Raw genomic sequence first — 57671 nt, forward strand, 5'->3', positions numbered from 1 at the left:
CCGTCGTAATGGCCAAGTATACGAAATGATTGGTAATCCGCTGCCCGATGGCGGATTTGTTACCAGCTTTTCGGATATTACAAACCACATAAGTACGCAAAATGCGCTTGAAGAAGTAAACATGGATCTTGAAAACCGCATAGAAGCGCGAACTCAAGAAGTGCAAACCATTAATAGAGACTTACAAGCTCAAATAGATAGCCGTGTACAAACCGAGCAAGCACTTACTTTAGCCAAACGAGAAGCAGAGCAAGCCAACGACAGTAAAACGCGCTTTTTAGCACTGGCGAGCCACGATATTTTACAGCCGTTAAACGCAGCACGTTTATACCTTGCTGCCATTGACGAAAAGCAACTCGACAGCACTAACCAAAACAGCTTTGAAAAACTAGGCGACAGTCTCGATTCAACCGTGCATTTAATGTCTGCATTACTTGAAATAGCCAAGCTAGAACAAGGCGCTATGACCCCAACCCCTCGCCACTTTTATATCGAAGATATTTTAGCGCCACTGCAAAGTGAATACGCTATTTTATCAAGTGATAAAGGGCTTAAACTTAGTGTGCGTTCACACCAGCAAATTGTGCACAGCGATATAACCTATTTGCGCCGAATTATTCAAAACTTGGTCTCTAATGCAGTAAAATACACCGATAACGGCCGTGTATTAATTGCCTGTAGAAACCGTAAACACAATTTACGAATAGAAGTATGGGATACAGGCCCAGGTATTAGCGAAGTTGAGCAAGCTAAAATATTTAACGACTTTTACCGTGTTGAGTCGGGCGATAACAAAGGCGTAGGCTTAGGCTTGGGTGTTGTAAAACGTATGGCTGACTTATTAAGTTTGCCGCTTGATGTTCATTCTGAGCCTAATAAAGGTAGCCGTTTTAGCATTGAAGTACCTTATGGCGATGAGCAGTTTGTGCAACAAAAAAGTACGACAAACAGCCTAATAGAAAACCGTGCAGCAATTAATATTGTTGCCGTGGATGACGACCCTGAAAACCTAGCAGCAATGGCAAGCTTACTTAAAAAGTGGCAAGCTAATTACACCTTGTTTGATAACGTAGATAATGTACTGGCGCATGCTAAACAAAACCGTGCACCCGATGTTATTTTAATGGACTATCAATTAGGTAGTGATTGCGATGGCATAACGCTAATTAAAACCCTGCGCGAAATTTGGCAAAGCCAAGTACCCGCTATTTTAATTACCGCAGTGCGCGACACCGAGCTTAAGCAAGAAACTAAAGCTGCTAATATTCATTATTTAAGTAAGCCAATTAAACCGGGCAAACTAAAAGCATTGCTTAATCACAGTACATAATAAGCTAGTAAAAAGTGATCTAGTTAAAAGTATTCTAGTTAAAAGCTATCAAGTAATAGCGTAAAACAAAAAGCCCAGTATCTTCACTGGGCTTTGCTTTATAAAGTGCTCATAAAGTTAAACTGGATTTACTCGGCTTCTAAGCTTTTGGAACAACCAACTTAGCCCCACCAACGAAAGCCCTAAACCAATAAACGAAAGCGCTTTAAGCAACCCCTCCAAATTAGCCATATCAATTAAGAACACTTTAACAATAACTGCAGCTAGTAAGCCTAAGCCTACTTTTTGTATTAATAACTGGTTTTTTAAATGACCAAAAATAACAGTACTCGCACCCATTACTAACCAAATGACAGAGTAGCTATAAAGTTCGGCGTTACTTGCGCCTTTTGATAAGTAAATGTAAGGACCTTGCCAGTATTGGCGAATAAAGCTGTTTATTGCCAATAATATAAAGCCACCCGCAACGGCCAATATAAATGGCGTAGCTTTAGCATTTATTGGTTTTACAAGCTTGACCAGCCAAAGCGTTAATCCTGCAGGTACTAGCCACAATAGTAATAACCAGTTAAATATTGGCAACTCACCTATGTAAAGTGATTCAAATAATGGGTTGTCGTCAAGCAGTGTTTTAATAGCTAAAAGCCCTGCTAACCCCGCAAGTGCAAAGCCCGCCACTTGGTATAACTTAGCTAAAGTACCGGCAAGTTTTGCTCTGTGTAAGTACACACACCCTAATGCCAGCCAGTTACAGGTAAGGAGTATTTGTTCGTAAAAGTTAAGTGAATCAAATTGCGGATAATGCCCTACTAGCTGATAACTTGTTTCGGTGGTAATAAAAAGCGCTAAACAATGAAGCGCCGCACCTTCGAGCCATATTTTAAGTTTTGATGAGTCAAAGCACTTAGCTGCGGCAAAAAATAACACGATACATAACGGATAAACCACAATACTCCAATGCAAACCAAATACTGTTAGCGCATCGTAGCTTGGCGTCCAAGGTGAAAGCGTAAGGCGCAGTAATAACGCAGCAACCAAGGCTTTTATAGGCCAATGCGGCATAGGCACGCTATAGCGTTTAATAAGTACGCTTATAAGTAATACTTGTACAGCAAGTGCAATAGTTAAACCGCTGTCACTTAGTAGCATGGTAATTGCTAACGTAATATTGGCATTAGCGCCTACCCAATAAGTAAAACGCTGAAATAGCGTTGTATTATGCTGCGCGAGCTTTATTAAAATAGCCGCCACTACAAACAATACAACGGCCCAGAGTGGATATGCAGTACTTAACGCAGAATTAGGAATAAGTGCATATAAGGTCCCTATCATTACAAATACGCTAAATGCTCCCGTAACATGAAATGCTAAACGCTTAATCTGTTGTTTACCGTAATAAAGTCCAAAAGCGGTAAGTAACAATCCGAGTAATAAGCCCAAACCATACTCATTTTTGAATATAAAGAGTGCGTCATCAAATAGGTTTGGCGAAAGATGCGTGCGTTCAGCGCCTATCACTAATAGCGTTGAAATAACTAACGCTACGCCCTGCCAAATATCCCAGCGGCTATTTTTAAGTACTAAAAATAGCATCAGTACAATACATAACACGCCGATTGTTTGCCACTGCATATTGAAGTGACTTATTAGCATGGTAAATATTAAGGGCGCTATAAAGGAGAGTAATAATGCATGATCAGGAAGCACTTTAATTAAGCGTTTTAAACTGTGCGGACGGTGCTCAATAACACTCAATTTTAAGCCCAATCGCGGTATAGCAATTAACCCTACAATGCTAAGTAAAGCAAACGTCCCCATCAACCAAACGGTATTAATTTTAAGTAGCGTAAAACCAACTAAATACCAGCCAATGTGCCCTGCCCATAATAAATACCACAACCAAGCTCGCTGTACTTTATGTGCAACTAACGCAGCCGACAAACTTACAAAGCCAACATACATAAATAATGTAAACAAGTTACCACTGCCAGTGCTAACCCATATTGGTACACTATAAGCACCAATAATACCTAATACAGCCAATAATGGGCCTAACCTAAGCGCCATTGCACTTGCACTAATCGCAATAACTGCCAGTGCAAAAAATGCCACGGTAGGGCTAAGCATATAGTAGCTACTGTAAGCTAAAAGCGTTAAAGCAAAACAGGTAATAAACCCGCCGCTTGCAAGCGCTGCGGGTATGTAGTTATTAAAGCCTTCAAATACAATGCGTTTATGATGTAAATAAGCCGCGGCTGCAATTAAGCTAAGCCCAAATAAACCGCCTAAACTCAACCTCATTACTGGCGAGAGTAATCCCGCTTCTAGGCTGTATTTAGCTAAAAATATGCCCCCAAACGCAAGCGCTATTGCGCCTATCCAGGTCATCCAGTTCTCTTCAAACCCTGCGCGTAGTTTATTAAAGAGTAACTCTATGGCTGATGCTTTAGCTGGTTTGGCTTTTTTAGGAGGTGCTGATGGCTGATTTATTACAGGTGGTGACACGCTTTGGGGCGTTAAGTTTGACCGTGCTTTATAAGCGATTGGCTCAGACCTTGAAAGCGCTACCTGAGCAGTAGATGCTTCGCTTTGAGGTTCACTTTGCGATATCGGTTTATGTGTTTGTAAGTGTGTGACTTTGGCCCTTAAAACAGCAACTTCTTGTTTTAATCCATTTAACTGCACTAGCGCTATTAAGCCGCAAATAGCACCGGCAACTACAACCAGTATTGCTATAACGGCTAACCCAACTAAATCATCCATGGCACACTCTTATTAATAATTATGCCCTGAGTGTACCTAATTATTAATAAGTAGGTAAATTTTGTTCGATAAAAAAGCCTAAGCACTTAAAGTACTTAGGCTTTACGCTACTTAATATATTTAGGGTTATTCAACACTATCGGTGATAGTGCGCTCTAGGGTCATTTTATAACCTGAGCTTGTTGTTTCATCATGCTCTAAAATCAATATGTAATTACCCTCTTGTGTAAAGTCCATATCGCTTTGTTGAATAAGCACAATTTGCTGACCGTTGTCTTCATATACAGCATAAACAGTGTAAACTTCGTTATCTACAACCTGCTCTTCTTGATCGTATCTATCTAAACCATCAACTACGTTACTGGTGTCATCTACCGTTTCGCCGTTAAGTGTAAAGTATACATCAACATCTGAAACCGATTGTCCTGCATAGCTTTCAATTAGGTTTACAACCGATACTGTATGGCTGTAACTACTTGGCGTTAGGTTTTCTTCAACGCTCATCATACGTAGACCGTTATCAACGTCGTTATAAAAAATACCCACCGCACTTTGCTCACGCTCTAGCGTCATTAAAAAGTTATCGGCAAGCTTTGTGCCTTCTTCGTCGTACATCGCTACGCTGTAACTATTAGGCGAAAGTTCAACATAGTCTGTATACGAATCACTAGCGACTGTATTTGTTGTATTTACAGTTGTGCCACGTGTAGCCGAAAAGCTAACTGGCGAGTAGTCATCAATCGTATTTATAAAACGTAATTGCCCCAACGCAGATTGGTGCTTAAGCTCAGTAACGTAATTATTATCGGTTACTACATCAAGCGTAATACCGCCTTCTTCTGTTGCATAACTTGGGCGGATCATTGCTACATAGCTTGCTTCGTCGTATAAATAAACAGATGACGACTCGTACACAACATCACTGCTGCCCGCTTGAGTTATATAAATAGTGTAATAACCTTCATCAATGCTTTGCAGGTCTAACTCACTTAAATATTGAGCCGATGAAAAAAGTGTCGCGCTTTCAAATACGCCATCATCAGTTGCTAAGTAAATATCGTAGTTAGTGTCTTCCCCTGCAATATTATAAAACCCTAAGTTAAACTCACCCGTATCGCTTGTGATAGGTACGCTAAGCTCTGTAAATGTAGGTTCATCGAAGTTGCCGCTCATTACTACTAACTGTGTTTTGTCACCTTTAATAGAAATTTCTTGGTCGCTAATTGTTATATAGCTGTCGTTAGCATCTAGGTATTCAAAACTTACATCATAAGTACCTGTACTGTAGTTATGGCGAGTAGTTACATCGGCAAAATCAGCGCCTGAACGCTCTGTTTCTTCAACAAACAAACGCGTGTATGGGCTATTGTAAGAGCCGTTATACAATTGGATGTAACCTGTAGAGCTTGAGCTATCATCAGAGCCACAGCCCGACAAAATAGTAATTAGACTTAAGGGTAATGCAGCTTTTAAAAGGGAGTTGGTCATTAAGGTTATTCCTTATTATTAATATCTCCATTATGACCCAAACATTCTATTTTAATTTCATGATTTACAAAGCATTACCCTCACTGACATTTCCTTACGAAAACGTTAAAAAGTGTAGTAAATGTGCAAACAATAAGGACGTGTTTTTATATAATTAAAAACGCTTACGGGGCAACTTCAAAACGATCTCGACCATTCTTTTTAGCTAAATATAAAGCTTGGTCAGCGCGTTTCATTACTTTATCTAAAGGCTCATTAGGCGTTTGCATTGCAACACCAATGCTTACTGTTAAGTGGCGAGAATTTTGAACATTTATGGTGTGCGCAATGGTAATTAATTGTTTTGAAAAATCACACGCTTGCATCATATTATTTGTAGGCAAGTAGCCGCCAAACTCTTCACCGCCGAGGCGAGCAAATTTGTTTTTATACGTAAAAGCATTGTCGTATTTAGTTGCTAGTTCTTTAAGCACTACATCACCTACGTCATGACCAAATTCATCATTAATTGCTTTAAAGTGGTCTATATCGATAATTAAAATAACGAAAGGTGAGAGCTGAGCATCTTTAGCGTGCTGATAAAAATAACGTCTGTTATGCACCTTAGTTAAATCGTCAATGATTAGCTCACGCGCTAATCGGTTATTGATACTTTGTACAAAGCGCATCGTTTTAAATAAACCATAGGAAGTTAAAAGCATGCCGCTGGTTCTGCATAAGTCTTCAAAATAAATACTTACCCAGTAAGGCTGCACAACTAACTCATCTAGTACATCAGCAGTAGCTCCAATACTCCAAAGTAATAAACCTAAACTAGAAAAAATATATGCCTGCTTAGATAGTTCAGAGCATTGGACCATCCAAAATAAAAATACAAGTACAATTAAATTAATAAAATCGGTGGTAAAACCGTAAACATTGTTTTGAACTTGCAAGGGAGGGAAGTTGGTTAGGGAGTAGGCTGAAAAAATAGCAATATAGATCAATAAAGCTAAACTTAAAACTTTATTGATCAAAGGCATTTTATAAAAATTAGAAAGTTTAACGGTAAGTTTTACAGTTTCAATCATATTAATTGCTAGGTTTTTCAGTACTTCATTTAAAAACTATAGCACAATAATAAAAACCCTCGCGAAGATAAAACCCACAATACCCCCCAAATTTATACTTAAACTACGGTACTAAGTCCCCACAATCCCAATACTAAAATAGTAATGCCAATCATAGCCTTAGTTTTATGTTTGCTAATGATTCGCTCTGCTTCATTACCTGCATAATAAACAATAATGGCCAAGCCAAAGTAACGAATAGAACGCGCGATACCCGAAGCCAATAAAAATAGCCAAATAGAGTACTTAGTCGCGCCTGCTGCAAGCATCGCTATTTGAAACGGAATAGGCACTATGCCCAGTGTTATTACAAACCAAAAACCTTGATCTTGCATTTGTTGTTTAACGTTTTCAAATTGCTCAGGGCTCGAAAACGTATTAATAATCCAATCGCCAACCGCATCAAATAAATAATAACCTAACGCATAGCCAAACAATGCACCCACTATGCAACCTAAAGTCGCCATTAACGCGATAAGCCATAGTTTTTCACGACGAGCCTGCATTAACGGCACTAATACAGCCTCAAGTGGAATAGGCACTATGGTTGACTCTAAAAACGACGCCACTGTAATACCGCTAAGCATATGCTTAGAATCAATAAAATTACGTGTTTTTTCTTTTAGCTTTTTTTGAATGGCCATAGTAAATCCTTTTCACTTATAAATAAGAACAAGAGTATTCAATGAGCTAATAATTACATATTTAGGTTAATACACGCTGAAAACAGTGTACTAAATTTATCAGGTTCTAATGCATTAACAAATTAGTAATATCTATAATAATATTTTATTATGTGCGCATGTAGTTAGATTCCCTATCACAGTAGTTATTAATTTATGCAAAGTGCGCGTTTTATTCCCTTTAGAAAGCAAGATATTGTTGATATGTGTAGCCAAGAGCTCAATAACAACACACAACAAACATCGTTTAAACAATTCTGCGATTTACTAGCAAGCCTTATTCATTACGATTACCACGCAACACTTGAATCACTTAAAAACAACTACGCCCCTTTTGATCCCAACAGTGACACGCGATCGTTAGCGCCAGTATCGGCTGATCAAAAAGCGCAGTGCCAACGTGAGTTTGCTAAAGATTTTGCCAAGGTGCTTAATGCCGCTAATTTTGAAGTGATCACCAATGAAGACTTACAAGATGCATTAAATGAAGAGTCGCTATTTAAGGTGCGCCTTGAAGTTGAATTTGACGACTTTGAAGAAGTCGTATTTTATCGCCGTGGCGAGTCGCAACTCACTGAAACGATTACCAGCTTTTGGGGCCTTCGTAAAAAGCCGCTGCACTTTACTAATTACGACCGTGTTGCTGTGTTTATTCGCTTTAAAGATAGCGCTTATTTTAAAGCTAAAAATAAAACACCAATGGGATTTGAGCCAAGTTCAACCATAGTAAAGCTGTTTCAAAATGTACCAAAGGCCGATCTCGAAATGCTATTTCCTAATAGTGAAGTACGCATGCGCCCTATCGATAAAGCAATTATTGGCTCATCGGCTTTAGTTGGCGGTGCAGTGGTACTTATAACTAAACTTGGCGCATCAATCGTATTATTGCTTACTCTGTTTGCTTTTTGGGGTGGTTTTAGAAGTGAAGCTGTAGAAATGACCCAACAACATTTTATTACCTTTGCTATTGGCATGGGAGTATTTGGCAGCTTTATTTTTAAAGAATGGAGTAAGTTTAAAAACCGTAAAATTAAATTTATGAAAGCGCTTAGCGATAATCTCTACTTTAAAAACCTCGATAACAACGCGGGTGTTTTTCACACGCTTATTGATGCTGCCGAAGAAGAAGACATAAAAGAAGCCCTGCTTGCTTATACTTTTTTATTAAAATCAGAAAGTGGCTTAAGCGCACAAATGCTTGATGAACAAATAGAAGCGTGGTTTAAAAGCAAATACCAGTGCGATCTTGATTTTGAAATTACTGACGCGCTTGAAAAGCTGGTACGTATGCGTTTAGTAACGTGCACTAATGACGTGTATAGCGCAATAAGTTTAGACCATGCAAAAGCTATTTTAGATGAACGTTGGGATAATCTGTTTCAGTATAATTAATGTAGTATTTTTGCTAAATAATTACCCAAATAAAAAGCAGCTATAATTATAGCTGCTTTTTTGATTACACTATTAATAGCTAATACTTAAGCTAATTCAGCCTCTTTTTGCTTATTAAACTTCGCATGCACTAATTTATAAAGTGCAGGCAATATTAATAGCGTAAGTAGAGTTGATGAAATAATACCGCCAACTACCACGGTTGCCAGTGGCCTTTGTAGCTCAGCACCGGTGCCTGTATTTAGCGCCATAGGGACAAACCCTAAGCTTGCCACTAAAGCGGTCATTAATACTGGGCGCAAGCGCGAAAGTGCACCGGTTTGTATCGCATCAATTAAACTAAGCCCATCGGCTCTTAATTTTTTAATAAACGACAGCATAACCACACCGTTTAATACGGCTACGCCGCTTAGGGCAATAAAGCCAACGCCTGCCGATATTGATAACGGCATATCGCGTAGCAATAACGCAAGCACACCACCGGTAAGCGCAAGTGGTACGCCGCTAAATATAATTAACGAATCACGCAGCGATCCAAAGGCGCTGTACAATAAGCCAAATATAAGTAATAAAGTAACCGGCACCACCAGCGATAAACGCTTACTTGCTGATTCTAATTGCTCAAACGTGCCGCCATATTCAATCCAATAACCACTTGGTAAATTAAGATCTGAATTTAAAGCCGCCTGCGCATCACTTACAAAGCTTGCTAAATCGCGCCCCTCTACATTTGCAGTTACCACTACGTTACGTTTGCCGCTTTCACGGTTTATTTGATTAGGCCCTTTTTCAATGCTGATTGTCGCCACTTCGCCAAGCGGTACAAATGCAAGGTCTGGGTTAGCACTTTTTGGCACTGCCACCGGCAAACGCGCAAGCTGTGTTATATCCCTAGACCAGCGTTCATCCAAACGCACTAATAACGAAAAGCGTTTATCGCCCTCAAAAATAAGCCCTGTTTGCACACCGCCTACCGCAGCGCTCACACTTTGCTGTATATCGGTTACGGTTAAACCTAGTAGCGCCATATGATCGCGAAGCGGCGTAACCGAAAGCGTTGGCAAACCTTCCATTTGCTCAAGGCGTACATCGGTTGCACCTGTTATGTTTTGCACCAAGGCTGTGGCTTTTTCGCCGTACTGTTTTAATGTTGATAAGTCATCGCCATAAATACGCACTGCAACATCGGCGCGCACACCGGCTATTAACTCGTTAAAGCGCATTTCTATCGGCTGCGTAAATTCATAGTTATTACCTGGCACTTCATTTACTAAATGGCGAATTTGCTTAACGAGTTCTTCTTTAGATAAAGTAGGATTTGGCCATTGATCGCGCGGTTTTAACATTAAAAAAGTGTCGGCAACGTTAGGTGGCATCGGATCGTTTGCTACATCGGGCGTACCAATTTTTGAAAATACTTTTTCAACTTCAGGTATGGCTAAAATGGCTTGCTCTAGCTCTTTTTGCATTTTTACCGATTGCTCAATACCGGTACCGGTAATACGCAGTGCATGCATGGCTATATCGCCCTCATCTAGCTGCGGTAAAAACTCAGCGCCCATATTTTTAACTTTAAAGCCAAGTGCAATCACTAAAACACCCGCAATACATACCATCACCCACGGTAACTTAAGCGATAGACCAAGTAGCGGTTTATAGCCTTTTTTAATACCGCGCATAACTGCATTTTCGCTTTCACTCACCTTGCCACGTACAAATACCGCAATAGCGGCAGGTACAAAGGTAACGGCAAAAATAAGTGCGCCAACTAGTGCGGCAACAACGGTAAATGCCATTGGCTGAAACATTTTGCCCTCAACCCCGCTCAGTGCAAATAACGGTAAATACACCAGCATAATAATTAAAATGCCAAACACGGCAGGGCTGAACACTTCTTTAGTGGCGGCGGTTACCACATTTAAACGCTCGTTTAATGTAAGCAACCTGCCATGTTTATGCTGAGCCATACCGAGTTGACGCAGGCAGTTTTCAACCACAATAACAGCGCCATCAACAATTAAACCAAAGTCGATTGCGCCTAGACTCATTAAATTACCCGATACCCGATTACCCACCATACCTGTAATGGCAAATAACATACTCAGTGGAATAACCATTGCCGTAATCAATGCGCCAGTTACGTTACCCAGTAGTAGCAGTAAAATAACAACCACTAATACAGCACCTTCGAACAGATTAGTTTTTACAGTTTCTATGGTTTTATCAACAAGGGTTGTACGGTCATAAACTGCCTCAACCACAACACCTTCAGGCAAGCTTAGCTGTACGTCTTTAAGTTTATTTGCCATGGCTTTTGCAACTACGCGGCTGTTTTCGCCAATTAACATCATGGCAGTACCGAGTACGGTTTCCTCGCCATTATAAGTGGCTGCGCCTGTTCTGAGCTCTTTTCCTAAACGCACGTTAGCCACATCTTTTATGCGAACGGGTGCATCATCTCGCTTAGCAACAACCGTGTTGGCTATATCATCAATGCTTTTTAATTGCCCTGGTGAGCGCACTAAATATTGCCCATCAAAGCGCTCTATAAATCCGGCACCTTGATTGCTGTTATTTAATTTAAGAGCAGTAATAACATCGCTTAGCGTGAGCTTGTAAGCAAGTAGTTTTTCGGGCATTGGCGCTACTTGGTACTGGCGCTCAAAGCCACCTTGGCTGTTTATTTCGGTAACGCCTTTCACTTTTAAAAGCTGCGGGCGAATAACCCAATCTTGCAAAGTACGTAAGTCTTCTGCACTAAATGGGGTTCCATCGCCTTTTAATGCGTCTTTATTTGCATGCACCGAGTAAGTAAAAATCTCCCCTAGGCCACTGGCAATTGGCCCTAAGTTTGGCTCAATATTGGCAGGTAAATCTGAGCGAATACTTTGAATGCGCTCACTAATTTGCTGGCGCGCCCAGTAAATATCGGTGCCTTCGTTAAAAATAACGGTTACTTGCGAGAGCCCATAACGCGAAATCGAACGAGTATAATCAAGCTTTGGTATGCCCGCCATCGCAGTTTCGATTAAATAGGTAATGCGCTGCTCGCTCTCAAGCGGGGTAAAACCAGGCGCTTTGGTATTTATTTGCACTTGCACGTTAGTAATATCGGGTACGGCGTCAACCGCTAAGTTTTGTGTGTTGTATACGCCAAATCCTGCAAATAAAAGCGTTAGTGCAAGCACCATCATGCGGCGTTTAACCGCAAAAGAAACTATCCAGTTAATCATGCTGTCTCCTAGTGTGAGTGGCTAGCGCCGCTTTTTAAAATATCTGCTTTTATTACATAACTGTTCTCAGTTACGTACTCACTATTAACAGAAAGTCCTTCTAACACTTCAACCCATTCACTATTTTTAGCACCGAGCTTTACAGCGCGTACTTCAAAAACATTACCGCTTTTAATAAACACGCTAGATTTACCGTTAAATTCCTGAATAGCAGTCGCTTTAACGCGTACAGCCGCATTTATATTTGCAGTGCTAATATCGCTATTAACGTGCATGCCTGGTCGCCAATGCCCGTCTGGATTTTTAAGCTCAACCCGAGCGCGCGCAATATGCCCGCCGCTCATCATTGGCGCGATAAAAAACACCTCGCCTTGCGCGTTTAAATGATGATGTAAGTCGTACACTTTAGCGTTTTGACCTATGGCTAACTTTTCAATATTTTCAGGAAATGCCGATAACTCAACCCATACCGTTTTTAGATTTACTATTTGCATTAGCGCACTACTGGCAAGTTCGCCGCGTTTTAAATACTGCTCGGTAATAACGCCGGTTATCGGGCTTTTTATGATGTAATTTTGCAGTGTTTCGCGGTTAGTTACGCTTGCAAGCTTGTCGCCTTTTTTAACGTTTTGACCAATGCTGGCAAATATATCGTTAACTAAACCGGTGTAAGGCGCCATTACTTCAACAGTGCCGTGCGCTGTTGGCGCTATTACACCAAATAAAGTATCAGTTAGCTCAACTGCGCCGCTCTTTGCGGTCTCAGTTTTAATACCAGCGCGCTCAATTGCTTGCTCGCTTAATGTGGTGCGCCCTTCTTCTTGCTCATAATGATAATTTATTTCGGCCCCTTTATACTTAGCGATAACATCAAGCTTAAATGAGTGCGGCTCGTTTACACTTACGGTACTTACTAAATAGTCATCTTCAGCTTTAAAGCGAACAAGCTGTGGTTTTTCACTTAAACGCTGCACATTAATAGTTACGCTTAACTGGTTTATATCAACGGCTTTATTATTATCAAAGCCATAAATTCGCAGTTCCGTATTGCCTGCAAACTGCGTTAATTTAAGCTCTAAATCAAGTTTGTTATTGGTTAGTAAAAATCCGCCGTGAGGACCTTTTTCTGCGTGTTCATCTTTATGACCTTCTTCGTGACTTTCTTCATGATTGTCGTCAGATGCCATAGCCGTGCTACTAAATAGCGGGAATGCAAACAGCTGGGTAATTAATAATGCGATAAGAGTTTTATTCATGATTGATGAGTCTCGATTAAAGGTTGGCCAGTTAAACGCTCTAGAGTAAGTAGCACTTGATATAGCTCGCTATGAGTGGTGATAAGTGCGCGTTTAGAATCAAATAAAGCTTGTTGAGCGTCGAGTAATTGCAATACCGAAATTTGCCCTTGCTGATAACTTTTTAAGCTTTGCTTTATAAGCGTTTGCGCCTGTGGAATAACCTGCTGCGTTAACAGCATTGCTTGCGCAGCTTTACCTTGGTAATACGCGTACAAGGTGCGTATTTGCTGGCGAAGTTGAATACGTAACTGCCCTTGCTGCTCATTCAGCAGTGCAAGCTGGCTTTGAGCCGCTTCAATATTACCGCTGTTAGAATTACTCAGTTGTAGCGGCATAGAAAACGAAAATACAAACGAGCTGGCATCTGTTTGTTGGTTATAACGCACGCCGCCGCTAAGTGTTAAATCACTTTCCCCGTTTGATTTTTGTAGCGATAAGTTAGCCGTTTGCTGCATATATTGCTGCTGTAACAAAGCAAAGTCTGGTGCTGTATTTACTGCATCAAGTAATGCTTGCTCATTTTTAAGCTCAGTAATTATAGATAAATCCCCAGCATAATAATCACTGAGTAATTGCTTTTGCCAAAGCTCATTTAGTGCTAAGCGCGAGCGCTCAAATTCACTTTGTAGCATTACGGTATTTAGATCTACTTGGCTTAATGCGTAGCGCATACGTGTTACATCAGCTTGTGAAACTGCGCCCGCTTCAGCGCGTTTTTCTATTGCCTTAAGCGCCTGCTTAACAGTACTTTTACGCTCACTATTTAAAGCTATTAACGCCTGAAACTTAAGTACTTGGTAATAACGCTCAGTAGTAGTAGCAAAAAGCGCTAAGCGCGTATTTTTATACTCAATTGTTTGCGCTTTTATATTTGCAGTCGCGTAATTAACGCGGTTCTGCCGTTTATCGCCAAGCTCTATTAATTGACTCAGTGCAAGTGTGTACTGCGCCCCCGAAAATGCATGGGAGCCGTGGGTCCCTAAAAAATTTTCAGCTTCAAAACTCATCTCTGGATTAGGTGCAAGCGCAGCCTGGGTTTTAAGCGCACTCAATATTTTTTGATGATAAGGGTAGCGTTTAAGCTGTAAGTTTTGCTGCTCAGTATTTGTAAGCGCTTGCTTAAGGGTTAATACTTTTTGATTTTCGCTGTTAGCAAATGCGCTAAATACAGGCAATACGCACAGTAGTGCCACCAGCATTATTGGTTTTTTATTCATATAGCGTGTCCGTTTTTAACAAACAGTGGGTGTTTTACAAATCGTAAGCACCCTAAATAGGCAAAATAGTACCTTTAACGCATATAAGCGCAGGCAATAAAATGCACTGAAATTATCTAAAAAAATAATTAAACTAGCTAAGTGAATTAGGCGGCGGAACATCTGGCGGATAATTTAAGCCTTTGTAACAAGCAGGCTGCGTTGCTTGGCTTTGCTCAGGACTTATTGGATGATTTAGCGTACTGTAGTAACCACAGTGGCAATGTTGATGGGCATGAATTTCAGTAGGTGATTGAGCGTCTTCATCTTCTAAACTTGTTTGAGAATGAATATGGGTAACGTGATCGACTTCTTCTTGTAAATGATACACGGCCGCGTCACAGCTAATAAAGCTGTGTACAAGCACTAGGAGTATCACGACTAAAAAGTAGTTTGAGCGCATTGCGACCTATAAAATCCAAAAATACAATTAACAACGCACGCACAATACATTAAACACTTCAAAAAGTAACGAGCTACTTTCTATACATTGATGGCGACATACCCACCGACTTCTTAAAACGTTTGGAAAAAATAAAAATATTAGAATACCCCACATAACTTGCCACATGAGAAATTGGCCAAGCCGTGTTTAACAATAAGTTTTTAGCCCGTTCAATGCGTAAATAAATAAGTTGTTGTATTGGGCTTTTACCAAATTGCGCTTGGCATAAACGATGCAAATGCGGCGATGAGTAATGCACATGTTCGCACATTACCTCTATTGTCCAATTGAACTGCAAGCGCTTGTCTACCTCTTCAAACAAACTAATTAAACGGTTATGCGCCGCACCCTGTGAGTTATTTTGCAGCGTAGCATTTAAGTAATGACTTAAAATAGGCATGACGCTTTCGCGTAAATTAGCATTAGGCTCGCTATATAAAAGCTCCATAGCCAGGTGTAACGGCTCAAGCTTTTGATCGGTTAACACCAATGCTTGCGCTAAGTTTAAATGTTGCCAACGTTTAGTGTTTGCAAGGTTTAACCAAATAATATCCCAATGTTCAGCATCAATTTTAACTTCAAAGCTTTGCTTAGCGGGTAGCACAATAAGTGTATTGGCATTGAGCGTGTACTGCTCATTTTGTGTGGTTAATTTACCCTGCCCCGCGAGCGTATAAAAAAGTGTATGTTCTAATGGCGCTGTACGTGCTACGCAATAACGACCCGATAGGTTTGAGCAACCCGCAAGTGCTATTTCAAGGTTTGGCATTTGCGCGAGCGTTTGTGAATCAATAAAGCGTTCTATACAACGCGGACCAATATCGAGTATGTCTTTAATGTTATAGCGCATAATTACAATGATAGTTTTGGATAAATAAAAGAGAGCTTTAAGCATAACCCCTGCGATTATTTTTAGCTATATTTAGCGCATTATAATTGCCCGCTTATGCAATAGGATAAACATGACCTCTTTACAGCACATAATTAATCGCCGCGATTGGGAAAACCCAATTTCAGTACAAGTTAATCAAGTAAAAGCGCACAGCCCACTCAATGGTTTTAAAAGCGTTGAACATGCCCGTACTAACACACAATCGCAAAAGCAAAGTTTAAACGGTCACTGGGATTTTAAATTATTTGATAAACCCGAAGCGGTCGATGAGTCGTTGCTAAGTAAAACACTAAACAGCGACTGGCAAAGCATTACTGTGCCTTCTAACTGGCAATTACACGGTTTTGATAAACCTATTTACTGTAATGTTAAATACCCGTTTGCAGTTAACCCGCCTTTTGTACCAAGCGATAACCCTACAGGCTGTTACCGCACTGAATTTACGATTACGGCGGATCAATTAGCTCAGCGTAATCATATTATTTTTGAAGGCGTTAACTCGGCGTTTCACCTTTGGTGTAACGGGCAATGGGTGGGTTATTCACAAGATAGCCGCTTGCCAAGCGAGTTTGATTTAAGCGAACTGTTAGTTGCAGGCACCAACCGTATTGCCATTATGGTTATTCGCTGGAGCGATGGCAGTTACTTAGAAGATCAGGACATGTGGTGGCTAAGCGGTATTTTTCGCGATGTTAACTTACTTACAAAACCGCAAAACCAAATACGTGATGTGTTTATAACCCCCGATTTAGACGCTTGCTACCGTGATGCAACGCTACATATAAAAACCGCGATTAATGCGCCAAATAACTATCAAGTAGCAGTGCAAGTTTTTGATGGGGAACAGGCGCTATGTGAGCCACAGATTCAAAGCACTAACAATAAACGTGTTGATGAAAAAGGTGGCTGGAGCGATGTTGTATTTCAAACAATTGATATACAAAGCCCTAACAAATGGACCGCCGAAACCCCTTACTTATACAGCTGTGTTGTAAGCCTGTTAGATGAGCAAGGCAACACTGTAGATGTAGAAGCCTACAACATTGGCTTTAGAAAAGTAGAAATGCTTAACGGGCAGCTTTGTCTAAACGGCAAGCCGCTACTTATTCGCGGCGTTAACCGCCACGAGCACCACCCAGAAAACGGTCATGCAGTTACTACCGCCGATATGATTGAAGATATTAAGCTGATGAAGCAAAATAACTTTAACGCCGTGCGTACTGCTCACTACCCTAACCATCCACGCTTTTACGAGTTATGTGACGAACTAGGTTTATACGTAGTGGACGAAGCCAATATAGAAACCCACGGCATGTTTCCTATGGGGCGTTTAGCAAGCGATCCGCAGTGGGCCGGTGCATTTATGTCGCGCTATACGCAAATGGTTGAGCGCGACAAAAACCACGCCTCAATTATTATTTGGTCACTAGGAAACGAATGCGGACACGGCGCAAATCATGATGCTATGTATGGCTGGTCAAAAAGCTTTGACCCTTCTCGCCCAGTGCAATACGAAGGCGGCGGTGCAAATACAACGGCTACCGATATTATTTGCCCTATGTACGCCCGTGTAGATACCGATATTAAAGACGATGCGGTACCTAAGTTTTCAATTAAAAAATGGTTAAGCCTACCAGGTGAAACTCGCCCGCTTATTTTATGCGAATACGCTCACGCAATGGGTAACAGCCTAGGTAGCTTTGACGATTACTGGCAAGCATTTAGAGAATACCCGCGTTTGCAAGGCGGCTTTATTTGGGATTGGGTAGACCAAGGTTTATCTAAAACTGACGAAAACGGTGAGCATTACTGGGCTTACGGTGGCGACTTTGGTGATGAACTAAATGACCGACAGTTTTGTATAAACGGGTTATTGTTCCCAGACCGAACACCACACCCTAGCCTGTTTGAAGCTAAATACAGCCAACAGCATTTACAATTTACATTGCGTGAGCAAAATCAAAACCAATACACCATTGAGGTATTTAGCGATTACGTATTTAGGCACACCGATAACGAAAAGCTCGTTTGGCAATTAATGCAAAATGGCGTGTGTGTTGAGCAAGGCGAGCAAGTACTTAATATAGCGCCGCAAAGTACGCACACGTTAACGATTAAAACTAAAACAGCGTTTGAGCAAGGTGCGCAATATTACCTTAATTTAGATGTAGCGCTAATTAACGACTCACACTTTGCAAACGCTCAACATATTATGGATACCGAGCAGTTTAAGCTAATGAACAGTAATAATTTAAACGATAAATCATTTACACCAACCTCTAAGCAAAGCGCTATAAGTGTTAATGAAACTGACTCCCACCTAAATATTGAAAACGATAAGTTTAAACTTATTTTTAACAAGCAATCAGGGCTTATAGACCAGTGGTTACAAAACGATACTCAGGTTATTAGTAGCCCACTGGTTGATAACTTTTATCGTGCGCCACTTGATAACGACATTGGTGTAAGCGAAGTAGATAACCTAGATCCTAATGCGTGGGAGGCTCGTTGGTTGCGTGCAGGTATAGGGCAATGGCAGCGCACATGTAGCTCAATTCACGCAGTGCAATCAAGTGTTGATGTACGTATTACTTGTGTATTTAATTACGAGTTTAACGGCGTGCTACAGGCTCAAACACAGTGGCTATATACACTAAATAATACCGGTAATATTAGCCTAAATATTAACGTGCACTTAAACGATATCCTGCCGCCAATGCCGCGTATAGGGCTAAGTACAACGCTTAATAAGCAAAGCGATACAAAAATAAACTGGCTAGGTTTAGGGCCTTTCGAAAACTACCCAGATCGCAAAGCCGCAGCACGTTTAGGTTATTACAGCTTGAGCTTAAATGAGCTACATACACCGTATATATTCCCAACTGATAATGGTCTGCGTAGCGATTGCCAATTACTGAGTATTAATAACTTAACCGTGACTGGCGCGTTTTTGTTTGCAGCTAGCGAGTATTCTCAAAGCATGTTAACTCAGGCGAAACACACTAACGAACTAATTGCTGATGATTGCGTACATGTACATATTGATCATCAACATATGGGGGTTGGTGGCGATGATTCATGGAGCCCAAGTACACATAAAGAATATTTACTCGAACAAAAACAGTACAGCTATTCTTTAACATTATCTGCTAAATAATTTAAACAAAAATAGCGGCCAAATTGGCCGCTGTTTTTTAAATTTATAAACGTTATTTATTAGCTAGTTTTTTAGCTAATACGTTATCAAGCGAAAAACTTCCCGCTCCTTGAATGGCAAGTGCAGCCATTACAACAAGTAACGTTAACGCATATTCGTAGCCATTGTTTGCCATAAACAAACCATGACTAATATGCACGCTAAAAATAGCAATTAGCATAGTAAAGCCAGCAACAACCGCTGCTGGGCGTGTTAATAAACCAATAACCAAGGCAATACCACCAAAAAACTCTGCACTACCGGCCATCATTGCTAACCAGTAGCCTGGCTCTAAACCAATACTCGCCATCCATTGACCTGTACCTTCAAGGCCATAACCGCCAAACCAAGCAAATAATTTTTGTGCACCATGCGCAGCTAAAATAAGGCCCACAGGCACTCGTAAAATTAATGCTGCTGCGCCTGCTTTTGAGCTAAGTAATGTGTTTAGCAATTTCATGAGTTTTAGTCCTGTTTAATTTATTTGAGCGTTAGATTTCTTCTAACCGTTGAGCACAGTTTACTATCATCATTTGCAAACATTAATACCAGCATTATTGGTTAATTATCAATGCAGTGTTTTTAATTTATTTAATACCAATTCACTTAATTAAGTGATCTATTTTGAGGATGGAAAAACGTGTTGATAACTAGGCAAAAAATTTGCTATTTAGTTGTTCTAAATGAGAATTTTTTAACGCAGATAGCGATACGTTTAGCCCCGCAAAATGATTAAGTATTATTGCGGATTGGTATAACTCACAAAAAAGCCGCTAGCTTTAAACGTTAGCGGCTTTAAGTTTTAAGTTACTTTAAAATGATTAAGCAACAGCTTGCTCTAAAATTTCGCGGCTTTCTTTAAGCGTAATAGCTTGGTTCTCACCAAGTGCTAGCATGCCATGCGCTTCAAGTTTGCCAATAATGTTGTCAATCGCAGCTGCTTTATCATCGCCATGCTCAGTAAGCACAGTTGCTACGTCAAGGCTGTGGTAAAACGCTTCAATTGCTTCAATTGTTTTCTCAGCTAAGTCGTCAGATTGCTCAAGACCAAATACGTTTTTACCCATTTGCTCAAGCTTTGCTTTTTTAACTGCAAATTGGTTGCGTAGTAAAGAAGGCTGAACAATAGCAAGTGAACGAGCATGATCAACACCGTAAGCAGCTGTAAGTTCGTGGCCAATCATGTGTGTTGCCCAATCTTGCGATACACCAGAACCAATTAAACCATTAAGTGCTTGGTTAGCTGCCCACATAAGGTTTGCACGCCATGCATCGTCTTGGTTTTCAAAGTTATCGCCCAGTGTTTTAAGCGTTCTTAAAAGCGCCTCTGCGTAACCTTCTTGAACCAATGCTGTTTCAGGGAATGTTAGGTACTGCTCACAGGTATGAACCCATGCATCTACTAATCCATTCACAAGTTGGCGCTGTGGTAATGTTTTCATTACATCAGGGTCCATAATCGCAAATTTAGGAAGTACTTCTGGTGATGCAAACGGTAGTTTTTGCTTCGTTGCTTCTTTGCTCACAACTGAGTTTTGGTTAGACTCTGAACCCGTTGCAGGCAATGTTAATATTGCACCAATTGGTAATGCACTAGTAATAGTGTGCTTACCAGTAGGAATATCCCAACCTTCTCCATCATAAACTGCAGATGCTGCAATGTATTTAACGCCGTCGATTACTGAACCGCCGCCTACACCTAGTACAAAGTCGATGCCTTGTTCTTTACAAATTTTTACTGCTTGGTCTAGTACTTCTATAGTTGGGTTAGCGCCTACACCCGAAAATTCAACCCAGTCAAAGCCTTCAAGTGCTGCTGCAACTTGGTCGTACACGCCGTTCTTTTTAATTGAACCGCCGCCGTACACTACAAGTACTTTTTGATCCTTTGCGATCAAATCAGTTAGTGAGGCAATTTGTTCTTGGCCGAACTGGATAAGTGTTGGGTTTACGTAGCTAAATTTCATTATTTTGCTCCTAGGTGACGGTTAAATACTAAATATAATGCTTAGTTACTCACTAAGCTAAACTTCAATGAGTGCATATTAGTGGCAAAACAAACATAAAAAAAGCCCAATAACTCGCAAAATCTTGCCTAAAACTGTCAACATTGATATTTTAAGCAAAATTCGTACGATAGTAGATGCTTTAATGTCCTCAATAGCCAACATGATGCAAAAATTTGCAGAGCACAATAATTTACTTAACTTTGAAGGCAACATGGAAACCATTATTCCAGGTGTGTATTTTCATCGTGCAAGTAAAAGCTCGCCGCGCCAGCCACTTATATATAACTCAGGTATTATTATTGTTGGGCAAGGACATAAGATAATTCATTTTCCTGATCATCAAATAAAATATGGTGAAGGCGACTACCTTGTTTTAGGTGTGCCTGTGCCACTTGAATGCGAAGCTTTTACCGATAACAACCTACCTGTTATGGGTATTGTTATAGATATAAACCCGGTAATGTTACATAAATTAGTAAACCAAATTGGTACACATAAGCCATTCACTACTGGGCAAATGAGTGGCGTTCAATCGGCTAAAATAGATGGCGCAATGGAGCAAGTAACACACCGTTTACTTAGCGTGCTTAATAACCCCATTGAGGCTGACGTTTTTGGCGAAGATATAGTAAAAGAATTGGTATATCGTGTACTTTGTGGGCCACAAGGACATACTTTAATAGGGCTTGCTATGCATGATGGGCATTATGCGCGTATCGCCCGTACGCTCTCAACTATGCACAGTAGTTATGCCAATCAAATTACAGTTGAAGGATTAGCTGAAGATGTAAACATGAGCGTATCGTCGTTCCATCGTGCTTTTAGGCAAGTAACGTTTGAGTCACCTTTGCAGTATTTAAAAAAAGTACGCTTAGCTAAGGCTAAAGAGCTTATAACCACTAGTGGAAGTAAAGCCAACGAAGCTGCATTAAAGGTTGGCTATACGAGCCCATCGCAATTTAGCCGCGAATTTAAACGCCACTTTAATAAAACACCTAGTGAAATGTTAACTCAACTACATAGCTAAAGATAATGGTCTTAGAGATGTAAATTAACCGAGCGAGTTAATCTTAAGCACTGCTTTTTTGGTGTTTAGCAAAGCTTGCTTAGTAAATTGGCGATTAATAAGTTGGCTAAAAATAATAGTAAATAACGTTGAGCAAATGGCAGCTGTTGCGTACACCTGCCAAATCATAAAATTATGTTTTAACATAAACGCAATCACCGCAAAAAATACACACCCACCTAATGAACCAATAATACCGCCATTAAGAATTTTAAACGTTGAGGCTTGTTTGTCACTAAAGTGGGCAACACTGCCCATTACCGCCAAAATAACCGGAAAGGTAGAGATTAACCCGCTCCACGCAGACCCTATATGCTGTGATATAAACGTAACAAGCACGATAAAGCTCGTCACTAATATCATTTTTACCGGAAGCTCCCAGCGGGCATTTAATGGTTTTGCATCAACTGATATATTTAGCTTTGTAGAGATAATAGTTAAACCGAGTAAAATACAAAGCGAAACCACACTCGCCACAATAATATTCACTGGTAAAAATAAAGTAATAACGCTAAATACACACCAAATACTTAACGCTGTAAAAAGCGATTTAAGCATTCCAAACCTTCGTGATACAACCAAGTAACTAAAACAAAATAAACCTATGCCGCTCATTCCATATAAAGATGCCACAGCAGAGTTTGCAGCAAATAATTTACCTTGCTCTAATGCTATAAAATAAGATATTGGGCCCGAGGTGATAGGCAAGCCAGGAATTATGCCGCTAACAAAACTACCAAAGCGTTTTTGGGCGAATGTTATTAGTAAAATAAGCAAAGGTGCAATTATGAGTTTAAGCAGCATGAATAACAATAAAGTATGAGAGTTGGAATCGAGTTTACGTGGCTATACCTACATTGTAGAGTGAATAAAAATCATGCATGTAGTGTGATTTTTTTCACCTGTAAATATTAAGTAATTTATCAAAATACTGATTAATAGTTATAAAAAAACCACTTATTAAAGTGGTTTTTTAGCTTAACTTAAACAACAGCATTTATACTTTTTTAAATAAAATCTCTGGGTTTACCATGGTTTTCATTTCAAGCACATTGCCATTTGGATCTTCAATAAAAAACGTTTCTTGCTCAAACTCATCACCAATAAAACGACGGTATGGTTTATCTAGGTATTCAATACCCGCATCTTCAATACGTTTTTTTAATCCATTAAATTCATCTTCAGATAAGTGAATCCCAAAGTGGGGTACTGCTACAGCTCCCATATCAACATCATGGCGAACTGTTGGTAAGCGCTCAACACTCTGGTGCAAGGTAAGTTCATTACCCCAAAAGTCTATATCTACCCAGCGACCTTCTTCACTGTTACCGGTTTTACAGCCTAGTACGTCACAATAAAACGCTTTAGCCACTTTTAAATCGCCAGCCGGAATAGCCAGATGTAAACAGTTAGACATAAATAACCCTTGGTTAACACTTTAATACATTAAATTATCGCCATTATACATAATTTGTGATTTATAGAACATTAACAGCAGCGCTATTAAGCATATTTAATACCTAAAAGTCGTTTAAAAAACACGCTTTTTAAATGTGTAATTACTTATAACATTTATTTGTTAGAGAGTATTAGAAAGCGCAAAAGGATTAGTTTAAAATGCGCCGCTATGATTAAATTCTTACTTTTAAAATTCATTACTTTCTTTTTAGGCTTTGTAGCTTGCTTTGCTATGCACACTACTTTTGCACTGCCTTTAGTAATTTCTGCTGCGCTAACGGGGCTTATTGGCTCGTTTATTCCCTTTCCTGCGCGTTATAAAAATCATCCTTATGCTGCAATTTATGCTGGTAGCTTTGCCGGTATGTGTTCAACCCATTTAATTACCAGTTACTGGGAAATTGCTATTATTTCGCTTATTGGCTCAAGTTTGTATGTGCTTACTATGAATATGTTTACGGGTTTTGGTGGCAAGCTTGGCAGTGTAGCTTTTGCAAGCGTGGCACTTTTTGTATTAGCTAAAGGAATTGTATTATGAGTATTGAATACCCGTTACTTGTACTGCTTGGGGCTTTTTTAACATTTTATTTAGCTAAGCATAGTCGCTTTGATGGGGTTAGAGCGTCGTCTTCACTTTCCATTATTGCTTATTTAATTTTTAGCGCTTTAAATTTGAACTCCGATTTATACGCAATTGTATTTTTTGGCGGCACATTCATAGGTATGAGCGCCCCACATCGATTTGGTATTTATACCGTAGCAAGCTCATCTATTTTGTTTTCAATATTATTTGAGTTCCTTGTACCAAAACTTGACGGCTACGGCGGTGCGTTGGGTATTAGTGCATTTTTATCTGTATGTATCTGCCATACTTGTATTTTGTTAGGTGCCCCAAGAAGTAAAAAGCCGCCACCAGTTCAATAAAAAATTATTGAGCTGGTCAAGTTTCTCCCAGCATTCGCTTTAATATAGTAGAGAATTTAGAGTGTAAAATATTCATGTTTTAAGCTGTTCTTTTTCTCTGCAAGTCTGTTAGAATCTCCCGCGAACTTTATTTACCCTAAATAAAGACAATCATATATGGATTTATGAAAATGAAAAAACTAATCGCAGTAGCTGCACTATCTTTACTTCCTTTCTCAAACGCAATGGCTGACCAAGATATTGGTTGTGGTCTTGGTTCTATGTTATTTGCTGGTCAGCAAGGTAAAGGCGTTAAAATTTTAGGCGCTACAACAAACGGTACATCTGGTAACCAAACTTTTGGTATCACTTTTGGTACTCTTGGTTGTGATGGTACTGGTACAGTAACTTCTTCAGAAAAAATCGCTTTATTCATTGACGGTAACATGGAGCAACTTGCTCGTGATATGTCAAAAGGTGAAGGCGAAACTTTAGCTACTCTAGCTGAAGCTTGGGGTGTTGCAGATCAAGATAAAGCAGCGTTCAATAAGCTTGCTCAAGCACAGTTTTCTTCAGTATTTACTTCTGAAAACGTGACTTCACAAACAGTTTTAGAAAACCTAAACACTGTTCTTGCAAGTAACGCACAACTTGCTTCTTATACTCTTTCTTAATCAGCTAAATTAGCCGGTTTTATACGTATAAATAAAGCCGCTGGAGTATTTCTCTAGCGGCTTTTGTAATTTAGTGATTATGAAAAAAATATTATTTGGTTTACTGCTCGCACTTTTTAGTACTTACTCAAACGCTCAAAGTATTGAAACAAATACATTAGCAACACACCCTTACTGGCTTAAATTAGGTCACTACCGCGGGGCCATATTAGGTGATTGGAAAAGTGAAGCAGACAGTGCTGAGTTTTTTTTATCTCCTACAGGTAAAACAAGCCCATATGACGAACTTAAAGCCACTATAGCCGCATTTAGTGGTAAAAATACTGACCCAAAAACAACACAATATCGTTGTCAGTTTCCTGCACGTTATAAATGGCTAAAAACAAAAATTAAAAATAACTGGCCCGAACTTAATTGCCCAGAGCTACAGGCGTGGCAAAAAATAATAAACCCTAGAGGGGTTACGTTAGTTTTTCCAACTGCATTTATGAATAGCCCATCATCAATGTTTGGCCACACTTTACTTCGTATTGATGCAAAAGATCAGACTCGCCATAAAGAGTTGCTCGCATTCGCAGTTAATTTTGCAGCAGAACCAGACGGCTCAGATAACGCAGCTATGTATGCACTAAAAGGCTTGATTGGCAGCTACCCAGGTAAGTTTTCACTTATGCCGTACTATAAAAAAGTACGCGAATATAATGACTTAGAATCTCGTGATATTTGGGAATATAAACTTAATTTATCAGAGCCACAGGTAGAGCTCATTTTATTGCACTTGTGGGAGCTACAATTAGCTACATTCGATTACTTTTTTATTGATGAAAACTGCTCTTACCAATTACTTGCATTATTACAACTTGCGCAAGAGGACCTTGATTTAACATCGTCATTTAATATGCAAGCTATTCCATCAGATACCGTTGCAGTACTAAGAAATAACAACTTATTACAAACACCTAATTACCGCCCTGCTTTTGGTACTAAGCTAAACCATTACTCTACTCAGATGACTGACGAACAACTTGATGATGCAAGAGAGTTAATGCAAGGTGGCTCTCTCAATACTCGTAATTACTCACAGTCGCAATTAGTCGCTATATTAGAAATGGCGTATGAATGGTTAAATTTTGAATTTTACGATAAAGCATTAAATCGTGAAGAAATTGCCCCGCGACTAACTAAGCTACTCCTAATGCGCAGCAAATATAAAGTAGCCTCGCCATTTACTAAGCCAAGCCGCCCTATTGCTTCTCCAGAGCAAGGTCATGGTTCTTCTAAAGTATCGCTAGGTAGGGTACAAAATAATAACCAAGCAAACCTTACAAATTTTGGTTATAGGCTTGCGTATCATGACTTACTAGATAGGCCTGAAGGTTTTATAGCGGGTGCACAAATTAGTTTTTTTGATTTGGAAACCTCTATTACTGACGAAGGAAATGCAGATATTGAACATTTTTACTTATTAGATGCTATGTCGCTTGCACCCGATAATCGCGTATTTGATAGCTGGTCGTGGAACTTTAAAATGGGCTTTGACCGACAACCAAGTGACAGTAAACGTTTAGGCCGCTTTTTTACAAAAGGAGGTTATGGTAAATCTTATGGCGATCCTAATAATGTACACGGCTATATTCTTAGTCAATTTGAGCTAAATACAGGCGATATAACCGACCGACTTAGTACAGGAATAGGCAGCGAAGCCGGTGTAATTTGGCAAATAAACAATAACCATAAACTCGCTTTAACTGGCAATATATTATGGCTAACTGATAACGCAGCAAGTAAGCACAGCGAAATAGCTATAACATGGAATTACGCTGTTTCTCGCAATGTATCGCTGCGCAGCAAATTACAGCATGCTCAATGGCATAGCCATAATTCATCAATGAGTTTAGCTATGCAGTTTTACTTTTAACTTATTCAACATTATTTATGTTTAATGCTACTTGTAGGGTAGCCAAATAGCACTCTACATTTAGCTTTTATTCCTGATGCCTTATAAACACTTTTAAATAAGTGCTCCCACTGATGAAACGTAATAACGACTGGGTTATTGCTATTAAGCTGCCCTATAATGCCGTATTTACAAGGCTTTGATTTATCTTCTTCTACAAAGGTGCCAAATAACTTATCCCAAATAATAAGTACACCTGCAAAATTTTTATCAAGGTAACCTGCATTTATTGCGTGATGAACTCGATGATGCGAAGGCGTATTAAAGACTTTTTCAAACCAGCCTAACTTACCCACTATTTGAGTATGTACAAAAAATTGATACGCCAAATTTAATGCAACCACGCTAAATACTGTTAGCGGTTCAAATCCAATTAAAATCATAGGTAGCCAAAACATCCACATACCGGCTACGGGGTACATTAAGCTTTGCCTAAATGCGGTGGTGAAATTCATTTTAGTTGAACTATGGTGCACCACATGTGCAGCCCACAACCAATGAATATGATGCGATGCTTTATGAAACCAATAATACAAAAAATCTTGCAGTAAAAATGCAAATGCAATACTTAATATACTCACTTCAATATCAAACAATCTATAGTCATACAACCAATTAAATAAAGGCATTAATAGCAGTAACGCAATAGCATCGGCGCCTTGGTGCAATAGCGCTAACACTGTATTTGCTAAGCTATCTTTTATGTCGTAATAGCGCTTAAACTTAATAAACTCAGAGCAAACAAATATCAAAAATAATGGGCTCAGAGCGAGTAAAATAATTTCTGAGTTCATGCTTTACCCACCAAAAAATAATTATTTAAATTGTTTAACGCTTGGGTTATATCTTTTGTAATAACATATTTAAGTAATGCATTTGGCATCCACCACGGAGCTGAGCAGCTTATGCAATAGTTAAGTTCGGTAACTAAAGTATTGATGTCTTTATTTGCAATGAGGTATATATCGCCTCGATGATTAGCTACTGGTTTATCGCCTACTATTTGATAACTGATATGATTTTGATCGGCACTGATTATTTGCTCTGAAAACGTTATTTTACCTATTTTTACTTGCCTAACAGATCCTTTCCCGCCTTCTATTTGCCCTTCGTTTTGTGCTTGTAGCAGCTTAAATTTGGCATTAAAAAATCGATGCAACTGTTGATGATCCAATAGTGTGCTTATTATTTGCTTTGGCTGTGCATTAAGCGTTTGTTTAATTGTTATAAGTATCATTTTTACAGCAAGAGGTTATTAGGCATTCAACTAGCATATAAAAATTTAACGTGGCAAACTTGCTAATACACGACTATTTTTTAGCTTTAGATGACAAATGCACACATTAGCTGATCATTACTTTTCAAGTATTCTTGATTACTTACAAGCGCAAGGCATTAATACTAAAACGGCTTTGCACGCTATTAGCTTTGACGAATTTAGTAATCAGCATACCCATCAATTAGCGCCGCGTATTAGTTTAAATAGTTACAATGCTTTATTAGTTTATGGCAAGAAAACACTTAACGACCCTCTTTTTGGTTTTACCCTAGGTCAGCAAATTCGCACTGCTGACTACGGCGTTTTAGGTTACTTAATTGAATCAAGCGATAACTTAAGCAGTGCCATTAAAGCATTGTTAAGCTACGACAGCTTGGTGGCTGATATTGGTAAGGCCAAGTTTGAACTAAATACTGATACAGCAACTATTCGTTGGATTGCTCATCAAAGTTGTAATGAGCATGTAGTTTTACGAAACATGACCGCGTGGGTAAGTGTAATTCGCCAGTTAATAAACTTAACGCTTTCGCCAAGTAGTATTAGTTTCACTTATAATTGGTTGCCATTGCAAAGACGCGCCCTTGAATCATGGTTTAAATGCCCTGTAAAAAGCAGTGCTGAATATAATCAAATTAGCTTTCCGAGCCATTATTTAACGCTGCCCTTTAAAACCGATAACGCCATTATTAATTCTACTTTTAAGCAATTGTCAGAGCAGCAACTCTCTAACTTTAAAAGCCAGCAGCGTATTGACGATAAAGTTAATCAGTTACTTACAGCTAAAACCACCTTGCAAAACTGCAACCTAATAGGCATAGCTGATGCGCTCAATTTAACACCCCGAACGCTACAACGACGCTTAAAACAACAAAACTTAACCTTTGCTCAGTTACTTGAAAAAGAACGTAAAAAACGTGCAGATGCATTAATAGCCAGCATGCCACTTGCTGATTTATCTAATATTTTAGGATTTAAAGATCAAAGCTCTTTTAATCGCGCATTTTTACGCTGGCATAAGTGCTCGCCATTAAAATTTACAAAAAGCGCTAAATCAAAGTAAGGTACTAATGCTGTTTATTTACATTAAATAAACATAAAATGTATACCTTTTAAGCAGCAATCTTTACACTAGCGATAATATTATTTAAAAAGATTTGTTTATGTTAGTGCGTGTTGTATTTAGTGCCTGTGTATTTATGTTTTATAGTGCCATATGTAACGCAGACCCCGTCACATTTATAGCTGAAGACCTTCCTCCTTATCACTTTAAAAATCAGCAAGGTGAAGTAAGCGGCGCTTTAGTCGACATTGCCAAAGCCGTTGTGAAGCAAACAAACTTAACCGCTAATTTTGAAATAATGCCTATGGCCCGCGTTTTTAAGGAGCATCAAACAAGTACCAACGCGATAATGTTGTCTTTGTTAAAAACCCCAGAGCGGATTAATAAATATACGTGGTTAGGCGAAGTGTACTTCGCAGATGCCTATTTAATTAGTTTAAAAAACCATGTAGATGAAGTCGTTCACTTAAATTTTGCTAAAGAGTATAAAGTAGCAACCATTCGAGGCTACCTGAGTGAGGCCTACTTAAAGCAAAAAGGCTTTACCGAAAACAAAAACTTGATACTGGTCAGCTACTATAACCAACTTTGGCAAATGCTTTATAAAAACCGAATCGACTTTGTAGTAACTAATACACTTACACTTGATAACGAGTTAAAAAGCCTAGAACTCGATCCTAGCCTAATAACAAAACGAATTCATTTAAGCGATCTGCCCTCTTCACTTAATTTTGCAGCAAGTAAGCAACTTAATCCTAAAACAGCTAAAGCACTCTCTGACGCATTAAATAATATTAAAGAAAATGGTGAATACCGTGCCATTTTAAACAAGTGGCAACTTTTATTACCAAACACGACTAACTTGCAGCACTAACCATGGTTAAAGCCCGACATTAGTTATTGGCAGTGGTTATTTAGTTATTTGCTAAACGCTGCAAGGCAAACTACAAAATTAATACCCCCCAAAAAAACTACACTTTAGCGCCAAAGGCCACGTTAAACATCATTAAGAGAATAGCCAAGCACATAAAAAATACATACCGCAAACACCTCCATAAAAGCCGTTAAAAAACACCCCAACCAAATTGGTATAACAAAAAATCATTTAAAAAATATTTAATTTTACTAATTGGTAAGTTTTAATTGTTAAATTGGTATGCTAGATTGAGATTAAACGATGCCTGTACCGCACAATTTTTACTTCATCACACAGAGACAATAATGATAAAAAATACATCCACATTTAAACTTACGGCTTTAGCCGTTATCACCCCTTTACTTTTTACCGCTTGTTCAAGTACCCAAAGCACTAATCAGCAAAGCGATGCGCCTGTACCTGCAACAAAGTTTGATTTATCTCACTGGAAAATAAATGTACCAGTTGATTTAAACAACGACGGTAAAATTGATGAAATAGATGTAGAAGAAATTCAGACTTACGCACACCCTGATTTTTTCTATCTTGATGATAAAGGCTACATGGTATTTACCTCCCCTAATAAAGCGCTTACAAGTGCCAATTCTACTAATACCCGTAGTGAACTTAGACAAATGATCCGTGGATCAAATACTAAAATTAAAACTAAACACTCTAAAAACAACTTTGCTTTAGCTGTTCACCCGCTATCTGATCGATTTGGTTCTGTTGGTGGAAAAATGGAAGCAACGTTAAAAGTAGATCACGTTGCACTTCGTGCGACTGATCCTGATAAAAAAGCGGCTTACTCGGTTGTTGTAGGGCAAATTCACGCAGGTAAAGATCAGGCACTTATTGATACCAAGCTTGGTTATGGCTGGGGCAATGAACCACTTAAAATATATTACAAAAAATGGCCAGGACATAAAACAGGCTCAGTTTTTTGGAACTACGAACGTAACTTAGCTAAAACAAATCCTGACCGTACAGACATTACTTACCCTGTTTGGGGTAATACATGGGAAAACCCTAACGAGCCAGGCAGCGCCGGTATTGCACTAGGTGAAGAATTTAGCTACACGGTAAATGTGTATAAAAATGTTATGCACCTTACATTTAGCGCACAAGGCAAAGAAGACGTTAACTACTCTATTAATTTAGGTAATAACGTAGATGCTTATGGCAAAGTAGATGAAAAAGACCATCCACATGGTTACGCTGCAGATTGGCATTACTTTAAAGCCGGCGCTTATAACCAATGTAGTACTAAAAGCGCGAAAGGTATTTGGTACCCTGGTTGTTTAGGTACTGGCGATTGGACTAAAGATAAACAAAATGGCGATTACGCTCAAGTAAGCTTTAGTAAACTAGAGTTGAGCCCTGCGACACCGCCAACAAAATAACTAGGCTAGTACAACCTCAGATAAGTAATTTTTTAGTGATGTAAAAAGTGGCGTTGGTAGATTATTAATATCGCACCAGCGCCACTTTAAACATTTATTAGGCTCTTTAAGCTCAGGCTCTCCGCCCTCAAAATCAGCTTTTACATACAACGTAATATAGTGTTTGTTCTCTGCTGTAAAAATATCATTGGTAAAATCAAGCTTAGTAATTTTACTTACCTTTAAACCTGTTTCTTCAAACACTTCACGTATTGCACATTGCTCAACACTTTCACCAAACTCTAAATGCCCTCCAGGTGTTGCCCATGTATTAGCACCGTGCGCGCCAATGCGCTCACCTAGTAAAATTGTGTTTTGATGCTTTATAATAACCGCAACCCCTACTCTTACTACATTACTCATATCGTCTTTTCTCTTATTTTTACTGCCCGCCATGCTGAACCACACGCTTTGTATTGTCAATTTGGTATTTTTAAAACCAGTATATTGATTAACTTTTAGCCGACCAAGGTCGAATAGCTTGCTTGCTAAAAAAAGCCTACATTTTGTAAGGTCTCTCTCACACACTAGCCTAGGAGCCTTATATGTCAGGCGAATATCAACAGCAATATAATGCATTTAAACAAAACCCAGCCCAATTTTGGCTCGAACAAAGTAAAAATATTCCATGGTATAAAACTCCCACAAAAGCATACACACAAGACGACGATGGGCTTTATCATTGGTTTAGCGACGGGCAATTAAACACCAGTTTTTTAGCGCTAGACCAGCACGTTATTGCCGGATTTGGCGAGCAAACTGCACTGATTTACGACTCCCCAGTCACTAATACAAAGCAAACTTATAGCTACTCACAACTACAACAAGAAGTTGCTAAATTTGCAGGCGTAATACAATCGTTAGGCGTTACAAAAGGCGACTGCGTTGTTATTTATATGCCAATGATCCCACAAGCTGTTATTGGTATGTTGGCGTGCGCTCGCCTTGGCGCTATTCATTCTGTGGTATTTGGTGGGTTTGCTGCACACGAATTGGCTGTACGCATTGATGATGCCACGCCCAAACTTATACTTAGCGCCTCATGCGGTGTTGAAGTAAACAGCGTTATTGAATACAAGCCACTTATTGATAACGCGATAGACTTAGCTATGCACAAAGTAGAACACTGCATAATTTATCAGCGTCCACAAGTCAGGGCCACTCTTAAGCCTAAACGAGACATAGATTGGACTCAGGCAATGCAAACCGCTACAAGCGCAGATCCGGTGCCTGTAAATGGTGACGATCCGCTTTATATTTTATATACTTCAGGCACTACAGGCACACCCAAAGGCGTAGTGCGCGAAAATGGCGGTCACGCAGTGGCAATGCAATACAGCATGGAAACCGTTTATGGTATGAAGCCCGGCGACGTATTTTGGGCAGCGTCTGACATTGGCTGGGTAGTTGGGCACTCTTATATAGTTTACGCGCCGCTAATGTATCGCTGCGCGACCGTATTATATGAAGGTAAACCCGTTAAAACGCCCGATGCTAGTGCATTTTGGCGCGTGGTTGAAGAATATAAAGTAAATGCATTATTTAGTGCCCCCACCGCATTTAGAGCAATAAAAAAAGAAGACCCAAATGCTGATGGTTTTATCCAATACGATACCTCCAGTTTAAAACGTTTATTTTTAGCAGGCGAGCGGCTAGACCCTCCCACTTATGAGTGGCTTAAAGAAAAAACTAACCTGCCAATACTCGATCACTGGTGGCAAACCGAAACCGGCTGGGCCATCGCCTGCAACCCCGTAGGCATTGAAGAATTAGTAACAAAACCAGGCAGCTCAACAGTCCCAACACCTGGCTTTGATGTGCAAATACTAAATATGCATGGCGAGCAATGTGCACCAAACGAGCAAGGTGCTGTAGTAATAAAACTCCCACTGCCGCCAGGGTGCATGCCAACCGTTTGGCAAAATACCCCGCGATTTAAAGCAGGCTATTTAACGCAGTACCCTGGCTATTATCTTTCAGGCGACGGCGGCTACATAGATGAAGATGGGTACTTATTTATTATGGGACGCACCGATGATGTAATTAACGTAGCAGGCCATAGACTTTCTACCGGTGAAATGGAAGAAATAGTAGCCGCGCACCCTGCTGTTGCTGAGTGCGCCGTGTTTGGGATAACCGACACACTAAAAGGCCAACTACCAATGGCAATGATCGTGCTTAAAAATGACTTTATGGGCTCAAGTACCGATGTAGAGCAAGAACTTATACAAACCGTAAGAAACCAAATAGGCGCTATAGCGTGCCTTAAAACCATTATTAGCGTAGAGCGATTACCCAAAACACGCTCAGGTAAAATACTGCGTAAAAATTTACGCCAACTAATTGATGGCGACAAACTGCAAATTCCTTCAACCATAGACGATGCAGGTATTTTTGAAGAAATAAACCAACAAATTTCACTGCGTTGATCCAACAAGCTCTCATAAAGCCATTTTTAAAAATGGCTTTTTTTTGTATAAAAATAAGATAATTACAAATATTTAAAGTAAAGTATTAATAGCAACTATAATAAAAATATACCCATAACATTTTAGGAACTATGAATGTTTGTTTTAAGTAAAAAGTATCTATCGGCTAAAAATGATAACGAAGAACTTGCAAAAAAAATTGCAGAATTAACTGCGCATAACGAATTCCTAGCACAAGAAAACAAACACTTAGAACAACAATTAAGCTTTACTCAAACCGAAAATGATGAACAGTTTACCGAAAACTTACTTTCAAGTTCTATAGATTGCATAAGCCAAATTGAAGGTGTTCGCCAAACTGTGCTTGAGTCTTACTCAACCATTGAGCAAGAAAGCCAAGTTAGCTATAAAATAAATGACCTTTTAAATAACTCAAACGAATCATTAATGCATATAGCCAGCGAGATGGAACTTATGACCCATAAAATGGGTAGCATGAGTGAAAATATATCTGGCCTTTCAAGCCTTGCAGGTAGTATAAACACCTTTGTATCGACCATTTCAAAAATATCTGATCAAACAAATTTATTAGCATTAAATGCAGCCATTGAGGCCGCTCGAGCAGGCGAAGCTGGTAGAGGCTTTAGCGTGGTAGCTGATGAAGTAAGAGTACTTGCAACTAACACCAATAAATCAGCTCAAGAGGTTGCAGATCTTGTTAAAGAAATAATAGAAAAAACAGATGTAACCGTTAATTCAGCCGACGATATACAAAAAAACAATGCACAGCTTTCAAGTAATTTTGAATCACTAAATAGCGATTACGCATCCATTATTAGTTTTTGCACAAACATGAAGAACACTATATCGCAGGCTTCTATTCGCTCATTTATTCAAACTGTTAAGTTAGATCATATTGTATGGAAAGGTGAGGTTTATGCGGTTGCTAATGGCAAAAGCAATAAATCGGTAGACGATTTCACCAATCACACTATGTGCCGCTTAGGTAAGTGGTATAAGTCTGATGACTCTAATGAATACAAATCGTTAAATGCATTCAAACAAATAGATAAACCGCATAGCGAAGTACATAAAAACGGCGTACAAGCGCTACAACTAATTAAGCAAGGCAAAAAAGTAGAAGCAGTTAAACATATACACTTAATGGAATCAGCCAGTGAGCAAGTAATACATTTACTCGATCAGCTAGTTCGTTAAAACCATTAACGGGTTAAGTTAGTCTTAACCCGCAATCTTTCCTATAAAAAATTGAAATTTTTTACTTATTGGCACTTTCTTACTTAACTAACCTATAAAAAACGTTAAACAGGAATGTGCATGTCTCGCTTATTACAAACACTAATCGCTACCAGCCTTTTACTTATTGGTTTTATGGCTCAAAGTTACGAAATTGAAGACTTAGGCGATGGCCTCCACCGCTTTATAGACGACAGACACCGCTCAGTATTTTTAATCACTCCTGAGGGTGCAATTGTTACCGACCCGCTTAATAAAAAAGCAGCCACCTGGTTAAACAAGCAAATTAAAACTCGCTTTAACGTACCGGTAAAATACGTAATTTATAGCCATAATCACAGCGATCATATTTACGGCGCCGAGGTGTTTAAAAGCCCGCACACCACTTTTGTAGCGCATAAACTCGCTGCGCAAGATATTAAAAACACACAAATGAAAACGGTCATGCCCACTCTTACCTTTGATGATGAGCTGACTCTTAATTTAGGTGGTTCAACGGTAAAGCTAAATTACCATGGTCCAAACGATGGGCGGGGTTCGGTTAGTATATTATTCGAAAAGCAAAAAACGTTGTTTGTAGTTGATTGGATTGTTATTGGCAGAATGCCGTGGCAAAAACTCTGGAGTTACGATATCCAAGGCATGATTAACTCAACTCAAGCAGTACTCAAATATGACTTTGATACTTTTGTTGGCGGACATGCCGACATTGGCAACAAAGCTGACGTAACACGTTACTTAAGTTATATAGAGCAACTTTACAGCCAAGTAACCGCAGGCGCACTTGCAGGGCAAAGCCTTGATGAAATAAAGAAAAATATAAAGTTAGATCAATTTAGTGACTTTAAACAGTTTGATGCATGGTTACCACTTAACATAGAAGGCGTGTACGAGCGTTTAATGGAAGAATCTGGTATGGGCTGGCGCAGCGATTTATAGGTTTTTTAGACCTTACTTTTTTGTGCAAATCTAATATTCAAATACAAAGGCATTAGCTTTAAATGCGCTATTGCCTTAGTGAACATTAGCAACATTTACACTCCACTTACGTTTATTGACAGCACTATACAAAAAAAGGTTTATCTTAAAGCTTATACAAAGCAAAGAGGATAAATACCTATGAACTTATCTTTAAAAATTATTAGCGTAGCAGCAATAGCATTTACCATGAGTGGTTGCACTGTATATCAACATAGTCCCAGTGCGCATAAACCACATAAAAAAGTCGTTAAAGTGGTTACTCCTGTTTTAGTAACTGAGCACAACTCTCCAAGTATTATGGTCGTAAAAGCCAAGCCCACAAAAGAGGTCTGCACTAAACACGATAATCATTGGCATTGTAAGGCTCGATAATCAACGCTTTGCTTAAGTAAAAGAAGTAAATTGCCCTTTTATTAATACACAGTTGAGTGATATTGGCAGCGCTAACGTTGCCAATATTTACTGCGCCTAGTTCATTTATACAAACCTACGCTTTGGGAATAACCATGCTTTATAGATTGGGGTATATTTAGGCACTTTAAAATTAATTAAGCTTACCAAGCATTCATAGGTATTTTTAAAGGTACTTGGCTACCATCTTCATTCTCTAAAAGTAATTGTAAAATCTCTCCAGATTCCTTGCGCATTAACTCTTTTGCTTCACTAGCAGGGCAACCTGGGATTTTACAATTTTCTATAGAAATTATTTTCTGCCCAGCAACAATCCCTGCTTTTTCAGCGGGTGAATTAGGTTCTACTTTTTCAATAATAAATGACGTTATCGTCGGGCTAAAAAAACCATCAGATCCAACGTTCCCTAAAACTCCAAGTTTAACTTTCTCTGCAGCCAAGGCGTTGAAAGAAGTAATTGAGATTAAAATAATTATGAATTTGAACATATGAATTAACACTCCATGTAAGTCTAACGTTAATATTTTTTACTATTTACAGTTTTAGCAAATTACTTAACACATTACTATCACTAAGTTTTTTATATTCTCAGCGTTAAATTAAATATTTTTGAGTATAAAAAACCGCGCTAAAGCTTTTTTTAAAAGTGCCTTAGCGCGGTTTTTATATTTCAAATTCAAATATTAGAAAAAGCGTATTAACTAAAATCGACCACCACTTCATAACGCCCTGGCATATCGTTTACTTCGTATACCCAACCGTGTTGTTTTATTATTTTTTCGCTTAACTCCACCCCTAAACCGTAGCCAATATTGGCGGGCTTATTTGTGTTATTAGCAGTGTGTGGCGTATCTGTTTGTACGCTGCTATTTACTTATAGAGATCTCGCTGTGCAATATGCCATTACCTTGATAGCTTGACTGACTGTTACATGCAGCAAGTGTGCAACTAAGTGCAAGTAAAAAACCGGTTGAGTGCTTTTTAAAATAAACCATTTAACTATGCCTAATCCGTACTATTACACATAGCTTATTAGGTCGAGGGTTAAGGAGGGGTTAAATGATTAAATCTAAATATTGGGTTGCTAATTTAACAGTAAAAAGTAATTACTTTAGATGTTTTACATCGTTATAAATTTTGTAGCTGCTCTATCAACCATTTATGAATTGGGCTGTTATTGGTACGCGGATGCCATGCGGCTATTACTTTAAATGTAGGAGGCAGAGCTTCTATTTTTAGCTGTTTAACTTTGCTGTTTGGTAATAATCTTGATGGGTAAAACGCCAACATATCGGTTGTATGCAAAATGTCGGGCACCGCTGAAAAGCTAGGTACCGACATTACAATATTACGTTTTAGCCCTTGGCTTTCAAACCACCGATCGTGCGATCCGCGCAAATTAGCGCGCGATGGCGACACCACTAGCTGTGAATGCTTTGCAAATTGCGCCAAACTCAAAGGTTCAGTGTAAGTAGTATTACCTATACCGGTAATACACAAATGCTGTTCTTCAAACAAAGTGATATAAGAAAGATTGTCGGGTATAAATTCTGGAAAGCTAATCAATAAATCAAGCTCGCCTGCCGTTATAAGTTGATTAACGTTGTCAGACGCAAAGTCGCGCACAATCAGCTTTAAACCTGGCGCTTCGCGGCGGGTAATATTAAATAATTGCGGCAATAAAGCCTGCGTGGCGTAGTCGGTTGCGCTTATGGTAAACACACCTTTATAAGTTTGCGGACTAAACAGCTCGGGCTCTAGTAACGATTCTAATTGCTTTAAAATATGATTAACAGGCGCCTTGAGTCCTTGCGCTTTAGGAGTAGCAACCATGTTATTACCTTGGCGAATAAACAAGCGATCGTCAAATAAGTCTCGTAGTTTTCGTAGTTGCTCACTAATAGCTTGTTGCGTTAACCCCATTTTTTTGGCTACTTGCGAAAGATTTTGCAGTTCTAATAAGCTACTGAGTACTCTTAACTGTTTTATATCGAGCCGACTAATACCATTCATAATTGTATGCTGCACAAAAAAGTGTTGTTTCAAATTGTATCCTTAAATCTCTATGCTGCCAATGTTGCTTAACCACTATTTAAGCCTTTGTTTGCTTTATAAGAGAATTTAAAATGAAATCAGAATTAGTTAATACCGCCCCTTTATTCTCATCAATTGAGCTTGGCCCTTTTACACTTAAAAACCGTATTGTGATGCCACCTCTTACTCGCTCTCGCAGCACTCAGCCTGGCAATATTCCTAATGAATTAATGGCTGAGTATTATGCGCAGCGGGCATCGGCTGGTTTTATGGTTACCGAAGGCACACAAATAGAACCTCGTGGACAAGGCTACGCTTGGACCCCAGGTATTCACTCACAAGCACAAATTGAAGGCTGGAAAAAAGTAACACATGCAGTACATGCTAAAGGCGGTGTTATTTTTGCTCAGCTTTGGCATGTAGGGCGCGTATCGCACGCCACACTACAACCAAATTCAGGTAAACCGGTTGGCCCTTCAGATATTATTGCTGACAATGTAAAAGTATTTATTGAAACCGCACCTGGTGAAGGCGCATTGGCTGACCCAAGTGAGCCTCGTGCACTAAGCACTATCGAGGTTGGTGAACTGGTAAACATGTATGCGCAAGCTGCACGTAATGCTCTAGAAGCAGGCTTTGATGGCGTAGAGCTTCATTGTGCTAACGGGTATTTAGTTAATCAGTTTATTTCTGAACATACTAATAACCGTGACGATCAATACGGTGGAACGCTTAGTAATCGCCTGCGCTTTTTAAAAGAGATAGTTGAAGCGGTAAGTGACGTTGTAGGCTCTGATCGTTTAGGTGTTCGCTTTGCTCCTTTATTTGAAAGCACAGATGAAACACGAGTGTATTTAGGACTTGTTGAATCAAACCCTCATCATACTTATGTACAAGCCGTTAAAGTGCTTGAGCAAGCAGGTACTGCTTACTTATCAATAGCGGAAGCTGATTGGGAAAATGCTCCTGATTTACCACAAGAATTTTATAAAGCAGTACGAGCTGAATTTTCAGGTCGCATCATTTATGCTGGTAAATACACAGTAGAAAAAGCGGTGCGTATTTTAGGTGAAGGTTACGGTGACTTATTTGCATTTGGTCGCCCGTTTATAGCTAACCCTGATTTACCAGAGCGTATAGCAAATAATTGGACGTTTAACGAAGCCGATGCAGCCACTATGTATGGCGGCACCGAAGTGGGTTATAGCGATTACCCTTTTTATCAAAAGTAACTAGGGTCTAAAGTATATATGGAATTGGTATAGAACCGATACGGCTTTATAACAGGTAGCTTAATTAAGCTACCTGTTTTGAGATGAGACAACTATGTTGATAACACAGCTAAAATCTTGTTATTAGTTGCTCTCTACAATTGCTATTTTATTGCTCTACCTTCTACATCTATACAGCCATATATCAGTCATTTTTTAATAAAGTGAGCGTTAGATTTAATCTCTCAAATTGATTAAGTATTACTGTGAATTGGTATTAGCGTCAAGAACAGTAAAGATAAGTAAAAGGGTGTAAAGCCTCTCTACAGTTGCCCTTACATGCAGTTGGCATTCAGTTTCAACCATCAATACTAGCCATGTTAACCACAAACGAGGCAATATTATGAAACTTACATTTATACTACCTGCACTATTAGTTATTGGCACTTTATCTAGTTCTGCATTTGCAGCACCACATGATAGATATACAAAGCAAGAATATAAAAAGGTTCAGCTAAAACGAGAACTGAAAAAAATTAACCAAACTAAGGTAATCAAGTACGTGCCAGCTAAAGTTGTTAAAAGAAACGTTAATAACACAGCATTTGTTAAAGTTAATGTCATAACCTATCACCCAAGCCTTAAGTTTATTAAAAGATAAATGCACCCTTTAAAATATAAAGTCATGTTTGCGGCAATAAACAACGCGCCGCAAACTCAGCTTTTTACACCACTTAAATTCTATTATTGGTATTACCCCATCCAAAACACGCAGAAATAACGTTTTTAAGACCCAGCAAAAGAATCCAAGTGTATAATTTAATAGCAATATTATTAAAATATTTCTCATAATATATAAACTTACAAAGAACAAATACCCCTCTAAAATCGTCAAAAACAACTAAGTATGTCAATAACTGTCAGTAAAATGTAAAAAGCTGTAAGGACCGTCTCTGAAACTACCACATATCAGTTGCCATTCAGTTTAAGGCGTTAATATTGAACTTAGTTATGTAACAACATAAACGAGGCATACTATGAAACTTACTTTTTTACTACCTGCACTGCTCGCTATAGGCGCAGTATCAGGCTCTGCGCTTGGAGCACCAAACGAGCGAGAGAATGATAAAAGCTTTAAACGTGATCACGACAAACGTGTTGAATATAAACGCGATGAACGCCGCCATGAAAAAAAGCAGCGCATTGAGCATAAAAAAGAAAAACGAGAAGACCGTAAGCAAGAAAAACGTAGACTCGCTAAGTACAAGCAGGAAAAGCGTGAACAATACCGCTACAACCAGCGCAAATATAACTACTTAACAAACCATAATAATTCAGTCGCTTACAGACAAAATCGATTTATAAACCATTTACCACGCAATAGCGCATCGATTAGATTTAATGGTATTTCGTTTACGTTTAACGACGGCCTTTACTACCGTAAAGCTAAAAGAGGCTACCACGTAGTTACGCCACCTAGAGGCCTGCGTATAAATACGCTACCAAGAAATTACAGGCACTTTAAACACCATAATACGACTTACTACACTTATCAAAATGTGTACTACATTGCTGATAATAATGGTTATACGGTCGTTGATGAGCCACCAACCCGTCTTAACCAGGCAATAAAAGTGGGTAATGTGAATGACTATAGCTTGGGCCAAACATACGACTCATTACCTCAGGCAGCACAGGCCGTAATAATTAACTCGCAGCAGTATTTTAAATACGGCGATATTTATTTTTTACCGCAAATAAGTGGTGACGACATAAAATACCTTGCTATTAAGCTAGGTTAAATCCGCTATAAATTAAAAGGCCTTGCTACCAATAGCAGGGTCTTTTTTATTTCTCCTGTAGGTAATAACCCAAAGCAATAAAATCAATTCCCCCTCTAAGCATTAACATGTCTTAGTATTTGTAAGCTTTTTTGCTAAACTAGCTCGCATATTAATAGTGAGAGTGTATTTATGTCGGGTGAGTTTCCACGTGCTGGTTTTTGGCGCCGTTTTGCGTCGTTAGTTTACGATACGTTAGCCATTATTGCGTTTGCGATGTTAACTGTAGTGCTGTATTTATTTGCTGTACAAGGGCTTATTTCTCTCGATGTAATTAGTTTAAATGGCGCAGAGGATGTGTCTGCCTTTATTCAAAATTCAAATCTTCTTTCGGGTATTCGTACCGCTCTTTTAATTATTGTTACCTTAGTATTTTTTGGCTACTTTTGGACTAAAAGCGGGCAAACCATTGGCATGCGTGCATGGCGTTTAAAAGTACAAACTCTTGAGGGTAATTTAATTAGCTGGCCGCAATCAATTATCCGCAGCATTAGCGCTTTACTCGGTTTAGGTAATTTGGTGGTGTTAGTCGATTTTAAAAACAAAAAAGCACTGCAAGATTACATCTCTAAAACAGAAGTTATTGCGCTTACTAAAGAAGAAAACAGACGTATTTATAGTGAGCTTGATTAATTCCAATTTTTCTAAATCGTGGATTACGCGGTGGTTAATCGGTAGTTAAAAAGCAAAAAGGGTGACCCGTGGTCACCCTTTTTCATCTTTTGAATAGGTACTCTATACCCGTTTATTCATCAAATATGTCGCAAAGCCTATAAATATAATACTAGGTAATACCGCGCCTATAATGGCAGGTATTTGGTAAACCATAACCACAGGGCCAAATATTTCATTAGTTAAGTGAAACACAATTCCCGTTACAACACCCATAATAATACGCGCGCCCATAGTAACCGTACGCAGCGGGCCAAATATAAACGAGAGCGCCACCAGCAGCATTACCGCAACAGATACTGGCTGCATCAACTTACGCCACAGTGCAAGCTCGTAGGTACTTGTGTCTTGTTCGTTTTGCTCTAAGTAACTTAAATACGACCAAAGCCCAGTAAATGAAAGTGACTCCGGTTTTACCGACACAACCCCTAACTTTTCAGCGGTCAATTGCGAAGAATAAAACTCTTCTGGTAATTGCTCTGTTGTGGTTTTTTCGCTAGTAATAATAACCTTATTTACGTCACGAAGTAGCCAGCCATCTTTTCGGCTCAGTGCATCTCTTGCTTTAGTAATTTGGGTAAGCTCTAACGATTTATCAAAGTGGTACATGTGTACCCCGTTGAGCCTGCCGTTTTCGTCTACATCTTCAATATTAATAAAATTGCTGCCGTCTTTAGCCCATACACCCTTTTGTGTATTAAACACATCACCGCCATGTATTGCTTGGTTACGCATTTCTTTAGCGTGTAATTGCGCTTCAGGTGCACCCCATTCGCCAAGTGCCATCATACATACAGCCATAAATACGGCGGTTTTCATCACTGAGCCAATTATTTGTAAGCGCGACATACCAGCGGCTTGCATTACTACAAGCTCGCTGTTTGAAGCAAGTGCCCCTAAACCCGTTAAGCCACCAATTAGCGCAGCCATCGGAAAAAACACCACTAAATCGCCAGGTATTGTGTAAAGCGTGTAAAGCATTGCGGTCATTAAGTCGTAACTGCCGCGCCCTACCGACTTTAACTGGTCGATAAATTTAATTAAGGTGCTAATACCAACAAGTACCAATAATGCAAAGCCGGTAGTTTGTAAAATACTGCGGCCTAAATACCAATCAAGCGTTTTCATCATGAGCCTAACTCCCGCTTAGTTACAACGGCTTTAAGCCAAGCGCCCAGTGGTCGCCCTTTTATAATTAATAACCCACCTATAAACAAGGCACTTAGGTGAATCCACCACAAGCCGATTGAAGGCGGGATTTTGCCATCTTCAACTGCAAATTTAGCGGCATTTAGTAAAATAAAGTAGCCTAAGTACAAGCTAATAGCAGGCACTAGTTTTGCAAATTTACCTTGGCGAGGATTAACCACACTTAGCGGTACTGCCAGTAAGGTAAGTAGTGGGATTGATAGCGGAATAGCGAGTCGCCATTGCCATTGAGCAATAGATTCAGGTGTATTTATAGCCAATAATTGGTTAGTTGGCACAGCCTCTAATTTACGGCGTTGATGCTCTATTTCTTGTTCTCGTATTTGTACGCTGTAACCATCAAATTCTGTTAAATTAAGTGCAGGCGTTGTGCCATCTGTTTCGTAACGTTTACCGTCTGTTAGTACTAGCTGTTGCTCACCATTTACGGCTTCAACCACAACACCTTGCTGTGCATATACTAAGCGCGCTAGATTGCCTTTTTCGCTATCAGGTAACTGTGCAACAAATACCTTATTGAGCTCTTTGCCGCCCTTTTCAATATTATGAATAAACACCACGGCTTTTTCGTTACCGGTTTCTTGGAACCGCCCAGCCCTGAGTGCAGACAACCCCGCATCGGCTTTAGCTTGTTCTTTTAATTGATACTCTTGCTCGCTTGCCCACGGCGCTATATACATAGTCAATGCAGCGGCTAGTATGGCAAGTCCAACGCTTGATATAAGCGTTACGCGCACAACATACCATTCACTTACGCCACAGGCTTTAAGTACGGTCATTTCGCTATCGGCGTATATACGGCTGTAAGCCAAAATAATGCCTAAAAATATACTCAGCGGAAGTATTAGCGAGGCTAGTTGTGGAAGCTTTAGTGCAATCATCGATAGCACTAATTTAGCAGGAATGCTGCCCTCAGAGGCATCACCTAAAATACCAACTAACTTTTGTGACAAAAATATTGTCATTAAAGTTAAAAATACGGCGACCTGCGATTTTAAAACCTCAGCGGTCAAATAACGGAAAATTAGCAATGCTCGCCCCTGTTAAACATGGAATTTCACTACGATAGTGAGAATTGAATAGTTAAATAGCTATTTTACCCAGTTAATACCGGCAAATAGGCTATTATTATAAGCCATCAAATTTAATTATCCTACCTAAGTGCACGATATAATGTTGCATTAGTAGCCCTTAAGCATATAAAGTTCAATTACACAGTAAGAGTCTAGCAAAATCAGCTAAAATAAGAATTATCCTTACATAAGTTACGTAGATAAGACTAGAAAATACTTTTTTAGCCCCAACTTACTAACTTAAATGACTCAAAATCAGGAGTGACAATGGAATTTAACGTAAAAAGTGGTAGCCCAGAAAAACAGCGCAGCGCATGTATTGTGGTTGGCGTTTACGAGCCACGTAGGTTATCCCCCATTGGTGAACAACTCGATAAAATTAGCGATGGTTATATCTCTAATTTACTTCGCCGTGGCGATTTAGAAGGTAAGCCAGGCCAAGTTTTATTATTGCATCATGTACCAAACGTATTAAGCGAGCGCATATTGCTTGTTGGTTGTGGCAAAGAGCGTGAGCTTGATGATAAGCAATATAAACAAATTATTTCTAAAACTATTAATACCTTAAACGAAACGGGCTCTATGGAAGCAGTTTGCTTTTTAACAGAGCAACACGTTAAAGGTCGCGACACTTACTGGAAAGTACGTCAAGCAGTAGAAACAACACAAGATTGCTTATACACGTTTAACCAATTAAAAAGTAAAAAAGTAGACCCTCGTCGTCCACTTCGTAAAATGGTGTTTAACGTACCAACTCGACGCGAACTAACGATTGGCGAAAGTGCTATTGAGCATGGTTTAGCCATTGCTGCAGGTAGTAAGCTGTGTAAAGACGTGGCTAATATGCCACCAAATATTTGTAACCCAGTGTACTTAGGGGAACAAGCACAAGAGCTGGCAACTAATTTTGACAATATCACCGTTGATATTATTGGCGAAAAGCAAATGGCAGAACTAGGTATGAACTCATACCTAGCTGTTGGCCGAGGTAGTGATAACGAATCAATTATGTCGATTATTAACTACAAAGGCGCCGCTGACGACCAAGCCCCTATTGTACTTGTTGGTAAAGGCTTGACGTTTGACTCAGGCGGTATTTCATTAAAACCAGGCGAAGGCATGGATGAGATGAAATACGACATGGGCGGCGCTGCTGGTGTTATTGGTGCAATGCGTGCACTTGCACAAATGCAATTGCCGATTAACGTTATTGGTGTTTTAGCTGGCTGTGAAAACATGCCTGGCTCAAACGCATATCGCCCGGGTGATATTTTAACAACAATGTCGGGCCAAACAGTTGAAGTGTTGAACACCGACGCTGAAGGTCGTTTAGTATTGTGCGACGCACTAACGTACGTTGAGCGCTTTAACCCAGATACTGTTATTGACGTGGCAACACTGACAGGCGCTTGTATTGTAGCCCTTGGCGCGCATGCAACTGGTTTACTATCAAACCATAACCCACTTGCACATGATTTGTTAAAAGCGTCAGAGCAAAGTGGCGACCGTGCATGGCAGTTACCGTTATGGGATGACTATCAAGATCAACTAGATAGCCCATTTGCTGACTTTACAAACTTAGGTGGACGCTCTGCAGGAACAATTACTGCGGCATGTTTCTTGTCTAAATTTACTAAAAAGTATAATTGGGCGCATTTAGATGTTGCTGGTACAGCGTGGCGCAGTGGCGCTAAAAAAGGCGCAACGGGTCGCCCTGTTCCAATGCTTACTCAGTATTTACTAAATAGAGCTGGTGTAAGTGAAGCAGCTCAAGATTAAACGTTTAGTTTAAGTTAATATCTGTTTATAAGGCGCCGTTTGGCGCCTTATTTATTTGTGTATTAATTGAAGCAAACCCCGTTATATGGCAAAATCTGCCTCTTAATTTATGTATATCAATTTGGTATACATTCAATGTCATGGGAAACCCCGATACAATGAACATGAACGCTAAATTTTTCGTTCTAAAGCAACAAGATGAGTTAACAGCTAAGGCTGACGATCATTTTGCTTTGGCTGCTCAAATTGCGGCCGATCAGTATCGAAATGGGCAGCGTGTGTTTATTTGTGTTAACGATAATGAAGCAGCCTGTGCCATTGATGAAATAATTTGGGCATTCGATCCAGATAGTTTTGTGCCACATAATTTACAAGGTGAAGGCCCTAAAGGCGGCGCACCTGTAGAAATTGGTATTACGCCACCTGTTGGCAATCGTAAAGTTTTAATTAACTTGGCTACTCAGTTACCGGATTACATTCGTCGGTTTAACCAAGTTTTTGATTTTGTACCCGTAGAAGCAGCTGCTAAACAGGCAGCCCGCGAGCGTTTTAAAAAGCTACGCCAACTCGGTGCCAATCTCACCACGCAAGATATTAATAGCTAGCCAATCAGGCAAACTAACCAACTAATCTAAGTACTTATTTAAGGTTCTGTGTAATGGATAAAACCTACAATCCGCAAGATATTGAACAGTCTCTATATCAAGACTGGGAACAAAAAGGCTACTTTAAGCCATCTGGCAAAGGCGTACCATATTCAATTATGATTCCGCCGCCAAATGTCACTGGTAGCTTACACATGGGCCACGCCTTCCAAGACACAATAATGGATACCCTAACGCGTTTTAAACGTATGCAAGGTAACAACACATTATGGCAAGTAGGTACTGACCACGCAGGTATTGCAACGCAAATGTTGGTTGAGCGTAAGCTTCATGCAGAAGAAGGTAAAACACGCCACGATTTAGGCCGCGAAGATTTTATTAATAAAATCTGGGAATGGAAAAAAGAATCTGGCGGCACTATTACCAAACAGCTTCGTCGCCTTGGTGCATCGGTTGATTGGGATCGTGAACGCTTTACAATGGACGATGGCCTATCTGAAGCCGTTAAAGAAGTGTTTGTACGCCTTCATAAAGAAAACCTAATTTACCGTGGTAAACGCCTAGTAAACTGGGATCCTAAATTACACACTGCTATTTCTGATCTTGAAGTTGAAAACAAAGACAAGCAAGGCCACATGTGGAACTTACGTTACCCACTGGCTGACGGCGTTACAACACAAGACGGAAAAGACTACATAGTAGTAGCAACAACTCGCCCTGAAACCATGCTGGGCGACTCGGGTGTTGCAGTAAACCCAGATGACGAACGCTACACAGATTTAATTGGTAAAGAGATTTTATTACCAATCGTTAATCGTCGTATTAAAATTGTTGCTGACGAACATGCCGATAAAGATAAAGGCACGGGTTGTGTAAAAATCACCCCAGCGCACGACTTTAACGATAACGAAGTGGGCAAGCGTCATCAAATGCCGATGATCAACATTTTCGATAAAGACGCCGCTATTCTTACCCAAGGTGAAACATACACCTTTGACGGTAAAGAGCTTGAGTTTGATGCGCCAATTCCTGAGCGCCTACATGGACTTGATCGTTTTGCTGCGCGTAAAGCGATTGTGGCAGAATTTGAAGAACTAGGCCTACTTGAAAAAATTGAAGATCATGGTTTAACGGTTCCTTACGGCGATCGCTCTGGCGTTGTAATTGAGCCACTACTTACCGACCAATGGTATGTGCGTGTTGCACCACTTGCAGAACCTGCAAAAGACGCTGTTAAAAACGGCGATATTCAATTTGTACCTAAGCAATACGAAAACATGTACTTCTCGTGGATGAACGACGTACAAGATTGGTGTATTTCACGCCAGCTTTGGTGGGGTCACCGCATCCCAGCTTGGTACGACAATGAAGGCAACGTATTTGTTGGTCGCGACGAAGCTGAAGTACGCCGTGAAAACAACATTGCAGATGATGTTGCGCTTAGCCAAGACGAAGACGTACTTGATACGTGGTTCTCATCAGCGCTTTGGACATTTTCTACACAAGGTTGGCCTGAAAATACCGATGATTTAAAAACCTTCCACCCGTCTGACGTATTGGTAACTGGTTTTGATATTATATTTTTCTGGGTTGCGCGCATGATTATGATGACGCTGCACTTTGTGAAAGACGAAAATGGCAAACCACAAGTTCCATTTAAAACCGTGTATGTAACTGGCTTAATACGTGACGACAATGGCGATAAAATGTCTAAGTCAAAAGGTAACGTACTTGACCCACTAGATATGATTGACGGCATTGAACTTGAAGACCTAGTACAAAAACGTACTGGTAACATGATGCAGCCAAAACTTGCCGCTAAAATCGAAAAAGATACGCGTAAAGTATTTGCCGGCGGTATTGAAGCACACGGCACCGATGCACTTCGCTTTACCCTTGCTGCGATGGCATCTACCGGTCGTGATATTAACTGGGACATGAATCGCCTTGAAGGTTACCGTAATTTCTGTAATAAACTATGGAACGCGAGCCGTTACGTACTAATGAACACCGAAGAGCTCGATTGTGGTTTTGCAAACGATGCTGATAAAGAGTTCTCATTAGCTGACCGTTGGATTTTAGGTCAGTATGAAGCAACCGTTAAAACCTACACAGAGCACTTAGATAACTACCGTTTTGACTTAGCCGCTAACACGCTTTACGAATTCACATGGAATCAATTTTGTGATTGGTATTTAGAGCTAACTAAACCAGTATTGTTTAAAGGCAATGAAGCACAGCAACGTGGTACACGCCATACGTTAATAACGGTACTTGAAAGCTTACTGCGTTTAATGCACCCGATGATGCCGTACATCACTGAAACTATTTGGCAACGTGTTGCACCACTTGCAGGCCTTGAAACAGCAAACACCAGCATTATGGTTCAGCCGTTCCCTGTATATAACGAGGCAAGCGTTGATGCTAAAGCGATGGATGACTTGGAGTGGGTTAAACAATTCATTTTAGCGATTCGTAATATTCGTGGCGAAATGGATATTAGTCCAAGTAAACCACTTAGCGTATTACTTGCTAATGCATCGAGCGACGACGTGCGACGCATTGAAGAAAACAAATCATTTTTAGCATCACTTGCAAAAATTGAAGAGTTTACAATGCTTGAAAACAAAGATGACGCACCAGCATGTGCAACGTCTTATGTTGGCAACCTTGAGATCATGATCCCAATGGCGGGCTTAATTGATGTGGAAGCCGAGCTTTCGCGTATTAATAAGCAACTCGAAAAAGCAGAAAAAGGCCTAGCACAAGTGCAAAACAAACTCGCTAACGAAAAGTTTGTTAATAATGCGCCTGAAGCCGTACTTGCTAAAGAAAATGCAAAACTAGCTGAGTTTAGCGATGCTAAAACTAAGCTACTTGAGCAAAAAACTAAAATAGAAAGTTTATAAGCTTTCGTAAAATGCCTATTAACACTATTTAATAGGCATTAAAAAAGCCGCTCACTTATTGAAGTGAGCGGCTTTTTTGTGCCCTGTGATTAACCACAAGACACTTCTACATTAAAACTTGTAGTTGTACTGAGCGCCAATAAGTACTGCATTACCTTCTGATTCAAACTCAAATCCATCTTCTTCAAAATTCTGAGTTTTACCACGGATAATACTTACACCAAGATCAACGTTAGAGCTTTGATCAATTGTGTAGTTACCACCGAATGAGAACCAAAAACGATCTGTGTCTGGGATAGAGATCGACAGATGATCTTGTGATACTGGAGACTGATCAAATGCTACACCAGCACGAAGTAATAAATCTTCGTTATATTGGTAATCTGAACCAACAGCGAAACGGTACGAATCAGAGAAGCTCTCATCTTTATTAAATGCGCTAAACTTATCGCCAGTCGGTGCTGTAACTCGTGCTTCTAATGAATCAAAGCTACTCCAACCTGTCCATAAAATACTGTAATGAAGACCAAGTTTTTCATCTAACTGATGGGAACCTGAAAATTCAGCTATTGCAGGAAGTGTGATTTCGACAGAGCCAGGTAGTTCAGCTCCATTCAATCCACCAAAAGCTGTTGGTATTTGATTCGAGTATTCACCTTCGAATGTAATATCTGTTTCTGTACGATAATTAAAACCAAAACGGCTGTTATCATCTAGCTGATACATTAAACCAACATTTAAAGCGTAACCTGTATCATCACCTTCCAAGTTCACAACTTCATTATTTGCAGCAAATGGTAAACCAGAGCCAGCATGACGCACAATTGTTGCATCAGCGTAAATTACGTTTAAGCCAATACCATAGCTAAACTTTTCAGTAACTTTATAAGCAACGCTTGCATTTAAGTTAACAGTAAATATTTCTGTTTTACCTGCAATCTGTCCTGCTGAGTAGTCATCGTCAAAGTCTGTTGATAAACCAAAGTTAGAAAATGCACCAAAACCAAGTGATACTTTATCGTTGTAAGGCATAGTAAAGTAAGCTGCTGGTACCACTGCACTTGGTGCAATGCTGTCATCATCTAATGAAGATTGATCAATACCAGTTGGCGCGCCTTCACCTTCTAAGCTTACATCTGGAATTACGCCAATAGCAGCAACACTTAGTTGCTTGTCTTTAAATAAAGTCATTAGTGCTGGGTTACGTGCAACTACAGACGCATCGTCTGCGATAGAAGCTTCACCAGCGTATGCACGGCCTAAACCCGATGCATTTTGCTCTGATAATTGAAACGCAGCTGCAAAGCTATCAGCTGAAACAAATGCAAGCGAAGCTGCTATAAGAGTTTTAGAAAATTTCATTGTTGAGTCCTTAACCAAACTGACCGTCTGGGTACTATGTGTGTTGTTATTAGGATTTAAAACTTGGCTACACTACCTTAATTTTTTGTAAAAAACTCTATGAAAGTGTCAAAAAATAGCAAAAAACCCGGTTTTTAACCACATTTTAACGACAAATTAACGGTAATTTAAAACTCATCGGACTAGAAGTGTGCTATTAGAGCAAACACTCTAACTGTAATTAATTATCATTTAGATTGACTTGGGTTTAGCGGCCACTTACACTCATTATAAAATCGCAAAGGAAGTGAAACTGTGATCATTTTATTTATTATTACAGGGCTAATATTTTGTGGGGCGAGTGTGTTTTGCTTTTACAAAGCAAACTACTGCGCCTGTACTCAAGCAGGACAATGCGATAATCCCGTAAACCATTATTGGCTAGGGGCAATGTTAAATGCGTTGATCTCTTTAGCCCTGTGTTGTTTTGCATTGCACGTAGAGCTAGGCACTTTGCTATGGTTAACACTTATGGGAAGTTGCTTTTTGGGTGCATTTATTTCAGCAAAACAAACTAAAAAAAGGCAATGCAGTAAGGCTAATTCAACAAATGTTCTTTTAGCAGGCGAGACAAATTAATCTGATAATCTAAGGGCTTAACGCTTGATAGTATTTTAAGCTCTTGGGTGTGCTCACTTAAATCAATATCTTTTGGTGTAACATGATGATTGTGCTTAGCGTTATAAAATAGCTTAATTTTAGGCTTAATAGGATTAAGTACATTTCCCTCAAGCACTAGCGCTAAACGCTCATTCGTTAATTTTACAATAGTCCCTACCGGATGAACCCCTAAACACTTTATAAACCGCTGCACTAACTCACCATCAAACAAGTGTTTATTGGCTAATAAATAACGTAATGCATTAATAGGCTCATCACCATCTTGATGCATTCTATCGGCAGTCATTGCATCGTACACATCTACAATTGCCATTATACGCGCCGGGCGACTTAACTTTTCAGCCTGCAGGCCTCGCGGATAACCAGAGCCATCTAAGCGCTCATGATGATTTACTATCATATCAAGCATAAGGGGTGTTATACCCTTCTCGCCTTTAACTAAACCCAAACCTTGTGCTACATGCTTTTTAATGGCTAAGAGCTCATTATTAGTAACCTTAGTTGGCTTTGAAAATATACCTTGGGGTAATTTAGCTTGGCCTAAATCATGAAGTAACGCCCCCATTGCAAGCTCTTGTACAACAGCCTGCTCATATCCTAAGTATTTAGCAAATACAGCGGTAAAAATGGCGCAGTTGATCATATGCCGCCAGTTATAGCTGTGTTTATCTTTGATACGAGTAAGAATAGTCATGGCGTTAGCGTTACGAAAAACTGAGCTGACTATTTCGCTGGCTATTTCATCAAGCACTTTTATATTAACACTCAGGCCAGATGTTAAGTCACCGTATAACGACTGTAGCTTTCGACCGTGCTGATCGTAATTTACAGTCGCTTTAGCAAATTCTTGTTCGATTGAGATTGCTATAGGTGTTTTTTCTGCTTTTTGTTGGCTATTAGATGTTTTAGGTATGCTTTGAGGCTTATATTTGGCAGGAACTGGGGCATCACCTTTAGTAAAATCAATCAGTAGCTCAAGCACACCTTCAGAGACTAAACGCTTAATAATAGATCTATCGCGTACCAAGCCACTGGTCTTAATTTTTATGCTATTGATCCCTTCATGTTGCTTAGTAACGCTATCAACGTACATACCAGGAGTAAGTTCGGACACGGGCAAAGTAATTAGCATAAAGGCGGGATTTTTCTATTAAGGAATATGTACCTTAAATAGCATTAATTAAGCCTAAAAGTCTAGTTTTTGAGTTGTAAGTAGTTATATATAACTAAAACTATAATTTACAGCCTTATTAGAGCTGTAATGTAATTCTGATTATCTTAATTTTTAATAATTAAATGCTTTCTCTCAACTACACTGAAGTGTTTACCACTAAAAAACATGTGATTTAGCTATATAATTTATCTAATCATTATAAAAAAGCGAACTTTATTAACCTTTCTTGAACATAATATTGTTTTGCCTCGGTCTCAATATACACAGCACTTAATAAAAACTGCTTCAAATACTTAAGAGTACTAATATATGACAAAACTAAACCAACCCTTATCAAACCTAAGTGTGGCTGCAATAAACACAGCCTCGCCTTTGGGTCATATATTAAAAGTAGCCGCTCCACTGCTTGATAGCCTATTGGGTATAAATAAACTGCGAGATATTTACCTCTCTAATAATTTATCGGGTTTGGATAAACAAGAGTTTAGTGAAAAGCTTTTAAATGTATTGGGTATTAATGTACTTGGCGCACAAGGTGTTATTAACAAAATACCAAAGCAAGGCCCTTGCATAGTGGTATGTAACCACCCTTACGGCATGGTTGAGGGCGTAATAATTGCAAAATTGCTCACCCATTATCGTAGCGATACAAAAGTAATGGCTAACGTTGGTTTAAAAATATTTACAGAAATTAAAGACTACTTTATTTTTGCCAACCCGCTCAAACCTAAAGCAGCCATTAATACCAGTGCAATTAAACAGTGTTTTAAACATGTAAATAACGATGGCTTACTTGTGGTTTTTCCTGCTGGCAGGGTTTCGTTTTTTCAATCAAAAAAACAACGTGTAACCGACGGTCAATGGAATCGTTTAGCGGCTCAACTAGCCTTAAAAACACAAGCCCCTTTATTACCTGTGTTTATTAGTGGTCAAAATAGCCCTATGTTTTACAACTTGGGACGCATTTACTACCGATTTAGATTATTAATGCTAATACGTGAATTACTTAAAATTCAAAAAAGGTCCATTAATTTAGGTGCTAGTAATTTACTTACACCCAAGTTATTAAATAAATTTGAGAAAACTGACGACATTAACGATATTGCGCGTCTGCTTTGTTATTTAAACGATGAACGCTTTGTAACACCTTGGCAAGACGATGCCCAATCAATGCAACTAAAAGCGATTATGCAGGATGTTGATAAAACAAAAATGACGAGTGAACTTGCTAGCTTACCAAACGAGCAGCACTTATTAGACTTTAAAAGTTACTCCGTTTATTACGGTTATCAAGATCAAATACCTAATTGTGTTACTGAAATAACACGCCTTAGAGAAATAACCTTTCGTACATTAAACGAAGGAAGCGGCGAGCCATGTGATACCGATAAGTTTGACGCAACTTACATGCATTTATTTATTTTTGATCATAAAAATGAAGAGATCATTGGTGCTTATCGAATTGGACAAACTGATTTATTACAAAAAAATAGCGACGTGAGCGCCCTTTACTTATCGCAAATGTTTAATTTTAAACCCTCTTTTATTAATCAACAACAGCCGTGCTTGGAAATGGGTCGCTCGTTTATAGTTCAAAAACATCAAGGCAGTTACCATGGTTTATTGCTGTTATTTAAAGGGATCGGTGCGTTTATGGCGCAAAACCCACGTTATAGGACTTTATACGGCACAGTTTCACTAAGTAAACTTTATGACCCTCGTTCTGTCGCAATTATTGATCATGCAATGGTTAATAATAAAAAAGGTGTTAACGCCAATACGCCTTTTAATAATAAAATTCACCCTGAGTTTGAAGACTTCATTAGCGATCACACGTTAAACATAGATCATGTATCAACATTGGTTATGGGAATAGAAGAAGATAAAAAAGACATACCGATTTTATTAAAGCAATATCATAAGCTAGGCGCTCAATTTCATTGTATGGGAATTGACAGTAACTTTAATCACACCCCAGGATTACTTTTAAGTGTGCACCTACCAAGTGCGCCTGAAAAGCTACTTAAGCTCTACCTTGGTGATAAAAAAGATGATTATATAAATCACTCATAATTTTATCTGCTGCATTAATACAGCAGGTAAAAATAAAGCAACAAAAAAGTCGACGCAATTAATTGCGTCGACTTTTTTAGTTATGTAATAGCTATACGAATACCTAGTTAAGCTGCAGCCACTTTTAAACAACTAATGCTACTGATGAGCTGAGATTGCTTATCAAAATAATTAAAACGTATAGTCTTACCAACTTTAATATGACTAATACTGACTGTCATTGCGTCTTCTCTTTGCATATTTACACCATATTGGCCTTGCTCGGCTTTGCTGTAATGAAATGCTAAAAACTGCTCACTTGCGGGATGTCTTACGTCAATAAGTTGCTTAAATTGTTGTTTACGCTTTTGTGTAACTGTTTCTAGCTCAACGCCAGATGACGTTGCAAGCGATTCAACTTGGCAATCGATTAATTGTTTTGTGTCCCACCGAACAAAAACGATGTGACTATTATTTAGGGATAATTTATCCGGAAAAATACATAATTTAAAAGGCGCATAACCTGATAAATCCATATTTTGTAATTGAGACAATGCAGGGGTTTTGTTGCTCAGTAAATGTGGGATTAAAAGACCTCTACTGTGCTTTACGGCAGTTATATCAAATACACTTTGATAATCGTTTAATAAAGCTAATGTTTGCCCCCAATGCGATACACCAAGCCAAGTACCTCCCCCTTGCGGATCGATCGGGTAAATTGCGTTACCTGTGTGCTTACTCGGGGCGATTGCCATTTCTCGCGTTTTTTGCTCATCACGATTAAAAAACAACTCGTAGCCATCATCAGTTAAGAAGTAACTTAAAGTGCACATATTAACTTTGCAGTGATTTTGATTGGCTTTTTTCTCTCAAAAAAGTGGCTGTACTTGGTGCTAACCCAAAGCTCTGGTCGAATGATGCTTTTTGTGCAAAGGTAATTTGTGAAATCATCGCATAGTGATGTACTGCATGGCTTCCTACAAATATAAGCTCTCGTGCTAATGAGGTTGTTACAGTTTGTACATTTTTACTTTTAATTGATACTTCGCTTGAAAGTAACAGCGGTTTATTAAAATCATCTGTACTTAGCTGTTCAATCCACGATGCTATCTCGGCAATTTTTTTTATCGCTTCGCAGGGGTTACTTTCAATATTACTGCCGCGTAGGCGACTATCGTAATCAATATTATTTATATCAAAACCCGTCATTAAAGATTGGTAATGATCGATAATGTGGCGCATATGTGACCCAGCTGAACTAATGAAATTAGGAGCAACGATTTGCGAATAATCCTCTTTAGTTACACTTTCAAGATAAGTATGACCTTGAGCGAGTATTTCTAACTGACTATTTAACATTGAATCGGTTTTCCTCATTTATAATTTCGTCGTATATGCATACATAACGTTAGATAACATTTTGAATAATGCAATTTTGCATTGTATAAATAACTAGAAAGCTGTTCTTACAATAAAATTTCAAAATTTATGCAGTAATACATTTTTATATACAAAAGTAATTAATGAAAAGCTAGATAATATAGAGAGGGATATTAGTAGATGTAAAAGCAAATGGCGCTCTCGGTAGGGATCGAACCTACAACTCAGCCTCCGGAGGGCCACGTGATATCCATTTCACCACGAGAGCACATTTGTTGCCTCCACACCAACTCGCGATATCAGTGCTTTAGCATCAGCAATGATAAAGAGATCTTTAAATAAATACCAGTAACATCAGCTTATATGCTTATTAATTAAACTCTTTTAAATAAAACACTTCACAATGGCTTAAAAACACGCTATTTATTCTTATTGAATAAGAAACAGTAACGGTTTAGCAACATTGAAACTACGATTGTCGCTGTGCGGATTAATTTAATACGAGGAAATAATGATGAGTTTAATGTCTACTGAGCAAGTTGCTGAGTTTTTAGGTGTAAAAGTAGAGCGTGTAAAACGTCTTTCTAGAGAGAGTTTATTAATTGCTAAATCAGAAGATGAAAATGGCGAACCACAATTTGATACAGCCGAAGTAACTAAATACAAAGAGCTAGCCGAGCGCTTTGGTGGCCTTTAACATCTATAAAAAGTATTATTAACGAGTTTAGTTAGCTGCGCGCGTAACATTACAGATTTATTAGTTATGCCGCGCTCTTCGTACCA

The 57671-nt window shown here is 39.2% G+C and carries 50 protein-coding genes and 1 tRNA gene (2 of these 51 cut by a window edge); 25 read left to right on the forward strand and 26 right to left on the reverse strand.

Annotated elements, in window-relative coordinates:
* Nucleotides 1-1330, forward strand: the end of a protein-coding gene (locus I6E80_RS17650) for a PAS-domain containing protein (RefSeq protein ID WP_197186099.1). 2111 nt of this gene lie to the left of the window's left edge; only the last 1330 of its 3441 coding nucleotides appear in the window; the start codon falls outside the window, past its left edge; its stop codon occupies nucleotides 1328-1330.
* 117 nt (nucleotides 1331-1447) lie between these two features.
* Here I6E80_RS17650 and I6E80_RS17655 read toward each other — a convergent pair whose 3' ends face one another.
* The 4 genes from I6E80_RS17655 to I6E80_RS17670 all read right to left on the reverse strand — a co-directional run bounded on the left by I6E80_RS17655 (nucleotide 1448) and on the right by I6E80_RS17670 (nucleotide 7334).
* On the reverse strand, nucleotides 1448-4093 hold the full coding sequence (locus tag I6E80_RS17655) for a DUF2339 domain-containing protein (protein ID WP_197186100.1): 2646 nt from the start codon (nucleotides 4091-4093) through the stop codon (nucleotides 1448-1450).
* 126 nt (nucleotides 4094-4219) lie between these two features.
* The gene (locus tag I6E80_RS17660; RefSeq protein WP_076925304.1) at nucleotides 4220-5581 is read right to left on the reverse strand and encodes a hypothetical protein; all 1362 of its coding nucleotides are present in this window, start codon (nucleotides 5579-5581) and stop codon (nucleotides 4220-4222) included.
* 164 nt (nucleotides 5582-5745) lie between these two features.
* Complete coding sequence (locus tag I6E80_RS17665) at nucleotides 5746-6651, reverse strand: GGDEF domain-containing protein (RefSeq protein ID WP_024605788.1); 906 nt, start codon at nucleotides 6649-6651, stop codon at nucleotides 5746-5748.
* Nucleotides 6652-6749: 98 nt separating this feature from the next.
* Nucleotides 6750-7334 (reverse strand): YqaA family protein, encoded by a 585-nt coding sequence (locus I6E80_RS17670; protein ID WP_024600650.1) that lies wholly within the window; start codon nucleotides 7332-7334, stop codon nucleotides 6750-6752.
* 195 nt (nucleotides 7335-7529) lie between these two features.
* On the opposite strand from I6E80_RS17670, the gene I6E80_RS17675 reads away from it, so the two are divergent.
* A complete protein-coding gene (locus I6E80_RS17675; protein ID WP_197186101.1) occupies nucleotides 7530-8765 on the forward strand; it encodes a TMEM143 family protein in 1236 nt (411 codons plus the stop codon).
* Nucleotides 8766-8851: 86 nt separating this feature from the next.
* Here the strand turns inward: I6E80_RS17675 and I6E80_RS17680 are convergent, their stop codons facing one another.
* The 5 genes from I6E80_RS17680 to I6E80_RS17700 form a co-directional block, all read right to left on the reverse strand.
* The gene (locus I6E80_RS17680; protein WP_197186102.1) at nucleotides 8852-11998 is read right to left on the reverse strand and encodes an efflux RND transporter permease subunit; all 3147 of its coding nucleotides are present in this window, start codon (nucleotides 11996-11998) and stop codon (nucleotides 8852-8854) included.
* A gap of 8 nt (nucleotides 11999-12006) precedes the next feature.
* A complete protein-coding gene (locus tag I6E80_RS17685) occupies nucleotides 12007-13254 on the reverse strand; it encodes an efflux RND transporter periplasmic adaptor subunit (RefSeq protein WP_170072682.1) in 1248 nt (415 codons plus the stop codon).
* On the reverse strand, nucleotides 13251-14513 hold the full coding sequence (locus I6E80_RS17690) for a TolC family protein (RefSeq protein WP_197186103.1): 1263 nt from the start codon (nucleotides 14511-14513) through the stop codon (nucleotides 13251-13253). The genes I6E80_RS17685 and I6E80_RS17690 overlap by 4 nt, the downstream gene beginning before the upstream one ends.
* Nucleotides 14514-14646: 133 nt before the next feature.
* Entirely contained in the window at nucleotides 14647-14955 is a 309-nt protein-coding gene (locus I6E80_RS17695) for a hypothetical protein (RefSeq protein ID WP_024600694.1), read from the reverse strand.
* Between the two features lie 73 nt (nucleotides 14956-15028).
* Entirely contained in the window at nucleotides 15029-15847 is an 819-nt protein-coding gene (locus I6E80_RS17700; protein WP_197186104.1) for a helix-turn-helix domain-containing protein, read from the reverse strand.
* Nucleotides 15848-15959: 112 nt separating this feature from the next.
* On the opposite strand from I6E80_RS17700, the gene I6E80_RS17705 reads away from it, so the two are divergent.
* A complete protein-coding gene (locus tag I6E80_RS17705; RefSeq protein ID WP_197186105.1) occupies nucleotides 15960-19046 on the forward strand; it encodes a beta-galactosidase in 3087 nt (1028 codons plus the stop codon).
* 52 nt (nucleotides 19047-19098) lie between these two features.
* Here the strand turns inward: I6E80_RS17705 and I6E80_RS17710 are convergent, their stop codons facing one another.
* Together I6E80_RS17710 and I6E80_RS17715 are read right to left on the reverse strand one after the other, a co-directional pair.
* A complete protein-coding gene (locus I6E80_RS17710) occupies nucleotides 19099-19545 on the reverse strand; it encodes a DoxX family protein (protein WP_197186106.1) in 447 nt (148 codons plus the stop codon).
* A 361-nt stretch (nucleotides 19546-19906) separates the two neighbouring features.
* Nucleotides 19907-21052 carry an iron-containing alcohol dehydrogenase gene (locus tag I6E80_RS17715; protein WP_197186107.1) on the reverse strand — a complete coding sequence of 382 codons (1146 nt, stop codon included), beginning with the start codon at nucleotides 21050-21052 and terminating at the stop codon, nucleotides 19907-19909.
* A gap of 184 nt (nucleotides 21053-21236) precedes the next feature.
* On the opposite strand from I6E80_RS17715, the gene I6E80_RS17720 reads away from it, so the two are divergent.
* The gene (locus I6E80_RS17720) at nucleotides 21237-22121 is read left to right on the forward strand and encodes an AraC family transcriptional regulator (protein ID WP_076925329.1); all 885 of its coding nucleotides are present in this window, start codon (nucleotides 21237-21239) and stop codon (nucleotides 22119-22121) included.
* Nucleotides 22122-22145: 24 nt separating this feature from the next.
* Here the strand turns inward: I6E80_RS17720 and I6E80_RS17725 are convergent, their stop codons facing one another.
* Both I6E80_RS17725 and I6E80_RS17730 read right to left on the reverse strand, forming a co-directional pair.
* Complete coding sequence (locus tag I6E80_RS17725) at nucleotides 22146-22964, reverse strand: hypothetical protein (RefSeq protein WP_197186108.1); 819 nt, start codon at nucleotides 22962-22964, stop codon at nucleotides 22146-22148.
* Between the two features lie 193 nt (nucleotides 22965-23157).
* Nucleotides 23158-23577, reverse strand: coding sequence for a VOC family protein (locus tag I6E80_RS17730; RefSeq protein ID WP_197186109.1), 420 nt, complete (start codon nucleotides 23575-23577; stop codon nucleotides 23158-23160).
* Between the two features lie 273 nt (nucleotides 23578-23850).
* Between I6E80_RS17730 and I6E80_RS17735 the strand changes: the two genes are divergently transcribed.
* From I6E80_RS17735 to I6E80_RS17750, 4 genes are all read left to right on the forward strand, one after another.
* On the forward strand, nucleotides 23851-24156 hold the full coding sequence (locus I6E80_RS17735; protein WP_002962854.1) for a hypothetical protein: 306 nt from the start codon (nucleotides 23851-23853) through the stop codon (nucleotides 24154-24156).
* On the forward strand, nucleotides 24153-24542 hold the full coding sequence (locus I6E80_RS17740; RefSeq protein ID WP_024600699.1) for a hypothetical protein: 390 nt from the start codon (nucleotides 24153-24155) through the stop codon (nucleotides 24540-24542). The genes I6E80_RS17735 and I6E80_RS17740 overlap by 4 nt, the downstream gene beginning before the upstream one ends.
* 170 nt (nucleotides 24543-24712) lie before the next feature.
* Nucleotides 24713-25195, forward strand: coding sequence for a DUF3015 domain-containing protein (locus tag I6E80_RS17745; protein WP_024589733.1), 483 nt, complete (start codon nucleotides 24713-24715; stop codon nucleotides 25193-25195).
* Between the two features lie 79 nt (nucleotides 25196-25274).
* A complete protein-coding gene (locus I6E80_RS17750; protein WP_197186110.1) occupies nucleotides 25275-27113 on the forward strand; it encodes a DUF4105 domain-containing protein in 1839 nt (612 codons plus the stop codon).
* Between the two features lie 11 nt (nucleotides 27114-27124).
* On the opposite strand, the gene I6E80_RS17755 is transcribed toward I6E80_RS17750, so the two are convergent.
* Nucleotides 27125-27946 (reverse strand): sterol desaturase family protein, encoded by an 822-nt coding sequence (locus I6E80_RS17755; RefSeq protein WP_197186111.1) that lies wholly within the window; start codon nucleotides 27944-27946, stop codon nucleotides 27125-27127.
* Nucleotides 27943-28389, reverse strand: coding sequence for an SRPBCC family protein (locus tag I6E80_RS17760; RefSeq protein ID WP_076925293.1), 447 nt, complete (start codon nucleotides 28387-28389; stop codon nucleotides 27943-27945). Before I6E80_RS17760 ends, I6E80_RS17755 begins: the two co-directional genes overlap by 4 nt.
* Before the next feature lie 97 nt (nucleotides 28390-28486).
* Between I6E80_RS17760 and I6E80_RS17765 the strand changes: the two genes are divergently transcribed.
* The 3 genes from I6E80_RS17765 (at nucleotide 28487) to I6E80_RS17775 (ending at nucleotide 31810) form a co-directional block, all read left to right on the forward strand.
* The gene (locus I6E80_RS17765) at nucleotides 28487-29491 is read left to right on the forward strand and encodes an AraC family transcriptional regulator (RefSeq protein WP_197186112.1); all 1005 of its coding nucleotides are present in this window, start codon (nucleotides 28487-28489) and stop codon (nucleotides 29489-29491) included.
* A gap of 100 nt (nucleotides 29492-29591) precedes the next feature.
* Nucleotides 29592-30365: an ABC transporter substrate-binding protein gene (locus I6E80_RS17770; RefSeq protein WP_197186113.1), complete on the forward strand. Its 774-nt coding sequence runs from the start codon at nucleotides 29592-29594 to the stop codon at nucleotides 30363-30365.
* A 347-nt stretch (nucleotides 30366-30712) separates the two neighbouring features.
* Nucleotides 30713-31810 carry a polysaccharide lyase family 7 protein gene (locus I6E80_RS17775; protein WP_197186114.1) on the forward strand — a complete coding sequence of 366 codons (1098 nt, stop codon included), beginning with the start codon at nucleotides 30713-30715 and terminating at the stop codon, nucleotides 31808-31810.
* Here the strand turns inward: I6E80_RS17775 and I6E80_RS17780 are convergent, their stop codons facing one another.
* Entirely contained in the window at nucleotides 31811-32212 is a 402-nt protein-coding gene (locus I6E80_RS17780; protein WP_197186127.1) for an NUDIX hydrolase, read from the reverse strand.
* A gap of 182 nt (nucleotides 32213-32394) precedes the next feature.
* Here I6E80_RS17780 and I6E80_RS17785 point away from each other — a divergent pair, with 182 nt between their 5' ends.
* From I6E80_RS17785 to I6E80_RS17800, 4 genes are all read left to right on the forward strand, one after another.
* The gene (locus tag I6E80_RS17785; RefSeq protein WP_197186115.1) at nucleotides 32395-34278 is read left to right on the forward strand and encodes a propionyl-CoA synthetase; all 1884 of its coding nucleotides are present in this window, start codon (nucleotides 32395-32397) and stop codon (nucleotides 34276-34278) included.
* 135 nt (nucleotides 34279-34413) lie between these two features.
* Nucleotides 34414-35496, forward strand: coding sequence for a methyl-accepting chemotaxis protein (locus I6E80_RS17790; protein ID WP_076925288.1), 1083 nt, complete (start codon nucleotides 34414-34416; stop codon nucleotides 35494-35496).
* A 120-nt stretch (nucleotides 35497-35616) separates the two neighbouring features.
* On the forward strand, nucleotides 35617-36474 hold the full coding sequence (locus tag I6E80_RS17795) for an MBL fold metallo-hydrolase (RefSeq protein WP_197186116.1): 858 nt from the start codon (nucleotides 35617-35619) through the stop codon (nucleotides 36472-36474).
* A 180-nt stretch (nucleotides 36475-36654) separates the two neighbouring features.
* On the forward strand, nucleotides 36655-36888 hold the full coding sequence (locus I6E80_RS17800) for a hypothetical protein (RefSeq protein WP_076925286.1): 234 nt from the start codon (nucleotides 36655-36657) through the stop codon (nucleotides 36886-36888).
* A gap of 182 nt (nucleotides 36889-37070) precedes the next feature.
* On the opposite strand, the gene I6E80_RS17805 is transcribed toward I6E80_RS17800, so the two are convergent.
* Both I6E80_RS17805 and I6E80_RS17810 read right to left on the reverse strand, forming a co-directional pair.
* Nucleotides 37071-37415, reverse strand: a complete 345-nt coding sequence (locus I6E80_RS17805; RefSeq protein ID WP_197186117.1) for a PDZ domain-containing protein — start codon at nucleotides 37413-37415, stop codon at nucleotides 37071-37073.
* Nucleotides 37416-38055: 640 nt separating this feature from the next.
* Nucleotides 38056-38973 carry a LysR family transcriptional regulator gene (locus tag I6E80_RS17810; RefSeq protein ID WP_197102782.1) on the reverse strand — a complete coding sequence of 306 codons (918 nt, stop codon included), beginning with the start codon at nucleotides 38971-38973 and terminating at the stop codon, nucleotides 38056-38058.
* Between the two features lie 80 nt (nucleotides 38974-39053).
* Here I6E80_RS17810 and I6E80_RS17815 point away from each other — a divergent pair, with 80 nt between their 5' ends.
* The 4 genes from I6E80_RS17815 to I6E80_RS17830 all read left to right on the forward strand — a co-directional run bounded on the left by I6E80_RS17815 (nucleotide 39054) and on the right by I6E80_RS17830 (nucleotide 42646).
* On the forward strand, nucleotides 39054-40193 hold the full coding sequence (locus tag I6E80_RS17815; RefSeq protein ID WP_197186118.1) for an alkene reductase: 1140 nt from the start codon (nucleotides 39054-39056) through the stop codon (nucleotides 40191-40193).
* 382 nt (nucleotides 40194-40575) lie between these two features.
* Nucleotides 40576-40833 (forward strand): hypothetical protein, encoded by a 258-nt coding sequence (locus I6E80_RS17820; protein WP_197186119.1) that lies wholly within the window; start codon nucleotides 40576-40578, stop codon nucleotides 40831-40833.
* Nucleotides 40834-41209: 376 nt separating this feature from the next.
* On the forward strand, nucleotides 41210-41974 hold the full coding sequence (locus I6E80_RS17825; protein ID WP_197186120.1) for a DUF6515 family protein: 765 nt from the start codon (nucleotides 41210-41212) through the stop codon (nucleotides 41972-41974).
* A gap of 171 nt (nucleotides 41975-42145) precedes the next feature.
* The gene (locus I6E80_RS17830) at nucleotides 42146-42646 is read left to right on the forward strand and encodes an RDD family protein (protein ID WP_076925276.1); all 501 of its coding nucleotides are present in this window, start codon (nucleotides 42146-42148) and stop codon (nucleotides 42644-42646) included.
* 102 nt (nucleotides 42647-42748) lie between these two features.
* Here I6E80_RS17830 and lptG read toward each other — a convergent pair whose 3' ends face one another.
* The gene (lptG, locus tag I6E80_RS17835) at nucleotides 42749-43816 is read right to left on the reverse strand and encodes an LPS export ABC transporter permease LptG (RefSeq protein ID WP_076925275.1); all 1068 of its coding nucleotides are present in this window, start codon (nucleotides 43814-43816) and stop codon (nucleotides 42749-42751) included.
* The gene (lptF, locus tag I6E80_RS17840; RefSeq protein ID WP_007587281.1) at nucleotides 43813-44925 is read right to left on the reverse strand and encodes an LPS export ABC transporter permease LptF; all 1113 of its coding nucleotides are present in this window, start codon (nucleotides 44923-44925) and stop codon (nucleotides 43813-43815) included. Before lptF ends, lptG begins: the two co-directional genes overlap by 4 nt.
* A gap of 309 nt (nucleotides 44926-45234) precedes the next feature.
* Between lptF and pepA the strand changes: the two genes are divergently transcribed.
* From pepA to I6E80_RS17855, 3 genes are all read left to right on the forward strand, one after another.
* Nucleotides 45235-46746 carry a leucyl aminopeptidase gene (gene pepA / locus I6E80_RS17845; RefSeq protein WP_024604878.1) on the forward strand — a complete coding sequence of 504 codons (1512 nt, stop codon included), beginning with the start codon at nucleotides 45235-45237 and terminating at the stop codon, nucleotides 46744-46746.
* 158 nt (nucleotides 46747-46904) lie between these two features.
* Nucleotides 46905-47351, forward strand: coding sequence for a DNA polymerase III subunit chi (locus I6E80_RS17850; RefSeq protein WP_024600719.1), 447 nt, complete (start codon nucleotides 46905-46907; stop codon nucleotides 47349-47351).
* A 53-nt stretch (nucleotides 47352-47404) separates the two neighbouring features.
* Entirely contained in the window at nucleotides 47405-50260 is a 2856-nt protein-coding gene (locus I6E80_RS17855; protein ID WP_197186121.1) for a valine--tRNA ligase, read from the forward strand.
* Between the two features lie 111 nt (nucleotides 50261-50371).
* Here I6E80_RS17855 and I6E80_RS17860 read toward each other — a convergent pair whose 3' ends face one another.
* Nucleotides 50372-51622: an outer membrane protein transport protein gene (locus I6E80_RS17860; protein WP_170072654.1), complete on the reverse strand. Its 1251-nt coding sequence runs from the start codon at nucleotides 51620-51622 to the stop codon at nucleotides 50372-50374.
* Between the two features lie 294 nt (nucleotides 51623-51916).
* On the opposite strand from I6E80_RS17860, the gene I6E80_RS20515 reads away from it, so the two are divergent.
* Nucleotides 51917-52240 (forward strand): hypothetical protein, encoded by a 324-nt coding sequence (locus I6E80_RS20515; protein ID WP_331459346.1) that lies wholly within the window; start codon nucleotides 51917-51919, stop codon nucleotides 52238-52240.
* Here the strand turns inward: I6E80_RS20515 and I6E80_RS17865 are convergent.
* On the reverse strand, nucleotides 52200-53414 hold the full coding sequence (locus tag I6E80_RS17865; protein ID WP_170072653.1) for an HD-GYP domain-containing protein: 1215 nt from the start codon (nucleotides 53412-53414) through the stop codon (nucleotides 52200-52202). The two genes, I6E80_RS20515 and I6E80_RS17865, sit on opposite strands and share 41 nt — an antisense overlap.
* A gap of 351 nt (nucleotides 53415-53765) precedes the next feature.
* Here I6E80_RS17865 and I6E80_RS17870 point away from each other — a divergent pair, with 351 nt between their 5' ends.
* A complete protein-coding gene (locus tag I6E80_RS17870; RefSeq protein ID WP_197186122.1) occupies nucleotides 53766-55529 on the forward strand; it encodes a lysophospholipid acyltransferase family protein in 1764 nt (587 codons plus the stop codon).
* Between the two features lie 107 nt (nucleotides 55530-55636).
* Here I6E80_RS17870 and I6E80_RS17875 read toward each other — a convergent pair whose 3' ends face one another.
* The 3 genes from I6E80_RS17875 to I6E80_RS17885 form a co-directional block, all read right to left on the reverse strand.
* On the reverse strand, nucleotides 55637-56341 hold the full coding sequence (locus I6E80_RS17875; RefSeq protein ID WP_197186123.1) for an NRDE family protein: 705 nt from the start codon (nucleotides 56339-56341) through the stop codon (nucleotides 55637-55639).
* Nucleotide 56342: 1 nt separating this feature from the next.
* Nucleotides 56343-56885, reverse strand: coding sequence for a hypothetical protein (locus tag I6E80_RS17880; protein ID WP_231616822.1), 543 nt, complete (start codon nucleotides 56883-56885; stop codon nucleotides 56343-56345).
* 196 nt (nucleotides 56886-57081) lie between these two features.
* Nucleotides 57082-57156: transfer RNA gene (locus I6E80_RS17885), tRNA-Arg, on the reverse strand.
* Between the two features lie 246 nt (nucleotides 57157-57402).
* Between I6E80_RS17885 and I6E80_RS17890 the strand changes: the two genes are divergently transcribed.
* On the forward strand, nucleotides 57403-57585 hold the full coding sequence (locus tag I6E80_RS17890; protein WP_007587299.1) for a hypothetical protein: 183 nt from the start codon (nucleotides 57403-57405) through the stop codon (nucleotides 57583-57585).
* Here the strand turns inward: I6E80_RS17890 and I6E80_RS17895 are convergent.
* Nucleotides 57582-57671, reverse strand: partial view of a phosphotransferase gene (locus tag I6E80_RS17895; RefSeq protein WP_170072650.1) — the 3' portion only. 723 nt of this gene lie beyond the right edge of the window; the window shows 90 of its 813 coding nt (coding positions 724-813); the start codon falls outside the window, past its right edge — the gene reads right to left on this strand; it ends in the stop codon at nucleotides 57582-57584. The genes I6E80_RS17890 and I6E80_RS17895 overlap by 4 nt on opposite strands.

It is taken from the genome of Pseudoalteromonas sp. NSLLW218, from assembly GCF_015864775.1.
Classification (GTDB): Bacteria; Pseudomonadota; Gammaproteobacteria; order Enterobacterales; family Alteromonadaceae; genus Pseudoalteromonas.

Coding starts and splice junctions, on each gene's coding strand:
- I6E80_RS17660 (WP_076925304.1), bottom strand. CDS start 5,581: ATGACCAACTCCCTTTTAAAAGCTGCATTACCCTTAAGTCTAATTACT.
- I6E80_RS17870 (WP_197186122.1), top strand. CDS start 53,766: ATGACAAAACTAAACCAACCCTTATCAAACCTAAGTGTGGCTGCAATA.
- I6E80_RS17785 (WP_197186115.1), top strand. CDS start 32,395: ATGTCAGGCGAATATCAACAGCAATATAATGCATTTAAACAAAACCCA.
- I6E80_RS17795 (WP_197186116.1), top strand. CDS start 35,617: ATGTCTCGCTTATTACAAACACTAATCGCTACCAGCCTTTTACTTATT.
- I6E80_RS17805 (WP_197186117.1), bottom strand. CDS start 37,415: ATGTTCAAATTCATAATTATTTTAATCTCAATTACTTCTTTCAACGCC.
- I6E80_RS17680 (WP_197186102.1), bottom strand. CDS start 11,998: ATGATTAACTGGATAGTTTCTTTTGCGGTTAAACGCCGCATGATGGTG.
- I6E80_RS17665 (WP_024605788.1), bottom strand. CDS start 6,651: ATGATTGAAACTGTAAAACTTACCGTTAAACTTTCTAATTTTTATAAA.
- I6E80_RS17740 (WP_024600699.1), top strand. CDS start 24,153: ATGAGTATTGAATACCCGTTACTTGTACTGCTTGGGGCTTTTTTAACA.
- I6E80_RS17750 (WP_197186110.1), top strand. CDS start 25,275: ATGAAAAAAATATTATTTGGTTTACTGCTCGCACTTTTTAGTACTTAC.
- I6E80_RS17825 (WP_197186120.1), top strand. CDS start 41,210: ATGAAACTTACTTTTTTACTACCTGCACTGCTCGCTATAGGCGCAGTA.
- I6E80_RS17720 (WP_076925329.1), top strand. CDS start 21,237: ATGTCCTCAATAGCCAACATGATGCAAAAATTTGCAGAGCACAATAAT.
- I6E80_RS17655 (WP_197186100.1), bottom strand. CDS start 4,093: ATGGATGATTTAGTTGGGTTAGCCGTTATAGCAATACTGGTTGTAGTT.
- I6E80_RS17865 (WP_170072653.1), bottom strand. CDS start 53,414: ATGCTAATTACTTTGCCCGTGTCCGAACTTACTCCTGGTATGTACGTT.
- I6E80_RS17880 (WP_231616822.1), bottom strand. CDS start 56,885: ATGAGGAAAACCGATTCAATGTTAAATAGTCAGTTAGAAATACTCGCT.
- I6E80_RS17800 (WP_076925286.1), top strand. CDS start 36,655: ATGAACTTATCTTTAAAAATTATTAGCGTAGCAGCAATAGCATTTACC.
- I6E80_RS17770 (WP_197186113.1), top strand. CDS start 29,592: ATGTTAGTGCGTGTTGTATTTAGTGCCTGTGTATTTATGTTTTATAGT.
- I6E80_RS17735 (WP_002962854.1), top strand. CDS start 23,851: ATGCACACTACTTTTGCACTGCCTTTAGTAATTTCTGCTGCGCTAACG.
- pepA (WP_024604878.1), top strand. CDS start 45,235: ATGGAATTTAACGTAAAAAGTGGTAGCCCAGAAAAACAGCGCAGCGCA.
- I6E80_RS17850 (WP_024600719.1), top strand. CDS start 46,905: ATGAACATGAACGCTAAATTTTTCGTTCTAAAGCAACAAGATGAGTTA.
- I6E80_RS17710 (WP_197186106.1), bottom strand. CDS start 19,545: ATGAAATTGCTAAACACATTACTTAGCTCAAAAGCAGGCGCAGCAGCA.
- I6E80_RS17685 (WP_170072682.1), bottom strand. CDS start 13,254: ATGAATAAAACTCTTATCGCATTATTAATTACCCAGCTGTTTGCATTC.
- I6E80_RS17670 (WP_024600650.1), bottom strand. CDS start 7,334: ATGGCCATTCAAAAAAAGCTAAAAGAAAAAACACGTAATTTTATTGAT.
- I6E80_RS17765 (WP_197186112.1), top strand. CDS start 28,487: ATGCACACATTAGCTGATCATTACTTTTCAAGTATTCTTGATTACTTA.
- I6E80_RS17715 (WP_197186107.1), bottom strand. CDS start 21,052: ATGAAATTTAGCTACGTAAACCCAACACTTATCCAGTTCGGCCAAGAA.
- I6E80_RS17820 (WP_197186119.1), top strand. CDS start 40,576: ATGAAACTTACATTTATACTACCTGCACTATTAGTTATTGGCACTTTA.
- I6E80_RS17700 (WP_197186104.1), bottom strand. CDS start 15,847: ATGCGCTATAACATTAAAGACATACTCGATATTGGTCCGCGTTGTATA.
- I6E80_RS17705 (WP_197186105.1), top strand. CDS start 15,960: ATGACCTCTTTACAGCACATAATTAATCGCCGCGATTGGGAAAACCCA.
- I6E80_RS17780 (WP_197186127.1), bottom strand. CDS start 32,212: ATGAGTAATGTAGTAAGAGTAGGGGTTGCGGTTATTATAAAGCATCAA.
- I6E80_RS17830 (WP_076925276.1), top strand. CDS start 42,146: ATGTCGGGTGAGTTTCCACGTGCTGGTTTTTGGCGCCGTTTTGCGTCG.
- I6E80_RS17725 (WP_197186108.1), bottom strand. CDS start 22,964: ATGCTGCTTAAACTCATAATTGCACCTTTGCTTATTTTACTAATAACA.
- I6E80_RS17730 (WP_197186109.1), bottom strand. CDS start 23,577: ATGTCTAACTGTTTACATCTGGCTATTCCGGCTGGCGATTTAAAAGTG.
- I6E80_RS17860 (WP_170072654.1), bottom strand. CDS start 51,622: ATGAAATTTTCTAAAACTCTTATAGCAGCTTCGCTTGCATTTGTTTCA.
- I6E80_RS17815 (WP_197186118.1), top strand. CDS start 39,054: ATGAAATCAGAATTAGTTAATACCGCCCCTTTATTCTCATCAATTGAG.
- lptG (WP_076925275.1), bottom strand. CDS start 43,816: ATGATGAAAACGCTTGATTGGTATTTAGGCCGCAGTATTTTACAAACT.
- I6E80_RS17875 (WP_197186123.1), bottom strand. CDS start 56,341: ATGTGCACTTTAAGTTACTTCTTAACTGATGATGGCTACGAGTTGTTT.
- I6E80_RS17745 (WP_024589733.1), top strand. CDS start 24,713: ATGAAAAAACTAATCGCAGTAGCTGCACTATCTTTACTTCCTTTCTCA.
- I6E80_RS17690 (WP_197186103.1), bottom strand. CDS start 14,513: ATGAATAAAAAACCAATAATGCTGGTGGCACTACTGTGCGTATTGCCT.
- I6E80_RS17755 (WP_197186111.1), bottom strand. CDS start 27,946: ATGAACTCAGAAATTATTTTACTCGCTCTGAGCCCATTATTTTTGATA.
- I6E80_RS17760 (WP_076925293.1), bottom strand. CDS start 28,389: ATGATACTTATAACAATTAAACAAACGCTTAATGCACAGCCAAAGCAA.
- I6E80_RS17675 (WP_197186101.1), top strand. CDS start 7,530: ATGCAAAGTGCGCGTTTTATTCCCTTTAGAAAGCAAGATATTGTTGAT.
- I6E80_RS17890 (WP_007587299.1), top strand. CDS start 57,403: ATGAGTTTAATGTCTACTGAGCAAGTTGCTGAGTTTTTAGGTGTAAAA.
- I6E80_RS17695 (WP_024600694.1), bottom strand. CDS start 14,955: ATGCGCTCAAACTACTTTTTAGTCGTGATACTCCTAGTGCTTGTACAC.
- I6E80_RS17790 (WP_076925288.1), top strand. CDS start 34,414: ATGTTTGTTTTAAGTAAAAAGTATCTATCGGCTAAAAATGATAACGAA.
- I6E80_RS17775 (WP_197186114.1), top strand. CDS start 30,713: ATGATAAAAAATACATCCACATTTAAACTTACGGCTTTAGCCGTTATC.
- I6E80_RS17855 (WP_197186121.1), top strand. CDS start 47,405: ATGGATAAAACCTACAATCCGCAAGATATTGAACAGTCTCTATATCAA.